Raw genomic sequence first — 56,552 nt, forward strand, 5'->3', positions numbered from 1 at the left:
CCGCTCGACTTGCATGTATTAGGCACGCCGCCAGCGTTCGTCCTGAGCCAGGATCAAACTCTCCATAAAAGTGATCCGAAGATCATTTATGAATTCGCTTGTTAGCTCATTCAAAAACTAGCTTGTTAAAACCTTTTGACAGGTCGCTCATTGTTCAGTTTTCAAGGAACAAATGTTTCTCGCTCGTTCGCCCATGTCTCAGCGGCGACTTGATTAATATATCACAGATGCTTGGTTCATTGCAAGCATTATTTTTAGTTTTAATAAAAAACTGTGATACATTACCGCGCCTCAAAAGGGGCAAGGAGTAATATACCACAGCTAGTCTACTGGGGTCAAGCTATTTAGCAACAAGTTTAAGCCTTTGTTCGGGTGATGACTTCTTCGATATATAGCTGTCTCTCGATCGCCAAATTCACGATCGTGCCGTTAACCGAAACCCATGGGCGCGTCGGATGGTTACGATCCGAAAACACGATTTCCCCCATCCGATCGTCGCTTAGGCGAACGACCGTCCCGTTATGGAACTGGGTCGCCTTCTCGATGAAGATCCGCACGTACGCCGGATCCAGCTTCCCGAACGAGTCCTGATGCAGTTGTTCCAAGACGAGATAAGGAGAAGCGGCCTTACGATAGGCCCGCTTCATCGTCATGGCATTGAAAATGTCCGAAATTGCCGCGAATTTGGCATAGGGATGAATCTTCTCGGAACCAATGCCTAGCGGGTAGCCGCTGCCGTCGAAGCGTTCGTGATGCTGCAGCGCGGCCAATTTGACGCCTTCGTTCACGGCGGCGACGTTCTTCAGCAGCTGGTAGCCCAGCACGGTGTGCCGCTTCATCTCTTCCGTCTCGTCCGGCGTCAGCTTGGTGGGCTTGTTCAAGATATCGCGGTCGATCCTCGCGTTGCCGATATCATGCAGCAACCCGGCCAAAGCCGACTGCATCCAGTCCTTCTTAGGCAATCCGTTCCACTGCGCCAACATATAGCAGCATAAGGCAGACATGGTGCTCTTGTGATATAGGTAATCCTCGTCCGGAACGTTTTGCGGAGAGAACGTCAGGATTTTATACGCTTGGCTTTCTTGAAGCAGCAGTTCAAGCTGGTTGCGAATATCGAGAATTGGCAGCGATTGCCCGCTCATCATTTGGTTAAACACGCGTTTGAGCAGCGCAACCGTACGGTCGTATTGCATCATCAGCGACGTCTTCACGAGCGTTTCTTTCGGCTGTTCTTGATTTTTATCGCTGTTCGCTTCCGCCGCCTCTTTCTTCTCCGGCGGCCCGTCGACGACGACCTGTGGCACGAGAAAGGCTTGCAGGATCTCCAGCTCGCGCGGCGTAACGACCTTCCCTTTGTGGAAAAGCACGCTTCCGAGCGGCGTCAACACATCTTGCGTGATTTTGTCTCCCAGCTTGACTTGCGAAACCGTTACCGTGCCCATTGGTCTCTCCCTCACCTTGCTTGCCTCAACTTCGCCTTGCGGAATTACGATTCGTCCGACGCGTCGTGTTCGCCCTCGGCTTCCATCTCTTCTCCGCCCTCCGGCTCTTCGCTTCGCGCGACCCGGGTTACCGTAGCCACGGAATCGTCTTCGCGGATATTAATCAATCGGACCCCTTGCGTATTCCGGCCCATGGTGGAGATATCTCCCATGCTCATGCGAATCAGCGTGCCGGAGGACGTCATGATCATCAGATCCTCGTCGTTCTGCACGACGCGCAGGCTGACGATCAAGCCCTTCTTCTCCTGCACGTTGAGCGTCTTGATCCCCTTGCCGCCACGGCTTTGGGAACGGTATTCGGCCTCCGGCGTGCGTTTGCCGTAGCCGTTGGCGGTCACGATCAGAATATCGCAGCCCGGCAAGACGACATCCATGCCGATGACCTCGTCCTCGTCGTCGGAACTGATGCCCTTCACGCCCGTCGCCGAACGTCCCATTGGACGCACGTCTTGTTCCGGGAAGCGAATAGACATCCCTTGGCTCGTACCCATGATGATTTCCTGCTTGCCGTCCGTTAGCTTGACGCCGATCAAATCGTCGTCTTCGCGGAGGTTGATGGCGATCAGTCCAACCTTGCGGATGTTCGCGTAATCGTCGAGCGGCGTCTTCTTGACGATGCCGTTCTTGGTCGCGAAGAACAGGTAACGGTCCGGTTCGAACGACTCTACCGGAATGACGGCGTTGACCGTTTCGCCTTGCTCGATCTGGAGCAGGTTGATGATCGGCGTTCCCCGTGCCGTGCGGCTGAGATCCGGAATCTCGTAGGCTTTCAACCGGTACACTTTGCCCTTGTTCGTAAAGAAGAGCAGGAAGTGATGCGTATTGGAAACGAACAGATGCTCGACGAAGTCGGTATCCTTCGTATCCATGCCGATGACGCCTTTGCCGCCGCGCTTCTGGCTGCGGTACGTCGTGACCGGCAGGCGCTTCACGTAGCCGGAGTGCGTGACCGAGATGACCACGTCCTCGCGCGGGATCAGGTCCTCGTCGAGAATCTCGTCTTCGCTGGTCATCAGCTCCGTGCGGCGCTCGTCGCCGAACTTCTCTTTCACTTCTTCCAGCTCATCGTGGATGATTTGGAGCACAAGCTGCTCGTCGGCCAGAATGGCTTTGTACTCCGCGATCTTGCGGAGCAGCTCCGCGTACTCGGCCTCGATCTTGTCGCGTTCCAATCCCGTCAGGCGCTGCAGGCGCATGTCCAGGATCGCTTGCGCTTGGTCGAAGCTGAGGCCGAAGCGCGAAATCAACCCGTCGCGGGCCTCTTCAGTCGTCTGGGACGCGCGGATGAGCCGGATCACCTCGTCCAGGTTGTCCAGCGCGATGCGCAAGCCTTCCAGGATGTGCGCGCGGGCCTCCGCCTTCTTCAGGTCGAATTCGGTGCGGCGGCGGATGACTTCCACTTGGTGCTCAAGGTAGTAGAACAAGATCTCGCGCAAATTGAGCGTGCGCGGTTCGCCCTTCACGAGCGCCAGCATGTTGAAGCCGAAGTTCATCTGCATCTGCGTATGCTTGAACAGGTTGTTCAACACGACCGTCGGCGTTACGTCGCGCCGAAGCTCGATGACGACCCGCATGCCGTTGCGGTCGGATTCGTCCCGAAGGTCCGTAATGCCTTCGATCTTCTTCTCGCGCACGAGCTCGGCGATCTTCTCGACGAGACGAGCCTTGACGACCTGGTACGGCAATTCGTGCACGATGATGCGCGCTTTGCCGCCGTTCTCCTCGATCGTCGCGCGGGCGCGCATCGTAACGGAACCGCGGCCGGTCGTATACGCTTGGCGCATGCCTTCCCGACCCATCACGAAACCGGCCGTAGGGAAGTCCGGGCCTTTAATATAATCCATCAATTCGATCGGCGTGATATCCGGCTGGCGGATCATCGCCTGCACCCCGTTGATGACCTCCGTCAGGTTATGCGGCGGAATATTGGTCGCCATCCCGACGGCGATTCCCGTCAACCCGTTAACCAACAGGTTCGGGAAGCGCGCCGGCAGTACGGTCGGCTCGTGCTCCTCGCCGTCGTAGTTCGGGGCGAAATCGATCGTTTCTTTGTTGATATCGCGCAGCATTTCCATGGCGATCTTGGAGAGACGCGCCTCCGTATAACGCATTGCCGCCGCCATGTCGCCGTCGATGGAACCGAAGTTGCCGTGGCCGTCGACGAGCATATAACGGAGCGAAAAGTCCTGGGCCATCCGTACCATCGTCTCGTAAACCGCGGAGTCGCCGTGCGGATGGTACTTGCCGATGACTTCGCCGACGATCCGGGCGGATTTCTTGTACGGTTTGTCCGGCGACATGCCGAGCTCCGACATCGCGAACAGAATCCGGCGATGCACGGGCTTCAACCCGTCCCGGACGTCCGGCAGCGCGCGGCTGACGATGATACTCATCGCATAATCCATAAAGGATTCGCGCATCTCGGTTCCGATATCGCGATCCCTTACTTGCAGGTTGTTCTCTTCTGCCATCGTAAACCTCCTAGAGTTTGCATATGTTTAAGCTTCGCGACGGCCGAAAACGTGAATGACGGCACCGTAGACGAGCGGAAATAATCGGCGAATACCTACTAGAATGATTATAGTTTCGGCTATTTCCGGCCATCCTTAAACGTTTGCAAACATGAAACTTGCCGTGCGCGCGTTCCGTTCCCAAAACTTCCTTCGTTTTGGGCGTATACACGCTCCAAACCTGATTATCCGCCATAAACTAACACGAATTGCGGTCGGTTACTGTCGTATGACGGAAGAACCAAAAAATAGGCATTATCTCTATTATAACATTGAATTTCAACCCTGTCTCCTGGAGGCAAGGGATTCTCGGGCCCGACCCTAACCATGAAAGGTGGAGCATCGTTGGCGATCCAACGCGTAAAAAGCAAATGGGCGAAGACGAAGGTGCTGCTGCTCTCGGAGCCGCTGCGCGAACGGATTCCGGTCACGAAACGTTGGAGCGCCGCGGCGCTCTCGGCCATGCTGGAGGAACACGGCATGGTGTACGTCAAGCCCGATCAAGGGACCTTCGGTTTAGGCGTCGTGCGGGTCGAGAAGCTGCCCGATAACGTCTACGCCTATCAATCCGGCACCGTCCAGCAGCGGTTCGGTTCGTTCGACGAGATGGCCGAATCGCTTAAGACCCGCATCGGAAGCCGCTCCTACCTCATCCAGCAAGGGATTCATCTGCTCACCCATACCGGGCTGCGTTTCGACATCCGCGTCATGGTGCAGCATAATCCCCGTCGCATCTGGGAAACGACCGGCATCATCGGCCGGCTGAGCCATCCCGATAAAATCGTCACGAATTACCACAGCGGCGGTATTCCGATGGCCGTCGACAAACTGATGACTTCCCACTTGACGAAGGAGCAAATCGACAGTTACAAGATGTGGCTCGCCGACATCGGCACCTCCGTCGCCCGTCAGCTGCAAACCCGTTATCCGCGGCTGAAAGAGATCGGCATCGATATCGCGATCGATGAATCGTTCCGGCCTTGGATCCTCGAGGTCAATACGCTGCCGGATCCTTACATTTTCCGCAAGCTGAACGACAAATCGATGTTCCGCCGCATTCGACGGTACTGCCGCGCCTATCGCCGCCCCGTGAAATAAAAACAAGCCGCCCGAACATTCGGACGGCTCGCTGCGCTGCTTGCGCGAAGGGATCAGATGTCGAGGTTCTTGACCGATTTGGCGAATTCCTGAATGAATTCGCGCCGCGGCTCGACGTTATCCCCCATCAGCGTTTCGAAAATATTGTCGGCTTCGATCGCATCCTCGATCGTCACCTGCAGCATCGTGCGGCTCTCGGGATCCATGGTCGTCTCCCACAGCTGGGCGGCGTTCATCTCGCCGAGGCCTTTGTACCGCTGGACGTTGACTTTGGCGCCTTCGCCGAATTCGGCGATGATCGCGTCGCGCTCCTTCTCGGTCTGCGCGTAGCGGACCACCTTGTTGCGCTCGATCTTGAAGAGCGGCGGCTGCGCGATATAGACGAAGCCGGCTTCGATGATCTTGCGCATGTAGCGGAAGAAGAACGTCAGCAGCAGCGTGCGGATATGCGCGCCGTCGACGTCGGCGTCGGTCATGATGATGACCTTATGGTAACGCGCCTTGGAAAGGTCGAAGTCGTCCGCGATGCTCGTGCCGAGCGCCGTAATGATTGCCCGGATCTCCGTGTTGGAGAGAATGCGGTCCAGACGGGCGCGCTCGACGTTCAGGATCTTGCCCCGGAGCGGCAGGATCGCCTGGAAATGACGATCGCGGCCTTGCTTGGCCGAGCCGCCCGCGGAGTCGCCTTCGACGATGTAAATCTCGCTGATCGACGCGTCGCGGGACGAACAGTCGGCGAGCTTGCCCGGCAGCGCGCTTACTTCGAGGGCGCTCTTGCGGCGCGTCAGCTCGCGCGCTTTGCGCGCGGCCTCGCGGGCCCGGGAAGCCTGCAGCCCCTTCTCGACGATCTTCTTCGACACGGCCGGGTTCTCGTCCAGGAACTCCTGGAACTTCTCGGCGAAGAACGATTCCACGATGCCGCGGACCTCGCTGTTGCCGAGCTTGGTCTTCGTCTGGCCTTCGAACTGCGGCTCCGGGATCTTGACGGAAATGATCGCCGTCAACCCTTCGCGCACGTCGTCGCCGGACAGGTTGGAGTCGCTGTCCTTGATGGCGTTCATCTTGCGCGCGTATTCGTTGATGATCCGCGTAAGCGCGCTCTTGAAGCCGGATTCGTGCGTGCCGCCCTCATGCGTGTTGATGTTGTTGGCGAACGAATAAATGTTCTCGGTGTAGCTGTCGTTGTACTGCAGCGCCACTTCGACTTGAATGTTGTCCTTCGCGCCTTCGACATAGATCGGCTCTTCGTGCAGGGCTTCGCGGCTGCGGTTCAAATACTTGACGAACTCGATGATGCCGCCGTCGTATTTGTACGTGTGCGATGCGCCCGTACGCTCGTCGGAGAGCGCGATTTCGATGCCTTTATTCAAGAAAGCCAGCTCGCGGATCCGCGACTGAAGAATTTCGTATTCGTATACGAGCGTCTCGGTGAAGATCTCCCCGTCCGGCTTAAACGTGGTCGTCGTACCGGTGGTCTCCGCATCGCCGATCACTTGCAGCTCGTATTGCGGGATGCCGCGGCGATATTCCTGGCGGTGGACCTTGCCTTCCCGCTTGACCGTCACTTGGACCCATTCCGACAAGGCGTTCACGACGGAAATGCCGACGCCGTGCAGACCGCCGGATACTTTGTATCCTTCGCCGCCGAACTTGCCGCCGGCGTGGAGCACGGTCATGACGACCTCGAGCGTCGATTTTTTCAGCTTCGCGTTCTCCCCGACGGGAATCCCGCGGCCGTTGTCGATAACGGTGATGCTGTTATCTTCGTGGATGATCACTTCGATGCGCGTGCAGAAGCCCGCCAGCGCTTCGTCAATGCTATTGTCAACGACTTCCCATACGAGATGGTGAAGTCCTTTGCCGCTTGTGGAACCGATATACATCCCCGGGCGTTTGCGAACGGCTTCCAGCCCTTCAAGGACTTGAATCTGGCTTTCATCGTACGTGTGCTGATTCGACGACATGCTAGGTTTCACTGCTCCTCTCAACTACCCTGGTCGCGAATTACGTTCGCTGCTCGGGCCTGCAACCTACTTGCCACTTTGCATCCTGACTGCCTGACAACCCTCTAACTAGTCGCAAAATGGTGCGATCGTTTCTTCAGCGTTGAGGATGAGATGGGCGAATAGTAGATCTTGTGTTCCGTCACGACGATGGATTTGGCTTCTTCCTCGCCTATGATTTCGACGTCCTTCCGCTTGCGGGCTTGCGCGACGAATTGCTTGGACAGCTTGGAGGACTGCTCGATCGAGATGTCGAAAATCGCCACGAGCTCCGCGGCACGAATGATTTTTTCCCCGCCTAAATGAATGTACATGCTCCCGCCCTCCATTTCGTTCGTCTTGCAATTACGGCGCCACGCGTCCGTCCTGGACGTGATAGATCCGGGTATCGTGCAGCTTCCCGATGTCTACGCTCTCCAGGCCCGTCGTCGTAATGAACGTCTGAACCTTGGTTTGAAACGTTTCGATCAACTGCGTCTGCCGGTGCTGGTCGAGTTCAGACAGCACGTCGTCGAGCAGCAGCAGGGGGTATTCGCCGATTTCTTCGTGAATCAGCTCGATCTCGGCTAATTTCAGCGAAAGCGCGGTCGTGCGCTGCTGTCCCTGGGAACCGTACACCGACGCTTCCTTGCCGTTGATAAAGAAGGCGATGTCATCGCGATGAGGACCAACGAGCGTCATTCCGCGACGAAGCTCCTGATCCTTGACTTGTGTTAACTTTATCATAAATTGCTCAAATAATATAGATTCTTCTTCCTTGGCGTCGCTTTCGAAGGAGGGCCGGTACAGGATGGTCAGCTCTTCGGAACCGGCGGTAATGCCGGCATGGATCGACTGCGCCCACTTTTGAAGCTTCTCTATGAAGTTTTGCCTTTTTTTCACAATTTTAACACCATACTCGGCAAGCTGCATGTTCCACACGTCCATCATGGCCGCGTTGGCGTTGCCGGGCAGGGTGGATTTGAGGTAGTTGTTGCGCTGCTGCAGCACCTTATGGTACTGACCGAGCGCATGCAAATAACCGGGCTGCACCTGGCCGATCTCCATGTCGAGGAACCGGCGGCGCACGCCCGGCGTCCCCTTGACGATTTCGAGATCCTCCGGCGCGAACATGACCACGTTGAGCGAGCCGACGAAATCGCTCAGCTTGCGCTGCTCCAGCCCGTTGATCCTGGCTTTCTTCCCCTGCTGGGACAACGCAAGATCAAGCGTTACGGTGCCGTAACGCTTCTCGACCTCTCCCCGTATGCGCGCCTCTCCGGCCTGCCAGCCGATTAGCTCCTTATCCTTGCTCGTGCGGTGGGACTTCGTCAGCGCGAGCACCAGGATCGCTTCCAGCAAATTCGTCTTGCCCTGCGCGTTGCGCCCGATGAACAGATTGACCTGGCCGTCGGTCGCCAGCTGAATCTCCTCGTAATTGCGGTAGTGCTGCAGGTGGATGGATTTTAATCGCAATGTAAAGCCTCCCGGTCATCGCCGGCGCCGGCAGCGGACTGCCGCATTACCGTCTCACGATCGTAAACGCGCCGTATCCCTTGATCTCGATCTTATCTCCGGCATACAGCTTGCGGCCGCGCCGGTTGTCCGGCTCCCCGTTGATGACGACCTCGTGCTCCTGCAAGAAGAATTTCGCCGCTCCGCCCGTGTCGATGCATTCGGATAGCTTCAAAAACTGGCCGAGCGCGATGTATTCCGTCGAAATGCCAATCTCTTTCATCATCGTTCCTCCTTGATCAGCCCGTCGTCCGGTACGGCAGGATGAGGTGCAGGCTGTGCGGATGGTCCGTCGGCTTGATGATGATCGGGCTCATGGCGCCGGTAAAGCCGATGAATAAATATTCGCTGTCGATGACTTTCAGCGAATCGAGCATGTATTTGGAGTTGAAGGCGATGCGCAGCTGCTCGCCGGTCATTTCTTTTGCTTCGACCTGCTCCGTGACGCGGCCGAGCTCCGTGGAGCTGGACGAAATTTCGATCGTGCCGTCTTCCTGGGTGACGAGACGGACGATGTTCGTCTTCTCTTCCCGCGACATCAGATAGGCGCGGTCGATCGCGTCGGTCAATTTTTTTGTCGGCAGGACGAGTTCTGTTTTGAAATGCTGCGGAATAATTTTAGAAGTGTCCGGGTAGGTGCCGTCCAGAATCCGGGAATAGAACAGCACGTGGCCGACTTTGAACAGCACTTGATTGTCGGCGACGACGATATCCACATGTGTATGATCGTCCGGAACGATTTTGGACAGCTCGTTCAGCGTTTTGCCGGAGATGACGACGTTGGAGAACCGGTAGCCGTCCGGCGCCTCGACCGATGCGGTCCGGCTGGCCAGGCGGTGGCGGTCCGTAGCGACGAATTTGAGCTGGCCTTCCGCCAGATTCCAGAGCGTGCCCGTCAAAATCGGCGTCTGTTCGCTCGTCGACGCGGCGAAAACGGTTTGGCGAATCATCGATTTCAGCAGGTCACCCGGTACCGCGAGGGATTCGCTTTGCTCGATCGTCGGCAAAATCGGAAATTCTTCCGGATCCAAGCCGACCATCTGGATATCCGTCGAACCGGAGCGAATCATCGTTTGGAACTGTTCCTTTACTTCGATCTCCAGCTCGTCCGACGGCAATTTTTTGACGATTTCGACGAAAAACTTCGCGGGCAGCACGACGCTTCCCGGTTTTTCGATTTTGGCGATGACGAATTCGCCGTTTTCGACGGGAATGAAGCTTTGGATCGAAATGTCCGTGTCGCTGGCGGTCAAGGTGACGCCTTGGTGGTTAACGTCGATTTTGATGCCGCCCAGAATCGGAATGGCGGGACGAGACGACGATGCTTTCGAAACTTGTTGAATGGCGTCGTTCAATTGATCTTTGCGGATCGTTAATTTCATGAAAAGTCACTCCTAAGGAACGGGATCCACGGCAGCGGAATGCGCGGCGTTTCACCTTTATTTAATGATGTTCTTTTAATAATAAGTAGTAGAAGTCGTAGTAGGGGCGCTGAATATGTGGATAAGTGCCGACAACACGGATAAAGCAAGCCTATCCACATGTGTACAGCGTGTGCATAGGCTTGCCGATGAAATGTTGAAGACGTGCATAACGTTGAAGCCCGTTATGAACATGCGCTTCCGATATCAGGTTCAGGTATGATTCTTGATCTTCTCCGTCAACGTTTGAATGATTTTGAACAGCTCCGAATCGGCTTTTAGCTGCTGCGTGATCTTCTCGTGGGCATGGATGACGGTCGTATGGTCGCGTCCGCCGAACGCCTCGCCGATTTTCGGGAGCGAATAATCGGTCAGCTCGCGGGAGAGATACATGGCGATTTGCCTCGGAAAAGCGACAGCCTTCGTGCGTTTGCGCGCCTTGAACTCCTCCAGCTTAAGCCCGTACAGCTCGCCGACCTTCTGCTGAATGTCCTGCATCGTGATCATTTTCGGCCTGCTGGTCGGAATGATGTCCTTGAGCGCTTCCGCAGCCAGATGCGACGAAATGTCCTCGTTGATCAGGGACGAATACGCCACGACGCGGATGAGCGCGCCCTCCAGCTCGCGAATGTTCGTGTCGATCTGGCTCGCGATGTATACCATCGCTTCGTTCGGAATGTCGAGATTCTCCGCCTTCGCCTTTTTGCGCAAAATCGCGATCCGCGTCTCCAAATCCGGCGGCTGGATATCCGTGATGAGCCCCCATTCAAAGCGGGAACGCAGCCGTTCCTCCAGGGTCGGAATTTCCTTCGGCGGACGGTCGCTGGAGATGACGATCTGCTTCCGTTCCTCGTGCAGCGCGTTGAAGGTATGGAAAAACTCCTCCTGCGTCTGCTCTTTCCCCGCCAAAAACTGAATGTCATCGATCAGCAGCACGTCGATGTTCCGGTACTTGTTGCGGAAGCTCTCGCCCTTGTTGTCCCGGATAGCGTTGATGAATTCGTTGGTGAACTTCTCCGAAGACAGGTAAAGCACCCGGGTATTGGGGTTATGCTCTAAAATATAATGCCCGATCGCGTGCATGAGATGCGTCTTGCCCAGACCGACGCCGCCGTACAGAAAAAGCGGGTTGTACGCCTTGGCCGGCGCTTCGGCGACGGCGAGCGACGCCGCATGGGCGAAACGATTGTTGGCGCCGATGACGAAAGTATCGAACATGTACTTGGGATTGAGCATATGCGAGAACGTCTCTTCGGGGCCGACCGGGACCTGCGGCTGCACGACGGGCTGGATCTCGGCCGGCTCGGGAGGCTTGTTCTCTTCGATGACGAATTTAATGTCGAATTGACGCCCCAGGAATTCCTGAAGCGTTGTCCGCACAAGCTTGGTATACCGGCTTTCGAGCCATTCGGCCGCGAAAGTCGTCGGCGCCGTCACGACGACAACGGATTCTCCGCTGAAGGAAGCTTTCGTCGCTTTGAACCAAGTGTCGAAGCTGGGCTTGCTTAGCTTGGTTTGTATGATAGACAGCACCTGTTGCCACATTTCGTGCGTATGGCTATCCACAAATGGGTCACTCCTTATCAAAATCGCCGCGAAGGGCGCAATCAAGCTGAAAATGTCGAATTCGGGGGCATTTCGATGCAGCGTGAATCCACATTGTTGAGGGATGTCAAACCATCGTTATCAATAGGGGATGAATGTTGTTCACATTGTTATCCACAGACTGTTAATAATATCGAGGGGTACTTGGAGTCATCCACACGGAAAACATATTCATCATAGCAAAATAACCCTTGATATTCAACGATTCCGGCCTTTTTATCCACAAATTCAATAGGTTGTGTACAAAACTTATCGACAACACTAGATATTGTTAATATCTTGTTACCATTTCGACATAATCCGGGAAAGTGCGATAAATTCATCCACATGTTATTAATTCCGGCGCGAACGCCGTCCGATTCTTATTTTATCCACAGTTTGAATTTGGCAGTCGCGTCCACACTTCCCGCAGCCAGCGGAAGGTTGACTTTTGCCCATGCGCATGTTTTAATTGAAAAAGGCGTTTTTTACGGAGAATGCTCATCGTTCGATTTTTCTTATCGGCCCTTGCAGCATCCTCGACGAGGGAAATGAACGATCGCGAATCGTGAAGACGACGATCAGAAGATAGCATGCAGTCTGGATTGAGTAAGGATAGGAGGTGCAAGGATCAATGAGACCTACATTTAAACCGAATGTGAGCAAGCGTAAAAAAGTTCATGGTTTCCGTAAGCGTATGGCTTCCGCAAATGGACGCAAAGTGCTGAGCGCCCGTCGCCAAAAGGGAAGAAAAGTACTGAGCGCGTAACTTTAAGACCACTTTACGTGGTCTTTTTTTCATTTATATGGGTCATACTATAGCTATAAAGGTTCGGTGAGGATGCGACGTGCAAAGAAAGCTGCGATTGCGTAACCGCGAAGATTTCAGCCGGATATACCGCAACGGGAAATCGTTCGCCAACAGCCAGTTCGTCGTGTACTGGTCCCGGCAGCATAAAGCGGAGCCGTTCCGGCTCGGCGTGTCGGCCAGCAAGAAGATCGGCAACGCCGTCGTGCGGAACCGGATGAGAAGGCTCGTGAAGGAGATCGTCCGCCAGCAGGGGGAGCGGATCGTCGAACAGCTCGATTTCATCGTGATCGTCCGGAAGCCGGCCGTCGGTCTTAGCATGAAGGAACTCGAAAAAAGCATGCTCCACGTATTGAAGCGCGCAGGGCTATTGAAGCAGCACCGCTAAGCCTTGTAATCGCTTTACCGCCGGGGCGGGCTTGTTTCTTTGTGCCCTGATATGTGATATAGTTTACCTGAATGATTATGCGGCGCCTGCGCCTTTTACGAGGTCTGCGCTTATGGTATGCAGAGAGGAGATTTACATGTTGTCCCGTATCTCGAAACGAACATGGTTTACGGCATTCGCGCTTATTGCCGTGATGTTTTTCCTGAGCGGCTGTTCGTCGGCCACTCACCCGGTTTCAATGGATGACCTTTCGCACGGCAACTTCTGGCAGCGCAACGTCGTCTACTATTTCTCTCTGGCTCTGGAGGAGTTCGCGAAGTGGTTCAACGGCGAGTACGGCATCGCGATCCTGTTGATGGTGGTCATCGTCCGGACGCTGATCCTTCCGCTTACGATCAAGCAGTATCGCAGCTCCAAAGCGATGCAGGCGCTGCAGCCCGAGCTCGCGAAGCTGAAAGAGAAACACAAGGACAACCCGCAGAAGCAGCAGGAAGAAACGATGAAGCTGTTTCAGCAGCATAAAGTAAATCCGCTCGCCGGCTGTTTGCCGCTGATCGTGCAGATGCCGGTTTTCATCGCGCTGTACAACTCGATTTATATGAACGAGAACATTCGTGAGCATACATTCCTCTGGCTGCAGCTTGGCGAGAAGGACCATACGTACGTGCTGCCGATCCTGGCCGCGATTACGACGTTCGTGCAATCCAAAATGATGTCGTCCCAGCAAAAAACGATGCCGGCGATGCAGGGCATCATGCTCATTTTCCCGGTATTGATTTTCGTGATGGCGATTTCGTTCCCGTCCGCGCTTCCGCTTTACTGGATTTTCAGCAACACGTACACCATTGTGCAAAATTATTTCCTTTATGTCCGCACCTCACCGAAAGATAAGGAGAGTGTCCCCGCGAAATGAAGAAAATCATAGCATCGGGCAAAACGATCGAAGATGCTGTACGAAATGGTTTAACGGAATTGCAAGTATCCGCGGAACGCGTAAACGTCACCGTAGTGGAAAAACCGAGCAAAGGCTTGTTCGGCCTGATCGGCGTCCGCGCCGCGAAGGTGGAGCTCGCGCTGCTGCCGGACGCCGTCGAGACGGCCAAGTCCGAGTCCGTTCCGGCCGTCGCGCCGGCGCCGGTGATTCCCGCGGCGGACAAGCCCGCTTCGCCGTCGGCTTCGGCAGATGCCATCCTCGAAACGGAACGATTCATTATTGAAGTGGCAAGAACGATGGGACTTGACATTACGATTGCCCGTAACGATTCGAAAGAAGGATTGGTTCTGGCGCTGTCCGGCACCGGCGATCTCGGCATGCTGATCGGCCGCCGGGGGCAGACGCTCGATGCTTTGCAATACCTGGTCAATATCGTGGCCAACCGTTACTCCAACAGCCATTTGCGGATCGTGCTCGATGCGGAAGATTTTCGCGATCGGCGGCGCAGGACGCTCGAAGAATTGTCGGACCGCTTGGCGGGGCAAGTCATCCGGACTCGGAAGGAAGTCGTCCTCGAGCCGATGGCGCCCCACGAGCGCAAGATCATTCATTCGCAGCTCCAGAATCACGGCAAGGTCAAGACGTTCAGCAAAGGCGAAGAGCCGAACCGGCGGGTCGTCATTACGCTGAGGCATGGTTAGGTTGTCGTATACCGTTCATTCCAAGCAATGGCTCTCACCGGTCATTGCTCGTTTTTTATTTGATCGAAGTTAAGAGGGACGTTGTCATGATAATGATACAAGATACGATTGCCGCCATTTCGACAGCCGTCGGAGAGGGCGGCATTGCCGTTATTCGGGTCAGCGGGCCGGACGCCGTCGATGCGTGCGCCCGGTATTTCCGCTCGAAATCGAATATTGCCGAGGCCGATTCGCATACGGTGCATTATGGCCACATCGTGGATCCGCGTTCCGGCGAAACGGTGGAGGAGATCCTGCTTACGGTCATGCGCGGGCCGCGGTCGTTCACCGCGGAAGACGTCGTCGAGCTGAGCACCCACGGCGGCGTCGTGGCCGTTAAGCGCGTGCTGGAGCTGCTGCTGCGCGCCGGCGAGATTCGGCTGGCGGAGCCGGGCGAGTTCACGAAGCGCGCGTTCCTGAACGGGCGAATCGACCTGACGCAGGCGGAGGCCGTTATCGACTTGATCCGTTCGAAGTCGGACCGCGCCTTCTCCGTGGCGCTCAAACAATCGGAGGGAACGCTGTCGAAGAAGGTCAAGGCCCTCCGGCATGGGCTGATCGAACTGCTGGCCCATATCGAGGTGAACATCGATTATCCGGAGCATGACGTGGAGTCGATGACCAACGCCTATATCCGGGAACGCTGCGGTGACGCCTGCGGCGAAATCGACAGGTTGTTAAAAACGGCCGCCGAAGGCAAGATATTACGAGAAGGCATCGTCACGGCGATCGTCGGACGCCCGAATGTCGGGAAGTCGTCGCTGCTCAATGCGCTCGTCCAGGAAAACAAAGCGATCGTCACGGATATTCCGGGCACGACCCGGGACGTGATCGAAGAATATATGACGCTCGGCGGCATTCCGCTGCGGCTGCTGGATACGGCGGGTATTCGCGAGACCGCCGACGTGGTCGAGCGGATCGGCGTGGAACGATCGCGCACGGCGCTCGAGGAGGCGGATTTGATCCTGCTCGTGCTGAACGCGAGCGAACCGCTCCATCCGGGCGACCGCGAGCTGATGGAGCAGCTAAGCGGACGGCCGGTCGTGGTGCTGCTGAACAAGACGGATCTGCCGGCGAAGCTGGACGCGTCGGAAGTCGAGTCGCGATTCCCGGCGGATGCGGTCGTGCGGATGTCCGTGCTGAACGAGCAGGGGCTTGACGAGCTGGAAGGGGTCATCAAACGGATGTTCTTCGGCGGCGAGCTGGAATCCGCGGATTTGACCTATGTCAGCAATGTTCGGCACATCGCGCTGCTTAATCAAGCGCGCCAGTCGCTGGTCGACGCGATCGACGCGACGGAGAGCGGCATTCCGATTGATATCGTGCAAATTGACGTGCGAACGGCGTGGGAGCAATTGGGCGAAATGATAGGAGACTCGGTAGCCGAGTCGCTCATCGACCAAATTTTCTCGCAGTTCTGTTTAGGTAAATAATTAATTAGTGTCCGAAAGGCAAGGAGGGGTAGAGAAATGGGTTATCAAGCCGGAAATTTCGACGTTATCGTCGTCGGAGCGGGCCATGCGGGCTGCGAAGCGGCGCTGGCGTCCGCGCGGATGGGCGCGGAGACGCTGCTGCTGACGATTAATCTGGATATGGTGGCGTTCATGCCGTGCAATCCGTCGATCGGCGGACCTGCGAAAGGCCACGTGGTGCGGGAGATCGATGCGCTCGGGGGCGAGATGGGCCGGAACATCGACAAGACATTCATTCAAATGCGGATGCTGAATACGGGGAAGGGTCCGGCGGTTCACGCGCTGCGGGCGCAAGCCGATAAATTCTTGTACCAGCATTTCATGAAGAAGACGATCGAGGAGACCGAGCATCTGACGCTGCGGCAGGGGATGGCGGAGGATCTGATCATCGAGGACGGCGCGTGCGTCGGCATCGTGACGAAGACCGGCGCAGAATATCGCGCGAAGGCGGTCGTCGTGACGACGGGAACGTATCTGCGCGGCAAAGTGATCATGGGCGAACTCATGTACGAGAGCGGCCCGAACAATCAGCAGCCATCGATTAAACTGTCGGAGAGCCTGCGCAATCTGGGTCTGCAGCTCGTACGGTTCAAGACCGGCACGCCGCCGCGGGTGCATGGGGATACGATCGACTTCTCGAAGACGGAGATTCAGCCGGGCGACGAGAAGCCGAAGTTCTTCTCGTACGAGACGGAATACTCCGATAACGAACAGCTGCCGTGCTGGCTGACCTACACGTCCGAAGAGACGCACCGGATCATCAGCGACAATCTGCACCGGGCGCCGATGTTCTCGGGCGCGATCGAAGGGACGGGACCTAAGTATTGCCCGTCCATCGAGGATAAGATCGTTCGCTTCGCGGATAAGCCGAAGCATCAGATCTTCCTGGAGCCGGAAGGCAAAAACACGTCCGAATATTACGTGCAAGGGCTGTCCACGAGCATGCCGGAGGACGTGCAGCTGCAAATTCTCCGTTCGATTCCAGGTTTGGAAAATGTTGAAATGATGCGCACCGGCTATGCGATCGAATACGACGCGGTCGTGCCGACGCAGCTGTGGCCGACATTGGAGACGAAGGTCGTTCCGGGCCTCTTCACGGCGGGGCAGATTAACGGCACGTCCGGCTACGAAGAAGCGGCCGGACAGGGGATTATGGCCGGCATTAATGCCGGGCGCAAAGTACTGGGGCAGACGCCGGTCATCATCGATCGTTCGCAAGGTTATATCGGCGTCATGATCGACGACCTGGTCACGAAAGGAACGACGGAGCCTTACCGGCTGTTGACCTCGCGTGCCGAATATCGCCTGCTGCTGCGTCATGACAACGCGGATCTGCGGCTAACGCCTACCGGCTACGAGATCGGCTTGATCTCGGAAGAGCGGTACGCCAAGTTCACGACCAAGAAAGCCATGGTGGAGCAGGAAATCGATCGCCTGAAGGCGGTGAAGGTGCGACCGGATGAGGACGTTCTGCAGCTGTTGGAGGAGATCGGCACGGCGCCGATTCAGCAATCGACGGACGCGCTGTCGCTGCTTCGCCGTCCGGAGTTCATGTACGAGCATGTCGAACGGTTATCGCAGTCGCCGGAGGCGCTGACGGAGGATATGAAGGAGCAAGTTGAAATTCAAATCAAGTACGCCGGTTATATCGAGAAACAGCAGATTCAGGTGGAGCGGCTGGCGAAGATGGAAAAGAAGCGGATTCCGGACGATATCGACTATAGCGTCGTGACGAACCTGTCCAAGGAAGCGAAAGCGAACCTGTCTACGATTCGGCCGCTCTCGATCGGCCAAGCTTCCCGGATCGGCGGGGTGACGCCAGCGGATATTTCCATTCTGCTCGTCTACTTGGAACATTACAATAAGGTCATCGCAGCACGGGGGTAATCATGAATCCGACTGAGACTTGGTTTGCGGAGCTGCTGAAGGAGCGGGGAGTGGCGCTAACGCCGCTCCAGCTGCAGCAGTTTCAAAGGTACTTCGAACTGCTCGTCGAGTGGAACGAAAAAATGAATTTGACGGGCATCACGGATAGGGAAGCGGTATACGAAAAGCATTTCTATGACTCCGTAACCCTTTCTTTCTTTATGCGGATGGATGAGTTCGCTTCGATCGCGGATATTGGATCCGGGGCGGGCTTTCCCAGCCTGCCGCTTAAAATCTGCTTCCCGCATCTGAAGGTGACGATCGTCGATTCACTGAATAAACGGATTCAGTTTCTTCGTCATGTCGTCGAGACGCTTAAACTGGAGAACGTGAGCTGCGTTCATGGAAGAGCGGAGGATATCGGGCGGATGCCGGAGCTTCGCGATGCCTTTGACCTGGTAACGGCGCGTGCGGTTGCGCGGTTAAGCGGACTCAATGAATTGTGCCTGCCCTTCGCCAAGAAGGGCGGAACGTTTGCGGCGATGAAAGGCTCGGATCCCGCGGAAGAGACGCAAGAAGCCAAACGAAGCTTGCGCGAATTAAAGAGCGAGTATAGGGAAACCCATCATCTTAAGCTTCCGTTCGAGCAGTCCGATCGTCACATCATCATCATCCGCAAGCTTGCGGAAACGCCATCCAAATACCCTCGAAAAGTGGGCTTACCGTTGAAGCAGCCGATCCTCTAACTGAAACGGAAAATGTTTCACGTGGAACAAATTTGTCACCGGATATTTGTTCAGTTTATCGCGCTGTCAAGCAGGAAATCATCTTTCAGCCGACGAATGATATAGAAACGACAAACTCGGCATTTTGAAATCGGGTGGTATGTTGACGCTATGAAAGAACAATTCTCACGTTTATTCGGTTTGGGCGATCAGAAGACTACAAACCAAGATGAAGTGAAGCAGATTCCGGTCGCTGAAGTAGATACGAGTCCGTATCAGCCGCGAACCGTATTCGACGATGACCGGATTGACGAGCTCAGCCAAACGATTCGGACGCATGGCATTATCCAGCCGATCGTCGTGCGGGTACGCAACGGCAGATACGAAATCATCGCGGGCGAACGCCGTTTCCGCGCCGTAAAGAAGCTAGGGCTTGAAACGATACCGGCCATTATTCGAGAATTCAACGATTCCCAAGCGGCCTCCATCGCGTTGATCGAGAACCTTCAGCGGGAAGGTCTTACTTCCATTGAAGAAGCCGTGGCTTATCAGAAGCTGATCGAACTACATAACTTGACGCAGGAGAGTCTTGCTCAGCGGCTTGGTAAAAGCCAATCGACCATCGCGAATAAGATCCGGCTGCTCAGTCTCGGCGACACTGTCAAAGGCGCCTTGATGGAACGGAAGATAACGGAACGACATGCCAGGGCGCTGCTATCGCTCGACTCGGAAGAGTTGCAACTGAAAGTGCTAGACGATATTATTACTAAAGAGCTTAACGTGAAACAGACGGAGGCCAGGGTCGCCTTTTATAAGGAAGCGGTTCAGACGGCTGCCAAAAAAGCAAAACGAATTTCATTCACGAAGGATGTTCGGCTTGCCTTAAATACCATTCGCCAATCGATCGACATGGTTTCGGGGTCCGGCTTGCAGATCAAAACCAACGAGCAGGACTACGAGGACCATTACGAAATCGTCATTAAAATTCCAAAACGTTAATATGCTTCGCCGACGGCCGTCCGGAATACAGGGACGGCATCGTCATTTTTATCTATTGGAATTACAACCTGACTTTCTAGCGGAGATTGGTAGAATAGAGACACGTTTCATTCAGCTTCAATAAGTTTTCAGCATAGAGGTGAACGGTTTGTCTAAAACGATCGCAATAACGAACCAGAAGGGCGGTGTCGGAAAAACGACGACGTCCGTCAACCTGGGCGCATGTCTGGCTTCGCTGGGCAAGAAGGTACTGCTGGTCGATATCGATCCGCAAGGGAATACGACGAGCGGGATCGGAATCAACAAAGCAGACGTCGCGCATTGCATATACGATGTGCTTATTAACGATGTGCATCCGAACGATGCTACCTGTTCGACCAATATCGACGGTTTGAACATCATTCCCGCGACCATTCAATTGGCAGGAGCGGAGATTGAGCTCGTGCCGACGATTTCCCGCGAGCAGCGGCTTAAGAAGTCGCTTGCCATGGTGAAGAATCAGTATGATTATATTTTGATCGATTGCCCGCCTTCGCTTGGCATTCTGACCATCAATTCGTTGACGGCTTCGGATTCCGTCATCATTCCGATTCAATGCGAATATTACGCGCTGGAAGGCTTGAGCCAGCTCTTAAATACAGTTCGTCTCGTGCAGAAGCATCTGAATACGTCCCTTCAGATTGAAGGCGTATTGCTGACGATGTTCGATGCGCGGACAAATCTTGGCATTCAAGTCATTGAAGAAGTGAAAAAGTATTTTCAGCAAAAGGTGTATCAAACCATCATCCCGCGTAATGTACGCTTAAGCGAAGCGCCTTCGCACGGGCAGTCCATTATTACGTACGATCCTCGATCCAAAGGGGCGGAGGTTTATCTTGAACTCGCGAAGGAAGTGATCATGTATGAGCAAGCGGCTAGGTAGAGGGCTGGATGCGCTTATTCCATCGCTTTCCGTCAGCGAAGAAGATAAGGTCATCGAAGTTTCGCTTGCGCAACTGAGACCGAATCCGTATCAGCCCCGCAAGACGTTTGACGACGAAGCGATCAAGGAATTAGCCGAGTCCATCAAACAGCATGGCGTCATTCAGCCGATCATCGTTCGCACGGTGTTGAAGGGGTATGAGATCATTGCGGGCGAGCGTCGTTTCCGTGCTTCGCAGCTGTGCGGCAACACGACGATTCCGGCCGTTGTCCGGAATTTCTCTGATCTGCAAGTCATGGAGATTGCGCTCATCGAGAATCTGCAGCGCGAGGATTTGAACGCGATCGAGCTTTCGCAGGCGTATCAGGCGCTGATGGATAAATTTAATCTGACGCAGGAAGAATTATCGATGAAGGTTGGCAAGTCCAGATCGCATATCGCCAACTTTTTGAGACTGCTGACGCTGCCTGAACAGATCAAGGAAAATGTTTCACGTGGAACATTGTCCATGGGTCATGCGAGAGCAATCGTGGGCGTGAAGGAAGATGTTCGGAAGAAGGAATTGGCCGAGCTGACGATCGCCAACGAATGGAGCGTTCGGCAGCTGGAGGAAGCGATCAAAAATTTGGATCAGCCCGTTCCGCCGAAAGAGAAGGAACCGGTCTCTAATAAGAAGCGAGATCCGTACATTAACGAGGTGGAAGAGTCACTTCGGGAACGGTTCAAGACGACGGTCCGAATCAAGCAGGCAAAGGACAAGGGCCGAATCGAACTGATGTACTATAACAAACAGGATCTGGAACGGTTGCTCGAACTGCTTCAACAGCTGTCATAAATTCAATAAATACCCATAGATAGCATACTTGATTGGCGTGTTTTGATACAGGGCCGCCAATCCGGTATGCTATTGTTAGCATTGAGCGAAGGGAGGCGGGATCGTGGAGGAACAGAAGAAGGACAAGCCGTACGTGTATTTGGACCATGCCGCCACTTCATGGCCGAAGCCTCCTGCTGTGATCGAAGCCGTGAAGGAGGCTATGGAACGGGATAGCGCCAACCCGGGCCGTGGAAGTCATGCCATGGCGGTCCGCGCAAGCCGGGTCCTGTTCGATGCCCGCAAAGCGCTTGCCAAACTATTCGCGGTGAAGAATCCGAACGATATCGCGTTCGCACTGAACACGACGATGGCGCTCAACACGGCAATCAAGGGGTTCTTGAAACCGGGCGATCACGTCATCGCCACCGCCGTAGAACATAACTCCGTCCGGAGGCCGCTCGAATATTTGAAGAAGCTGGGCATTATCGAAGTGACCTACGTGGAGCCGAACGCTGAAGGACTGTTGGATGCCAAAGAGGTGGAGAACGCTTTTCGGGCGAATACGCGGCTTGCCGTCGTGAACCACAGCTCCAATCTGCTCGGTTCGATCATGCCGGTGGGCGACATTGGGACGATCACCCGAAGGCGAGGCGCGAAGCTGCTCGTCGATGCGGCGCAGACCGCTGGTCTGCTGGAGATCGACGTCGAAGCGATGGGGATCGATATGCTGGCGTTTCCAGGGCATAAAGGACTGTTGGGGCCGCAAGGGACCGGCGGGCTGTACATTCATCCGGAACTCGACTTGGAGCCCCTGATGCATGGGGGGACGGGCAGTCAGTCGGAGTCGATCGAACAACCGGCGGTGCGTCCGGACCGCTACGAAGCCGGCACCCAGAACACGGCCGGCATCGCCGGGCTGCAGGCAGGGGTACGCCATGTACTGCATGAGACCGTCCAAAACATCCATACTAAAGAAATGACGCTTGCGCAACAAATGATGGAGGGACTGCTTGCCGTCGGCGGCGTACGCGTGCTCGGACCGGGGCTAGGTAAGCCGAGAACGGGAATCGTGTCATTCGTTCTGGAGGGAGCGGATCCGTCGGAGATCGGGTTTATATTGGATCAGCATTACAATATCGCCGTGCGGACGGGCTTTCATTGTACGCCGTTGGCGCATGGGACGGCAGGAACGTTGGATACGGGAGCGATACGCGCGAGCGTAGGGTGCTTTACGACGTCGGAAGAAGTGGGAGCCTTCGTTGAGGCCGTGAACGAAATAGGCCGACATTACAGCTAAAGAGCACCGAATGGGGAGAGAAACGAAACATGGATCAATGGATTGAACGGCCGTTCGACTGGGCGATGGCCGGAATGCTTGCCGGACTGATCGTAATCGTATTGCTGCTGCTTATCCGAAATTTCGTGCTGGGCAGTAAGTTGAAGAAGCTGAGGAAGAGCTACACGCAATTCATGAACGGGTCGAGCGTCGAGAATTTGGAATCCGTCATCATTGATTTAAAACAGCAGTTGGACGATCAGGAAGAGCAGCAGCGAAGCTTGAAGCAGTCGGTCGATGGCCTAATGGAAGCCGTGCGAAAAAAACGGGGCAATATCGGCATTCATCGCTACAATGCCTTTGCGGAACGCGGCAGCGACTTCAGCTTCTCCGTCGCGTTCGTTAATGACGACAAGGACGGCATGGTCCTAAGCGGACTCCATGGCCGAGAAAATACGTTCGTGTACGCGAAGCCGGTCAAAGAGGGACAGTCCGCCTATGCGCTGACCCCCGAAGAGCTCGAAGCGATCAATCTGGCGTTGCGGCAGGATAAGTAGCGGTACGGGTGCACTTCATGATGGACGAGAATAAGCTGTGAGCGATGATGTCGGCCATGCGCATGACGAGGTGCAGGCGAGTATTCTGCAGGACGAAATATTCCATGAAACCGCCAACGTTGACGATGCCGGTGATATGAATGTCGCCGACAGGGGGGAGGTCTTTGTTGACGCCCGCGCCGGGACGAACCGGACCCGTGCCGACTTGGATGCAGCCGACGCTCGCGGCTTGGCCGAGACAAGCGTCGATGCCGACGATGAACGGCTTGCGCACGCGCTTGTTGATCTCGATCAGCGTGTCATCCAGATTCATGGCGTGAACCGGTTCTTCCAAAGTGCCGTACAGGTCGAAGAACGGACTTCTGTACTTGCCTAGGGAGGTGCCGACGAGCGGGCCGAGCGAATCGCCCGTGGAACGGTCGGTGCCCACGCACACGACGACGATGCGGCGATCGGGGGACACGGTGTCCAAGAGATACGTCATGCGATTGATGAGAAGACCGGTAATGTTGGGCTCCGTGTAGGGCACCTTCAGCGGCGTTTCTTTCATTCCTGGCAGTTTCATAGATTCCCCTCCCGCAAAACTCTATGAATAATCGGCGAAATGCAGCGGCGTTCGTTATCGATTTGATAGAACTGCCGGGCTCACGCTTGGTTACTAGTATATGGATGGGACAACCATTTTATACTTGCCCGCGGGCAGAAAAGTTCAATAACGATCCGGTAAGGAGGCGAGCGGGGTGCTGATCGCGTTCGACTCGACCCAGCAGGCATTGCGGGCCGAGATGCTATTAGAATATGCCGATATTGAAATAGACATCTGCCCCACGCCGAAGCAGATTACGGCCGGCTGCGCGCTATCGATTCAATTTCCGGAAGCGGATTTACTAGTGGTCCAGGACGTCATCGAGCAGGAAAAGGTGGAGATCCGGGGCATCTACAAGCTGGTGGAGGATCGATACGAAGCCGTCGCCAGGTAAGGACGGCCTCGCCACGCGGGGAATTGATACAGAGGAGGAGCGGATGGAGATGGAGAGGAAGCAGTTTGAGCTTGGCGATATCGTGCAGATGAAGAAACAGCACCCGTGCGGCACGAATGAAATGGAAATCATCCGCATGGGAATGGACATCCGCATCAAATGCACGGGCTGCAAGCACAGCGTACTGATTCCGCGCGCGAAGTTCGAAAAGAACCTTAAAAAGGTGCTTCGTTCCGCGGCGGAACGGCAGCAAGACGAGGGACAAAATAATTTGTCGGCCGAGTAAAAAAAGGCTTGCAATCGGACAAGCCGCGTGTTAAGATAATCCTTGCTGACTGACAAGACACATGGAGAGGTACCCAAGAGGCCCAAGGGGGCTGACTCGAAATCAGCTAGGCGTGTCACAGCGTGCGTGGGTTCGAATCCCACCCTCTCCGCCATTAGCCCTTACAAAGACGAAGCGATCCGATCCGGATCGCTTTTTTTGATGTTCCGGCGAAGGTGGCCCGTTTTCTCGTCCTGAGTTCCAGTAAGAGAGCTCGATGAGCATGTGGGGATGGCTGCGACTTTGGACTTTGGAAACAATGAAGGGCCAGCGTCGTCACGTATACCGTATGCCGTTTGATAAGGAATGGTCGTTCGCGTTCTGCCTGAAGAAAGGATGAGCAGACGGTGAAAGTAGAGGCGTTCTAAGGCGTATGAAAGGCGTCGGCCGATCGTTGGAATAGAGAAGAGCCTGGAACAGATTCGGGAGCGCTAGGGGCCACTACGGGCCTCAGGAGGGGGCTCGTTAGATGGTGGTGGGAAGGAAAGTGCACCAACGAGGGAGAGGCACAGGAACGCCACGTAGAGGATGATGAGGGAACGCTTGAACGGTGAAGGCTAAGGTAAGGGTAAGAGTAGACACGAATACGATTCGAGCAGACGAACTGTCGATGAAGCCAATGACCAGTATAGCCAGACATAATCGGCGGTTGTTTGGGGTTCCATCGGTGAAGCCGCCGTTACGAAGCGCAGCGAACCGCGCCACTTGCGAGTTCCTCCGGAGAACAGGAAAAAAGGGCTCTTGCGAGCCCTTTTCCCGACGGTGCGTTCGTTTTGTAGAAATAACAGTCATCACAAAGCTTTCGTCGAAACCTCGGTTCACCGGTATACGGTGCTGTGTGTTACAGACAAGTGTCTTTGGCACGACCCTCCGCTTCTATGCTGAGTGGACAGAATCTCCTTGAGGCACAAGCACATTGACGTTCAATGGAACCACACCTCTCACTTGTTCACCGTCATGAATTATAATGCTCCGGAACCGAGGGCTTTATGCACCCCGATTTTCGAATTTCTTTAACGATGATTCATTCGCTTCCACTTGCGGTCTTTATTGGACGTCATCGGAAACCGATCGCCCTTCTTCAGATGCACCTTCTGCGGGTCGTTCACGCCCATATGGAACGAAGCCTCGCCGATCTCGATGTACGTGCCGTCGTTCGGCGCGTGATCGCCCGGCCGGAATTCCGTCCATTCGCCCATTGTCCTGCACCTCCAGCTGATGGCTTCTATAAAGGGGGAAGAAAACCCCGAACCTTAGCTTGCTTCGATCGGATGCGGGACATGAACGGAAGAATGCGGGAGGACATGCAATCATTCCGCACTTGTCAAGCGGGTACCAAATTTGATATAGTATTCAGGTATGCGAGAAAGAATAATTCTAGCTCGCTCCTTGCTCCCTTACGGGGGCCGCATAGTCCAAGAGGAGGTGAATCAAATGCGCAACTACGAAGTGATGTACATCATTCGTCCGGATGTGGAACAGGAAGCGGTTCAAGCGCTGACGGAAAAGTTCCAAGCAATCATCACGAACGGCGGGGAGATCACGAAGCATGACGTGATCGGCAAGCGCCGTCTTGCGTACGAGATCAATAAAATTCGTGACGGCATTTACGTGCTGGTTAATTTCACCGCAACGGCTGAAGTTGTGAATGAGCTTGACCGCGTCATGAAAATCACGGATGAAGTTATCCGTGTCCTGATCACGAAAGATGTAGCTTAGTCTCATCGAACGCAAGCGATGTTTTGATTGGAGGCGATAAACGATGTTGAACCGCGTTATTCTCATCGGCAGATTAACAAGGGATCCCGAAATGCGTTATACGCCGGCAGGCGTTGCGGTAACGCAATTTACGCTTGCGGTGGATCGCCCGTTTTCGAGCGGCGGACAAGGCGGCGAACGCGAACGTGAAGCGGATTTCATTCCGATCGTAACGTGGCGCCAGCTGGCCGAGACGTGCGCCAACTACTTGCGCAAAGGACGTTTGGCTGCGGTCGAAGGCCGCATGCAGGTTCGGAACTACGAGAACAACGAAGGCAAGCGCGTCTACGTGACGGAAGTCATTGCCGATAACGTGCGTTTCTTGGAATCCCCGAATCGCGACAACGGTCCTCGCGAGGAAGGCGGCTATAGCGGCGGAAGCGGAGGCGGCGGCAACTATGGCGGAGGTCAAGGCGGCTACGGCGGCGGAGGCCAAGGTCAAGGGGGCGGCGGCGGTTCGCAAGGCGGCGGACGTTCGGGAGGCACTCGGAACAACAACGGCCGTGATCCGTTCTCGGATGACGGGCGCCCGATCGATATATCGGAAGATGATTTGCCATTCTAAACGAAAGGACGGATGAACATGAGCTTTAAGCAAAGAGACGGTGGCGACGAGCGTCCAGAACGCAAATTCGGCGGCCGCAAAGGCCGTAACAAGCGCCGTAAAGTATGTTTCTTCACCGCTAACAAAATTACGCACATCGATTATAAAGATACGGACCTGCTCCGTAAATTTATCAGCGAGCGCGGCAAAATCCTGCCTCGCCGTGTAACGGGAACGAGCGCAAAGTACCAACGCCTGCTGACGATCGCGATCAAGCGTTCGCGTCAAGTAGCGCTGTTGCCATACACGACGGAATAGATCGTACGACCAAGAAGGCAGCCGACATGGCTGCCTTTTTTGCGTTTGCGGATAGAAAATGATGCCGGATCCGGGAAGGATGCGCACAATAAAAGCGAAGAAGTCCGTACCGAGAAAAGAAACAAAGTCGATTTCAAGTCCAAAGATCAAGACCGATCAATACCGAGCTCATCTCACCTAGGATCGTGAGGGACACGCAGCCTGCAGCGCGGGAGGAACGCCGCTCCCGGTTAGAGCTTGGAAGCCTGTTCCTCGGCGAAGTCGCCGATGATCGGCAGCTTGAACCATCTGCCCTGCAGCGCGAGGAGCATTAAGGCAATCCATAAAACAAATGACAGCGGAGTCAGCAATAGGCCGAGAAACCAGCCGATAAACGGAATGAAGCCGAGCACAATATTAAGGACAAACAACCCCGCGAACAGCACCACGGACTGCATGGCGTGAAATTTCACGAACGTGCTCCGTTTCTCGATCGCGAGAAAGAGCAGACCCGTCACGAAAACGCCCAGGTAACAGAGCAGCCCGACTACCTTCGAATCGATGCCGGTCGACGACCGGTCCGGCACAAAATGCGGCGCTTGCATCCTTCAGCCACCCCTTCCTCTTGTAGGTATTTATTCGGCCGAAGGAAGAACTATGCGCCGTCCGCGGCATTTTGTCCCCCAAGCGGAGCCGCCTTTTCCAGCAGCCTGCCGTTAACGAACCGTAACCTTCGCGGACGCCGGATCGTTTATGATAAGGATGGCCTCATTAAGACTCGCTATAGACAGGAGCCTGTGTATCATCATGACCAAAACGAGAAGAAATCGTGGCTATAAATGGGCGGCCGCCGTGCTCGCCGTCCTCGTGCTCGGAGGCGCGCTGGCCTATTATAACCGCACCGCATTGGCGCTGTGGGGGTTCGATACCTTCCTGTCCGGCAAAGTGAAGGATAAGCTGGAGAACTCCTACAAGCCGCTCGAGGGCCGCATGCCGGTGCCGACGACGTACGAGAAGGAGGAGCCGTTCTCGCTGCTGCTGCTCGGCATCGACCAGCGGAACAAGGAGATCGGGCGCTCCGATACGATGATCTATGCGGTCGTCCGGCCGAAGGACGAGGCGATCCTCATGCTCTCGATTCCGCGCGACACGTACGTCGACATCGTCGGCAAGACGACCAGATCCGGCAGGCGGTGGCAGGACAAAATCACGCATGCCTACGCGTTCGGCGGGGCGAAGATGTCGGTGGAAACGGTCGAGAAGTTCTTTGGCGCTCGGGTCGATCATTATGCTACAATAAACTTCAAGGGCTTTCGCGACGTCATCGACGCGATGGGCGGCATCTCGCTTCCCATCACGAAGGACCTCGTGAACGACGACCCCGATCACGAGAAGTTTGTCGTCAAGGCGGGCAAGCCCGTCTACAACGGCACGGAGGCGCTGAATTACGTCCGCTATCGGGAAGACGCCGGGGGCGACACCAGCCGCGCGCAGCGCCATCAGGTGTTTCTGAACGCGATCATGAACAAGGCCTCGAAAGTCGGGCAATGGACGAAAATCCCGCACTTGATGGACATTATGGGCGGCAACTTCAGCACGGACCTGACGCCCGAGCACATGATCGATCTTGCGAAGAGCATGCTGCAGGACACCGATCGCGCGATTTACGGCCATACGCTGAAAGGAGAAGGGCGTCGCAAGGTCGCGGGAGGCGCATGGTACTATTTTGCGGACGAAGCGGACTTGGCGAAGACGCAGGCGCTCATCGAAGCTTGGCTGGATCCGGCCAACCCGAAGGCACAGCTGCCGCTTCCGGAAGAATATCGGCACAACGATCCCAACGCGGCGAAAGCGAAGCCGCTTTCGACCAAACCGGCGAAGGGGACCGAGAAGAATTAACGGCAGGCGAATTGCCCCATGCTCTTTCTGCAAGCAAGCGGAAGAAGAAGAAGGAAGGTGGGCAACACACGCATGAATATCGCATTTTTTCTATTACCGAAGCAAGAAGTGGTTTGGCTGACGATGGACGCGACGCTTCGGCAGACGCTCGAGAAGATGGAGCATCACCGCTACACGGCCGTGCCGATCCTCGACAACGACGGCGGCTACGCCGGGACGCTGACCGAGGGCGACCTGCTCTGGCACATGAAGAACAACCCGCAGCTCACCTTCGAACAGACGAACAAAGTGAAGCTGTCGGACGTGCAGATGCGGCTGAGCAACAAGGCGGTCCAAATCGACGCCAACATGGAAGATCTCTTATCCCTGGCTAAGGTGCAGAACTTCGTGCCGGTCATCGACGACATGAACCGGTTCATCGGCATCGTACGCCGCAGCGATATTATCGATTACTGCGAAGCACTCATCGTGAACGCGAATAATTCCAAGAAAGAAATGGCCGCCGGCTAACGCGCGGGCCAATCGGGACGCCGCCCTCCAACGAGGGCGGCGTTTTGCGTCCGGACGAAGGGGCGGAAGACGTCCCATCGGCCACGGTAGAGGGCTTCCATCCCGCCGGGCCGGAGGCTGCGCGCCTCGTCGCCAGCGCATCGCCGACAGCCGGCCGCCGGCCGCTGGGCGAGGTCTCCTGTGCTTTCGCGATTCGTTTTATGCTATAATGGGGAGTAAAGCTTAGGCTGCGCACTAGTAACTGGAGCAAGAGGTGAACGGTTTGAAAACCGGTGCAAAATCGATTTTGTGGAGCGTCGCGGCCTTGCTGCTGCTGCTCGCCATCGCCGTACCGCTCGTGAATGCGCTCGTGTTCGCCGTCATGATGGTGCCGGCCGTCGTGCTGTACGCGACGCTGCCGCGGCCGTGGTTCGCCTTGCATATGGCCGTCGTCTACGCGGTCGGCACGATTGTGCTCGGACCGGCCGCTTTGATCGTCGGGCTATTCTTCCTGATCCCGTCCGTCGTGATGGGCCATCTGTACCGCAAGGGCATTCCCGCCCGTCAGGTGCTGACCTCCGTCACGCTGACGCTGCTCGGCTTGTCGCTGCTGGAGCTCCTGCTGGCCGATCTGTGGTTCGGGTTCTCGCTCATCCATGAGATTCGCATCATGATCGGGGACACGGTGGACGGCTTGAACCGCGAAGGCATCATGCCGGGCACGTGGACCGCGGAAATGACCGAATCGTACATCCAGAATTTGATTCATTCCATTCCGATGGCGCTCATCGTCGCCTCGTTCGTGCTCGCGGTCGTGACGCACGCCATCGCCGGGTCCGTGCTGCGCGCCGGGGGGCTGGCCGTGCCGAAGCTGCAGCCGATCCGGAAATGGATGCTGCCGCGGATTTTCGTCCTGTACTACTTGATCGTTCTTATCGCGGACATGGCGGTGCCGAGCGACGGAACCTCGTTCATGACGGTCGTGCTGCATAACCTGGCGCCGCTGATGAAATTGACGTTCTCCATTCAGGCGATGGGCTTCTTCTTCTATATTGCGCATGAACGGAGATGGAACAAGGCGATCCCGGTGCTGCTCGCCGTGATTGTCGCGATATTTCCGCCGTTTAGCCTGATCGGGGTGCTGGACGCGGCGATTCCGATCCGTAAAGCGTTCAAGAAATCGTGACACAGGGGCGGAAACGAACATGCCGAAGTTTCTGATAAAACGATGGCACGGCCTGCACCATTTATGGGCGTTCGTGCTGATGCTGTTGATGTCGATCGCGCTCGCCACGTACGATTGGAAGCTGGGGGTGCTGGGCCTTGTGCTGTCCGGCGCCATCGGCGTCTATTCCGTCCTGGCGGAGCGGGCGTTCCGCCGGGATTTGAAAATGTACCTCGGCACGCTGTCCTACCGCGTGAAGAAGGCGAACCGCGAGGTCATCAGCGATCTGCCGTTCGGGATCATCCTCTATAACGAGGACAAGACGATCGAATGGCACAACGCCTTCATCACGAACATGATGGAGCGGGATTCCATCGTCGGCGAATCGCTGAACGATCTGTTCCCGACGCTGTCGCAGGCCAAGGAACGCGAAGGCACGGTCGAAGCGTCGATCGGCAACGCCATCTACGAGCTGATGTTCCGGTTCGACGAACGGCTGCTCTACGTCCGCGACATCACGAAGCAATGGCAGCTGGCGAGGCGGTACGAGGAAGAGAAGCTCGCGATCGGCATCGTGCTCATGGATAACCTCGAAGAGGTCACCCAAGGCATGGACGACCAGCAGCGCAGCGCGCTCATGTCCCGGGCGACGGCGGAGATCACGGAGTGGGCGAACAAGTTCCACGTCTATCTGAAGCGGCTGACGTCGGACCGTTACCTCGTCATCACCGACCAGCGCACGCTGAAGCAGCTGGAGCTGTCGCGCTTCGTGCTGCTCGACGAGGTCCGCGAGATCATCGCGGAGAACAAGATCCCGATGACGCTCAGCATCGGCTTCGCGGCCGGCGCGGAGAGCATCGTGGAGCTCGGCCAATGGGCGCAGACGAGCCTCGACTACGCGCTCGGGCGCGGCGGCGACCAGGCGGCCGTCAAGGTCGGGCAGCGCCAGTCGTTCTACGGCGGCAAGTCCAACGCCGTCGAGAAGCGGACGCGCGTGCGGGCCCGCGTCGTGGCGCACGCGCTGCGCGACCTGATGCGCGACAGCGACCGCGTCGTCATCATGGGGCACAAGATGCCGGACATGGACTCGCTCGGCGCGGCCATCGGGGTGCTCAAGGCGGCGCTGCTGTTCAACAAGGAAGCGTACATCGTGCTGGAGGGCGTGAATCCCGCCATTCAGCGCATGACGGAGATGCTGCGGGAAGACGAGCGCATCGCCAAGCGGTTCATCACGCCGGACCAGGCGCTCGGCATCGTGGACGGCAAGACGCTCGCCGTCGTCGTCGACACGCATAAGGCGTCGATGGTGAAGGAGCCGCGCCTCTTGACCTTGACGGACAAGATCGTCGTGGTCGACCATCACCGCCGCGGCGAAGAATTCATCTCGAACGCGATTCTGGTCTACATGGAGCCTTACGCGTCTTCGACCTGCGAACTGGTCACGGAGCTGCTGCAGTACATTCACGACCGCGTGCTGCTGGACGTGAAGGAAGCGACGGCGCTGCTCGCGGGCATTACCGTCGACACGAAGAGCTTCTCGCTCCGCACGGGTTCGCGGACGTTCGAGGCGGCGTCGTTCCTGCGCCGCAACGGCGCGGATTCCTCGCTCGTTCAGCGCATGCTGAAGGAAGACTTGGCGGAGTACCTCAAGAAGGCCGAAATGATCCGGCAGGCGGAGATCGTCTACGATCATATCGCGATCGCGGCGACGGAGCAGGGGCGCAAGTATTCGCAGCTGCTCATCGCCCAGACGGCGGATACGCTGCTGAACATGACCGACGTGCTGGCGTCCTTCGTCATCGGGGAGCGGCCGGACGGGCTGATCGGCATCAGCGCCCGCTCGCTCGGCCATATGAACGTGCAGGTGGTCATGGAGCGCATGGGCGGCGGCGGGCATCTGACGAACGCGGCCGCCCAGCTGGAAGGCACCGTGGCGGAAGTCGCGCAGCGCCTGAAGCAGGTGCTGCAAGAAATCGAACAGGAAGAGGGGTTATTCGAATGAAAGTCATTTTTCTGCAGGACGTGAAAGGGCAAGGCAAGAAAGGCGAAGTCAAGGAGCTGTCGGAAGGGTACGTGCGTAATTTCCTGTTTCCGAAGAATCTCGCGAAGCCGGCATCGGACGGCAACCTGAAGACGCTGGACGCGCAGAACGCCGCCGAGAAGCGGAAGAAGGAGCAGGAGAAGACGGACGCGCAGGAGCTGGCCAAGCGCCTGGAAGAGATGAAGGTCGTCGTGAAGACGAAGGCCGGCGAGGGCGGCCGCCTGTTCGGCGCCATCACGAGCAAGCAGATCGCCGAAGCGCTGGAAGCGCAGGGCGTGAAGCTCGACAAACGGAAGATCGAGCTGGACGAACCGATCCGCACGCTCGGCGTGACGCAGGTCTTCGTCAAGCTGCATCCCGACGTGAAAGCGAAGCTGAGCGTACATGCCGCGGAAGAATAATAACGAAGGAGCCAGGGACGCCATGGATGACGGGCTGACGATGTTCGATCGCGTGCCGCCCCAGAACATGGAGGCGGAGCAGGCGGTCCTGGGGGCGGTTCTGCTGCAGACCGAAGCGCTCATCACGGCGATGGAGCGGCTGCGGAGCGAGGATTTCTACCTGCCGTCGCACCAGCTGATCTACGAGGCGATGGTCGATCTCGGCGAGAACAATCAGCCCATCGACCTGGTGACCCTGACGGCCTATCTGCAGGACCGGCAGCAGCTGGAGGAAATCGGCGGCGTCAGCTACCTGGCGAAGCTCGGCAACGCGGTGCCGACGGCGGCGAACGTGGACTACTACGCGCAAATCGTAGAAGAGAAGTCCATGCTTCGCCGCCTCATTCGTACGGCGACGAACATCGTCTCGGACGGCTACGCGGCCGCGGACGACGTCGGGCTGATGCTGAGCGACGCGGAAGCGCGCATCATGGAGCTGTCGAACCGCCGCTCGAGCAGCGGCTTCATCTCCATCCGAGACGTGCTGATGGAAGTGTTCGAACGGGTCGAGCACCTGTATTCCAATAAAGGCGGTTCGACGGGCATCCCGTCCGGGTTCAGCGACCTGGATAAAATGACCTCCGGCTTTCAGCGCAACGACTTGATCATCGTGGCGGCGCGTCCTTCCGTCGGCAAGACGGCGTTCGCCCTGAACATCGCCCAGAACGTCGGCGTCCGCTCCCGCGAGACGGTCGCGATCTTCAGCCTCGAGATGTCCGCGGCCCAGCTGGTGCAGCGGATGATCTGCGCGGAATCGAACGTCGACGCCGGCCGGATGCGGACCGGGTATTTGGAAGGCGACGATTGGGAAAAGCTAACGATGGCGATCGGCTCGCTCTCGGAAGCCCAGATCTACATCGACGATACGCCGGGCATCACGGTCGCGGACATACGCGCCAAGTGCCGGCGGCTCAAGAAGGAGCGGGGCCTCGGGATGATCCTGATCGACTACCTGCAGCTCATTCAAGGCCGCGGCAAGGCCGGCGAGAACCGGCAGCAGGAAGTCTCCGAGATCTCGCGGACGCTGAAGCAGATCGCGAGGGAGCTCGAAGTGCCGGTCATCGCGCTGTCGCAGCTCAGCCGGGGCGTCGAGCAGCGGCAGGACAAGCGGCCGATGATGTCCGACCTCCGGGAATCCGGTTCCATCGAGCAGGACGCCGACATCGTCGCGTTCCTGTACCGGGACGATTACTACGATAAGGAATCGGAGAAGAAGAACATCATCGAGATCATCATCGCCAAGCAGCGGAACGGCCCGGTCGGCACCGTCGAGCTGGCGTTTCTGAAGAACTTCAACAAATTCGTCGGGCTTGACCGCACCCACCAGGAGTCGGCTTCCTGACCGGGAAACCGCGCGGCTGCGGGAATGGCGAACGTCGGACGGGCAGGGCGGCACTTATATTTCAATTTCCGAACAATTGTAGGGGCGACCTTGCAATTGTTCGCTTTTTCGTTGACTTTAGCGGACTAAAACGGTACACTAAACATGCTGCTTTCAAGAGGCGGCTGACTGTTTCTGTGTACGCGAGCGAATAACTTGTAATGTAATTGGGGGTATATCCATGTCAACGGTAGTTGTAGTCGGAACCCAGTGGGGCGACGAAGGCAAAGGAAAAATCACCGATTTTCTGGCGGACGGCGCCGATGTCGTAGCCCGGTACCAAGGGGGCAACAACGCGGGTCACACCATCATGATCGGCAATAAGAAATATAAGCTCACCATGATTCCGTCCGGCATTTTCAACGAAAACAAAGTGTGCGTCATCGGCAACGGCATGGTCATCAATCCGTCCGCCCTCATCGACGAAATCAACTATATTCATGACAATGGCTTCTCCACCGAAAACTTGAAAATCAGCGACCGCGCGCATCTGATCATGCCGTACCACCTCGTGCTGGACTGCCTGGAGGAAGAGCGCAAGGGCGATAATAAAATCGGCACCACCCGCAAGGGCATCGGCCCGTGCTACATGGACAAGGCGGCCCGCAACGGCATCCGCGTCGCGGATCTGATGGACGCCGAAGAATTCGAAACGAAGCTCCGCCGCCTCGTCGCGGAGAAGAACCAAGTGATCGAGCAGATGTACGGCGGCGAGAAGCTGGACGCGGACGAGATCCTCGGCCAGTACCTCGGATACGCGGAGACGCTGCGTCCGTACGTCACGGACACGTCCGTCGTGCTGAACGACGCGATCGACGACAACAAGAAGGTGCTGTTCGAAGGCGCGCAAGGCGTCATGCTCGACATCGACCAAGGCACGTACCCGTACGTGACGTCGTCGAACCCGACGGCGGGCGGCGTCTGCATCGGCTCCGGCGTCGGCCCGTCGAAGATCCAGCAGGTCATCGGCGTGGCGAAGGCCTACACGACGCGCGTCGGCGACGGTCCGTTTCCGACGGAGCTGAACGACGCGATCGGCGACCTGATCCGCGAGAAAGGCCACGAGTACGGGACCGTGACGGGCCGTCCGCGCCGCGTCGGCTGGTTCGACACCGTCGTCGTCCGGCACGCGCGCCGCGTCAGCGGCATCACGGGCTTGTCCCTGAACTCGCTCGACGTGCTGTCGGGCCTCGAGACGGTCAAGATCTGCACGGGCTACAAGCTGCGCGGCGAGATCATCGAGCATTACCCGGCCAGCCTGAAGCTGATCTCCGAGTGCGAAGCGGTCTACGAGGAGCTGCCGGGCTGGAGCGAGGACATCTCGAACGCGAAGACGCTGGAGGACCTGCCGGCGAACACGCGCCGCTACGTCGAGCGCGTCTCCGAGCTGACGGGCATTCCGATCGCGATCTTCTCCGTCGGCCGCAACCGCGAGCAGACGAATCCGGTCATGCCGATTTATATCTAAATCACCCCACTAGCAAGAGGGCTGCGAGCGATCGCGGCTCTCTTTCTTTTTTGCGAGAATTGAATGGCCCGTCCGTCCCGTGCCCATACTGGAAAGTAGAGGCGATAGGCCAGGACCATCACAGCCGCGGGTTGGCAGGCGGCATAGCAAAGGGTGATAGACATGTGGAAGATTACGGGGAAAGTCGCGGCGGCGGTCGGGAAGCTGGCGGCGGCGGCGCTGCTGATCAGCTTCCTGTCGATCTGGACGACGGGGTACGTCGTGAACAGCTACGTGGAGACGCTGCTGAAGCAGTTCCATATTCCGCTCGAGCAGCAGCCTTTCGCGCTCAGCGGGCTGTGGGGCGAGATGTGGGGCGCCGATCCCGGGCTGAAGGATGGCGCGAAATCGAACGCGGCCGATAGCGCGAAGGAGACCGGCGATTCGGAGGCGGGGAGCGGCGACGCGAGTACGGACGACGGGGCGTCGAAGGAGGGAAGCGGGGACGCATCGGACGCCGGCAGCACATCCGGCGGCACGGACAAGACGGGCGCGCCGAATGCCGGCAGCGGCAGCGATGACGGATCGGTAGACGCGTTCGGCGACCTGCCGCAGGGCGAGCTGAGCGACATCGGCGGCGGCACGGGACCGAAAGGCAACAGCGGTGCGGCTTCCGGCCAGAACGGCGCGAGCTCCGGGGATGCGGCGGACGACGCGGCGAAGGACGGCGTGGCGATGTCGACGGACGAGATCAATGCCGCGAAATCGCAGATCAGCGACGCCGACAAGGAGAAGCTGTTCGGCGTGATGAATAAGCTCCCGCAGGAGGCGTGGCAGCAGATTTCGACGTACATGGAGAACGGGCTGACGGCCGATGAAATGACGAAGGTCAAGCAGCTGATGGCGCAGTATTTGGACCGCGCGGAGTACGACGAGATGTCGTCGATTCTGAGCAAATATTAATCTCGCGTAAAGGGTCGTCCGGTTGAACCCCCATGGAGCGTTATGATACAGTAAGGAACGTGACTGACGATGTAGAATTTACCTTGTCGGATCCGCTCTAAACTTGGCAGCATAACGCGAAAAGGAGACGATCATGACCTTTTTTACGGACAAGGGTCGATTCCGAAAGGCATGGAACTCGTTCCGGGCATCTTTTCGGCGCGTAGGCCCTCAACAGGACAATCGGATGACTGACATAGAAAGCGGCTCGACGCGGCGCATGCTGCGGAAGAAACCGCTAGTGCTCGCGGGAAGCGCGGTCGTCGTGCTGACGATCGCCGGCTTCAGCGGGGCGCATTACGTGAAGGCGCACACCGTGGATTTCGTGGAAGTGTATCAGAACGGCAGCTTGATCGGCGAGGTCGCCTCGAAGGATCAGGTCGCGGATTTCATCGAAGAGACGCAGGCGAAGCTGGATGCCGGCAACACCGGCATACATATGGTGCTGGAGACGGGCGAGATCACATACGGGCATAAAAGCGCTTACAAGGCGGAGCCGGATACGGCCGCTACGCTGCAGAAGCTCGGCGGCTCGTTCGCATCCCACGCCACGGGCGTGGCGCTGACGATCGACGGCAAGCAGGTCGGGGTCGTGAAGGACAAGGCGACCGCGGACGCGCTGCTCCAGCGGGTCCAGGACAAGTACGCGCCGAAGACGAAGTCGGCCAAGACGGAAGTGACGGCGCTCGCGTACGCGGCCGACGGCAGCGTGAAGTCGAAGACGGCGCTCAAGTCCGTGAAGGTGCTGGAGAAGGTCGCGACCAGCGAGAAGGACGTGAAGCCGGCCGACATCGCCGATCCCGAGCAGCTGTACCTGCAGCTCATCAAGGGCACGGTGAAGCCGAAGTCCTACACGGTGCAGGACGGCGACTGCGTGGGCTGCATCGCGCATAAGTTCGATATCTCGCCGCAGGTCATCTACGAGCGGAACAAGTGGATCAAGGACGACGTGATCAAGGTCGGCGACGTGCTCGACTTGACCGTCCTGCAGCCGGAAATGACCGTGCAGACGGTCGAGAACGTCACGGAGACGGAATCGATCGAGCCGAAGACGGTCTACCAGAAGAACAGCAACTTGAAGAAGGGCGAACAGAAGGTCGTCCGCCAGGGACAGAGCGGCAAGAAGCAGCTCGTATACCGGCTCGTGAAGCAAAACGGCTATCTGATGAGCGAAGAGCTGATCAGCGAAGTCGTGCTGGAACCGTCCGTGCCGGCCATTATCATGAAGGGCACCAAGGACATCGGCGAAGGCACCGGGCAGTTCGCTTGGCCGGTCACCGGCCACCGCCTGACGAGCTACTTCGGCATGCGCTGGGGCGCGCTGCACCGCGGCGTCGACATGGTGGGCAACCACAACATCATGGCGGCGGACAACGGCGTCGTAACCTTCGTCGGCACGCGTCCGGGTCTCGGCAACTGCATCATCATAGACCATAAGAACGGCTATGAGACCTGGTACGGCCACCTGAGCAAGATCCTCGTGAAGAAGGGTCAGACGGTCAACCAAGGCTCGAGCATCGGCGTCATGGGCAATACCGGACACTCCTTCGGCACGCATCTGCATTTCGAGGTGCACAAGAACGGCGAGCTGCAAAACCCGCTCAAATATCTATAATCCGAAATTTGGAAACTTGAAACACCGCCCGGCCCATCGGCCGAGGCGGTGTTTTGCGCTCAGGACTCGCTCGTTTGGCCGAAATGAAGCGTATTCGCCGTTTTTCGCCCAAATCTCCCCTGATATGAGCGAACTTTCATTGGGAACGGACATGCCGCTATGGTAGAATAAAGGGAGATTGCTTATCGAATGGCGGTGTAGCGATGCACGGTAAAATCTTAGTGGTCGACGACGAACAACCGATTGCGGATATTATAAAATTCAACCTGGAGAAGGAAGGCTATCAAGTCATCTGCGCCTTCGACGGGGGCGAGGCGGTCCGGCTGGCGTTCGAAGAGCTGCCGGACCTGATTTTGCTTGACCTGATGCTGCCCGTGAAGGACGGCATGGACGTCTGCCGCGAGGTGCGCACCCGGCTGCAGACGCCGATCATCATGCTGACGGCCAAGGACACGGAGCTCGACAAGGTGCTCGGGCTCGAGCTCGGCGCGGACGATTACGTGACGAAGCCGTTCGGCACGCGCGAGCTGCTGGCCCGCGTGAAGGCGCATCTGCGCCGGACGAAGAGCGAGCCGGCCGCGGCGCCCGCTGCGGCGAACAGCGCTTCGGGGGCGGAGGGATCCGCGCGGTCGGACAAGCAAGGACTGGCGATTTTCAACCTGTTCATCGATACCGACATGTACGTCGTGTATAAGGACAACGAGCCGCTCGATCTGACCCACCGCGAGTACGAGCTCGTGTACTACCTGGCCCGCAACAGCGGCAAGGTCATGACGCGCGAGCATCTGCTGCAGGCGGTCTGGGGCTTCGAATACTTCGGCGACGTGCGCACCGTGGACGTGACGATCCGACGGCTCCGCGAGAAGATCGAGGACGATCCGAGCCGGCCGGAATATATTTTGACGCGGCGGGGACTCGGGTATCTCATGCGCAATCCGAAATCCGGAGGGTACGGCTTCGGATGAACGGGGGCATACGGTTCTTCCGCACCATTCAGGTCAAGCTGATCATCATCTACGTGCTGCTCATTCTGATCGCGATGCAGCTGATCGGCGTCTACTTCATCAGCACGATGAAGACGTCGCTGACGTCGACGTTCACGAACAACATGAACGAGCAGGCAAACCTGCTCTCCGAGATCGCGGCGCAGACGCTGTCCAATCAGCCGGAGAAGCCGGACAGCTCCGACGACCAGACGCGCGAAGAATACTTGGCGGTGCTGGTCAGCAACCTGTTCAGCATCAACGAGGCGGAGATTCAGGTGATGGACGCGAGCGGGAAGGTGCTGGCGACATCGTCGCAATCCCATCAGTCGTATATCGGGAAGAAAAACACGTCGCTTGCCGTCAGCCGCGCGCTGCAGGGCATCCGCGACAACGAAGAGGAAATCATCGACGAAGACGGGCTGCGCAAGAAGGTCATTGCGAAGCCCGTCGTCTATAGCGATAAAATCGTCGGCGCGGTCTACCTGGTCGCGTCGATGAAGGACCTGTACCGGACGGTCGACCGGATCAACCGGATCTTCATGTCCGGCATGCTGTTCGCGCTCGGCTTGACGGGCGTGCTCGGCATCCTGCTCGCGACGACCATCACGAATCCGATCAAGGCGCTCACGCGGCAGGCGGCGGGCGTCGCGGAAGGGCGGTTCGACCAGCAGGTGCCGGTGCTCGGGGACGACGAGATCGGCCGGCTGTCGGAAGTGTTCAACAACATGACGATGCGGCTGCGCGATGCGCTCTCGGCGAACGAGGAGGAGAAGGAGAAGCTCGCTTCGATCCTCGCGAACATGAGCGACGGCGTCGTGGCGGCGGACGAGCGCGGCTACGTGATCATCAGCAACCGCCGGGCGCAGGAGATGCTGCGCCGGGAGAACTGCGAGGGCGTGCGCCTGAACGAGCTGTTCGGGCTCGAGGAATCGCAGCTCAAGGCGCTGCCGAACGGGAGCGACCAGCCGCAGGTCATCTATCATATGCAGGCCGAAGGCGAAGAAGAGGACGAGCTGCTTCGCGTGACGCTGACGCCGATCCACCGCCGGGAGCACGGGATCTCCGGCACCATCGCGGTGCTGCAGGACATTACGGAGCAGGAGCGGCTCGAGCAGTCGCGGCGGGAGTTCGTGGCGAACGTGTCCCACGAGCTGCGCACGCCGCTCACGACGATCAAGAGCTACGCGGAGGCGCTCGACGAAGGCGCGATGGAGGAGCGGGAGCTCGGACAGCGCTTCGTCGGCGTCATCCGCAACGAAACCGAGCGGATGATCCGGCTCGTCACCGACCTGCTGCACCTGTCTCGGCTCGACTCCAACCAGGCGCCGCTGCGCAGGCAGCAGACGAACGTGCCCGAGATGCTCGAGGAAGTGGCGGACCGCTTCTCGTTCCAGATGCGGAAGAAGGCGATCCGCGCCAACGTCCGGGTCGAGGACGGCATCAAGACGGTCTGGCTCGACCGCGACCAGATCGACCAGGTGCTCGACAATCTCGTGTCCAACGCGATCAAGTACACCCTGGACGGCGGGCGCATCGAGATTTCGGCCCGGAAGCAGGAGACGTCCGCGATCGCGATCAGCGTGAAGGACACGGGCATCGGCATTCCGAAGCGGGATCTCGGGCGCATCTTCGACCGGTTCTACCGCGTCGACAAGGCCCGCTCGCGAAGCATGGGCGGCACCGGTCTCGGACTGTCCATTGCCCGGGAAATCGTCAAGGCGCACGGCGGCTCCATCTCGCTCGACTCCGAGTTGAACGAGGGGACGACCGTGACGGTCGTGCTGCCCTTGATGAGCGGAGGTGAGACGGCATGATCGACCGCGCGAAGACCGCGATTCTGACCGTGCTCGTCGTCGTCAGCCTCATCCAGAGCTACCTGCTCGCGTACAGCATGCCGGGGCTCGGCGTTACGGCGTCGCCGCAGCAGGGGTACGTGCCGGCGGAGGCGATGGGCAAAGAGGAACAAGTCGAAAACGTGATCTTCCCCGAAGACATGGTGCTGCACCTGGGCAAGGCCAAGCACACGGTGCTGTATCCGGCGTCGAATTTCTATAACTTGATCTTTGAGAAGATTAAGAGCCGCGAATTCAAGGGCTTCCAGCGCGCCGCCGTCTCCGCCGTCGATTGGAACGAGATTCGGGACGGCGACCAGGGGATCGAGCTGCGCTTCGGGCGCGGCGTGCCGATGGAGCTGCTGAGCAAGGTGCTCAAGCTCGAAGGCGACGCGCCGTTCATGAACGACGTCGTCGACCGGATCTGGATCTACGCCGGCAGCGACGGCGAGGAGGTGCGGACGTACTTCTTCAGCGCCGACAATATGACCGTCTACGAGTCGGTGAAGGCCGACTTGACCGCGCAGGACGTGCAGATGTACGTCGGGTACGGAGAGTATCAGGTGAATTACAAGCGGATCGGCCAGGACCTGTACCTGCCGGAAGGGCCGGTGGAGGCGAGCGTCTCCGTGGTCGGCTACGACAGCTATACGCCCGAGCAGATGCAGAGCTACCTGTTCATTGATCCCGGCGTGACGCGGACGATCAGCGACCGGAACGGATCGCAAATCTACACGGACGGCAAGCGCGGGCTGCAGATCGAGCAGAACGGCCGCTGGCTCAGCTATACCGACCCGGTCGCGGTACAGGGCCAAGGCGACAACGAGAGCCAGAATGTATACTCTGCCGTGCAGTTCGTCAACCAGCACGGCGGGTGGGACGGGATGCACCGCTTCGTGCACGCAGGCGACCTCGGGGGCGGCCATGTGCTGCGCTTCCAGCAGTATTACGGTTCGTTCCCGGTCATTCCGATGGAGCCGTTCCTGTTCGGCAGCATGAAGCTGCGCCTGCAGGAGGGCGTCGTCTCGGAATACGAGCGGTCGATGCTCACGCTCAAGAAGAAGCCGGACAAGCGCAGCGTGCGCTGGCTGCCGGGCGGAGACATGCTCGCGAGCGCGCTCACGGGCTACGCCCGCAAGGCGGACGTCGTCGCGCTCTACCCGGCGCTGCTCGCCCATCCGACGGACGACCGGACGCTCACGCTCGATCCGGTCTGGGCGGTGCGCCTGGGCGACGATACGCAGGAGGTGCTGCTCGAAGCGATCCCGGGCGGCTACAAGCCGCTGCCGGGCGAGCCGGGCGGCGCGCCGCCCGGGCAGCAGGACGCGGGCGGCGGCACGAATACGAGCTCGAGTTCGGGCGATAGCGGCGTCCATGGCAGCGTCGGCATGGCCATGGGCGGGCTGCCGCAGAGTCTGACGGCGGCGCGGTAGGCGAGCGCTTCCGGCCATGACGCACGCGTGCGCGATGAGGCGCCCGATGAGCTGCGGCAGCCTGCGATTGCGTTGGCCCGGCTGATGGCGGGTAACGGCGTATAGGCGCGCAATGGGCGCAAAGGTAGAGCGCATGGCGCCGCCGGGCAAGCGGCTGACCACGCTCCCGCCTGTCCGCCCGCCGCGCGGTCGATGCGCGCCGCGCCGCAGGGGCGGCCAGCTTTTTCACATAGAGAAACGGTCAATCGAAGGGGATGTCGGTATGGACTGGGGCAGGGCGAAGAGTGTGCTGATCATCGCGTTCTTGCTGCTCAATCTCGTGCTTGGGTACCAGCTCTGGTCCAACATCCGGGAGGGCCGGGATGCCAGCACGGACGTGAACGATCTGCGCCCGGAGACGCAGGCGCTCATGAAGGAGAAGGGCATTAAGCTCGACACGAGCATCCCGTCGGAGACGCCCGAGCTGAAGGATCTGACCTTCCGGGCGAAGACGAAGCTCGGCGCCGGCGAGCGCCGCGAGCTGCAGACGCCCGTGGACAGCAAGGCGGTGTTCAACGAGAAGGAGCTGCTCGCGAGTCTGGGCGGCGTCATCCCGGATTTGAATAAATACGCGTTCGGCGAGAACCTCGACAGCGAGTTCGTGTTCTACCGGACGGTCGAGGGCCGGCCGATGTTCGACGTGAAGCTGGAGCTGTTCTACAGCAACTTGAAAATCACCGCGTACAAGCAGGACGTTATCGAGGTGCTGCCGTCCGAGAAATCGACGGCGCAGGCGGTGCTGCCGGCGACCAAGGCGCTGGCGACGCTCATCGAGAAGCAGCTGCACGACGGCGCGGTCATCAAGGAGATCAAGCTGGGCTATCACGGGCAGATTTTCAACTCGGACGTGCAGGTGTCGGCGCCGACGTGGCGGGTGCTGCTGGAGGACGGCGGCCAGTTCTACATGAACGCCATCAGCGGCGAGGTCGTGACGGAATAACGGACGAACGGCCCGGGGAGCGGCTTCGATCAGCAAGAGGAAAGACAGAGGGCATGCAGCTCGGCCGGACATGGGACCGGCGGGCCGGAGCGGGGAAAGGACAGGTTTGGGGAACCTATGGGACTACGATTTACGGTATTGGGAAGCGGTTCGACGGGAAACGCGACGATCGTGCGGGGGCAGGACGCCACCGTGCTGGTCGACGCCGGGCTGAGCGTGAAGCGGCTCGAGGAATTGATGCGGGAGCAGGGCGTGGCCGGCCATGAGATCGACGCGGTCGTGGTGACGCACGAGCATTCCGACCATATCAAAGGGCTCGGCGCGTTCGCGCGCAAGTTCAATGTGCCGATCTACGCCAACGAGGCGACCTGGGGCGCGCTGGAGCGGCATGTCGGGCAGATCGGAAGCGAGCAGCGCGTCGTCGTCGAGACGGGCGAATGCGTCAATTTCGGCGCGCTGCGGGCGACCTCCTACGCGATCTCGCACGACGCGGCGGAGCCGGTCGGCTACGTGTTCGAGGAGGACGGGCTCAAGCTGAGCCTCGCCACCGATCTGGGCTACGTGAGCGACAAGGTAAGCCGGATGATCGAGGATTCCGACGTGCTCGTGCTGGAGTCGAACCATGACGTGAACATGCTGCGCATGGGACGGTATCCGTGGAACATCAAGCGGCGGATCCTGAGCGACGTCGGGCATCTGTCCAACGAAGCGGCCGGGGAAGCGCTGTGCCAGCTGATGACGGACCGAACGAAGCGGGTGTACCTGGCGCATCTGAGCCTCGACCACAATCTGATTGATTTGGCCCGGATGACGGTGAATGAAGTGTTAGAGAACAACGGGCATTTCTTCAAGAAAGACGAGCATCCGCTGCGCGAGACGTATCATGACCGGCCTACGGCATGGGATGAAGTGAGGCGGAAATAAGCTCGTCCATCTCGGCGTCGAGCGAGCGCATCTTGAGCTCCAGCTCGTCCGGGGCGAGAATGCCTTTGTCGACCAGCAGCTCCGTCAGGGCGCCGATCGTGAGCAGGGCGCGGTAATGGTCTTCCTTGAGATCGGCCAGCTTGGCGGCGAGGTTGAGCTGCTCGAGCGCGTCGGATGCTTTGCGCGGCATGGGCGGTTCCTCCTTCGGGGGCGAGAGATTGAATAGCGATGCGTCTTCTTCTACTACTAGTGTAGTCCAATCTACCGATAACATTCCTAGATTCGCAAAATAATGATCTTGATGTCCCCGGGCGTCGGGAGGAGCGATTAGACATGAGCTTATTCGATGATGATTTCTATTCGACGCGCGTCTCGCGGAGAGCGCGGGCGTCGTTTCTGGCCAGGAAGGAGGCGCCGTTCAAGCGCCGCCGCCTTCGGTGGACGCCGGCGAAGCTCGTCGTCGCTTCGTCGGTCGCCGGCGCGGCCGCGGCCGTGCTCTTGTTCGGGCTCTTCGCCGGCTTCGACCGCGGGAATCATGTGGTGAGCGCCGTCGCCGGGGTCACGAAGGTCGGCATGAACGAGAGCGGGGATCCGCTCGAGAAGACGATCACCGCCGCGGCGAAGGTTCGGCCGGCGGTCGTGAGCATCATTAACGAGCAGGCGGTGCCGGCCGGCGCGGCGGGCGGCGGCTCGGGCGGCTCCGGCGCCGGGGGCGACGATGCCGGTCTGCAGCAGGCGGCGCTCGGGTCCGGGTTTATTTTCGAAATCGTGAAGGGCAAGGCGCATATCCTGACGAACAACCACGTCATCGCCGACGCCGCGGCGGTGAAGGCCGTATTGAGCAACGGCGACACGCGCGAAGCGAAGATCGTCGGCAAGGACGAAATTACGGACCTCGCCGTGCTGGAGATGGACGCGCGCGGCATCGACGCGGTGGCGAAGTTCGGGGAATCAGACGACTTGCGCGCCGGCCAGTGGGTGATGGCGATCGGCAATCCGCTGGGCCTCAGCGATTCGCTCTCCATGGGCATCGTGAGCAAGACGAAGCGGATCATACCGGTCTCGCTCAGCCAGGACGGCAACTACGACTGGGAGCAGGAAGTCATCCAGATCGACGCGTCGATCAACCAGGGCAACAGCGGCGGCCCGCTGATCGACCTCGACGGCAACGTCGTCGGCATCAACAGCATGAAGATCGCCGATTACGGCGTCGAAGGCGTCGGCTTCGCGATCCCGTCGCACCAGGCGCTGCCGATCGTGGACAGTCTGCTGAAGTACGGCAAGGTGAAACGGCCGTATCTAGGCGTGTACACGATGGACCTCGCGCAGTATTTGGCGCAGTCGGCGGCCGCGGACGATAGCGTGGGCAGCAGCCCGGACGACGGCAAGAGCGGCGGCGGCAGCACCGACGGCAGCGGGGACGACGCCCAGGCGGGCGGCGACGACGGCGGCTCGGCGGGCGGCCTCGAGCCGGGCGCGGGCGACGAGGAAGGCGCGCTGCCGGGCGCGGGCGGCGACGACGGCACGATCACGGTGCCGCGCAGCGAGCTCAAGCTGCCGGACGGCGTCAAGGACGGCGTCATCGTCCTGCAGGCGGTCGGGCCGGCGCAGGAGGCAGGCCTCCAGCTCAACGACGTCATCGTGAAGCTGGATAACCAGCCGATCGCCAGCACGCTGCAGCTGCGGAAGTACCTGTACGGGAAGAAGAAGATCGGCGATGACATCGCGGTCACCTACTACCGCGACGGCAAGAAGGCGGCGACGACGTTTAAGCTCGAGGAAAAAACGGAAGACTAAGCGATACCATCGTAAAGGCGAATCAGCTCGTGACAGCGCCCGGAAGCGGGAACTGGCCTCACGGGCTGATTTTTTTGCGCCGATTGCGTACAATGGAAGTAACGGACGAGATGAGAGTTGGAGGACAAGCCTGTATGTATTGTGTATGCAAAGAGCACGTGGAGCTGGCGATCGATAAATTCGTGGACGAATACGAGGACGCGCCGGACATCGTGGACCTCGTGAAGACGAAGTTCGCGGAGTGGGAAGCGCCGGCGACGTGCGAGATGCCGCGGTGCGACCATATCGCGGAATACTTGGTGGTGTAACGATGCATATTCAGATCGCCTCCGTCGGCAAGTTGAAGGAGAAGTACCTCGCGCTCGGCATCGCCGAGTACGCGAAACGGCTGGGTCCGTACGTGAAGCTGACGCTCACGGAGGTGCCGGACGAGCGGGCGCCCGAGACGATGAGCGCCGCCGAGGAAGCGCAGGTGCGAGAGCGCGAGGGCGAGCGGCTGCTCGCGCAGCTGAAGCCGGACGCGCATGTGATCGCGCTGGCGCTGGACGGGGAGCTCTGGTCGAGCGAGGACCTCGCCGGCCAGCTCGATTCGTTAGCCACGTATGGGCGGAGCCACGTGGCTTTTGTCATTGGCGGGAGCACGGGGCTCGCGCCCGCCGTCTTGAAGCGCGCCCAGCAGAAGCTGAGCTTCGGGCGCATGACGCTGCCGCACCAGCTCATGCGGTTGGTGCTGCTGGAGCAGGTGTACCGGGCTGTGAAGATTAACCGGGGGGAACCGTATCATAAGTAACGGCAAGTTTTTGAGTGGCGATACGGCGAAGTTGCTCGAGCGGATCGACTTCTGACGTGCGGCCCGTTATCTTTCCTATGACCCGGATATGGCTGCAATTTCATCCGGTTGAAAAGGATAGGCCTTCCCGCAGATAGGGCACACGGTTGGATTGAACGGCCCGCTGCGCACGCATCCGTCAGGTCTTCCTTGCCCAAAGCATGCAGCATTGGCATGAGCATGTCCTTGGAGCAACCAAAGAATAATTGACGAGCTCCTTGCCCACGCCTTGAGCGACAATTCTTTAAAAGGATGGAAGGATGTGAGAAAGGCGATATCTGCTGATATCGCCTTTCTTATGTCCTTTTATTAGTCTTGCCTTGTTTGACGAGAATCGCGGGCTCCAATTTTATGCTTATGGGGAGAGCAGTTCTCTGGTATCCATGAATTACCACAGTGCTTTTTACAATGCGATTACTGTGAGTTGATATAACTATGATGAACGTAGAAATAGATTGCAGACAGGAGTGGAACAATGTCTAAGTTTTTATTCGCTGCCATGCCGATTCAAGGGCATATCAGTCCGGGTCTCCCGATCGCGAAGCGCTTGGTTGAAGACGGACATGAGGTCATGTGGTACAGCACTTCCAAATATAAGGGGAAAATCGAAGCGACTGGCGCGCGGTTTGCGCACGTGCAGTCGGCTAAAGATTTGGACGATAGCCGGTATGAAGATTGGTTTCCCGAAAGAAGTAAGTTTCAGGGAGTAAACCAAATGAAATTCGATTTAAAGCACATTTTCTTCGGAGAAATGCCCGCCTATGCCGCGGATATCGCCAAGCTATTAAAGGAGTTTCCCGCGGATGTAGTAGTCATAGATGCCGCATTTACCGGGATGCTGCCGTTGAAACTAACGGGCAAAGCTCCTAAGATAGCCGCTTATGGGGTCTTCCCCTTGACTTTAAGCAGCCGCGATACGGCGCCTTTCGGTCTTGGGATTCAGCCTAACGCAAGCGCAGTCGGTCGAATTCGCAACAAATTGTTAAACGTATTGGTTGAGAACGTCATGTTCGCGGATGTGCAAAAACATGCGAATAAATTATTGTCCGACATGCACGCGCCGAAGCTGCCGTACTCCGCGCTGACAGCACCCGCGCTGACAACCGATCTGGTTCTGCAGGGGACGAGTCCTTCCTTCGAATATCCTCGGAGCGATATGCCGAGCATCGTTCGGTTCGTTGGTCCGTACTTGCCCGCTAAACCAACCGGATTTTCCCCTCCCCCATGGTGGGATGAGATGAAGGATCGTACGGTGGTACACGTCACCCAGGGGACGATCGCAAATCAGGATTTCGGTCAATTGCTTATTCCTACTATACAAGCTTTAGCCGAAGAAGACGTCCTGGTTGTGGCCACGACGGGGGGGAGGCCCGTATCGGACGTGGATATTCCATTGCCGAATAACGTTCGATTGGAGAGCTTCGTTCCTCATCATGAATTATTGCCGCATGTAGACGCGATTGTGACGAACGGAGGTTACGGCGGCGTACAGCAGGCGATCTATTATGGCGTTCCGATCGTCACCGCCGGTAAAACCGAGGATAAGCCGGAGGTGTGCGCGCGCGTCGAATGGTCGGGCGTAGGGATCAATTTGAAGACCGATCGTCCGACGAAAGAGAAAATCTTGCATGCAATAAAGCAAGTGATTAATGAGCCCCAATACAAGAGGAACGTAACGCGTTTGTCCAAGGAGTTCCGACTGATGGACGCGATCGAGAATACAGTGAAGGAATTAGAGAAGCTTGTAGTTTCCAAGTAAGCGACAACGGCGCGCGCAGATTAAACCCCGATCGAAGCGAAGGCTGTCTCTCCGTCATCCTGGATGTCGAAGAGACAGCCTCTTTTACTTGTCGCTAGGAATTATGATCTCACCTGCATTCCTTAGGTACGGCGGCGATGTATAGTTCTATAAAATATAATCGAGCAGCGTCTGCACGAAATGATTGTCAGGTGATGCATGCCCATTCAGTAATCGGTACCAGATTGGCCCATAACATAGATCGGCGAAGAGCTCAAAATCGGTTTCTTCGGGTATCTCTCCTCGCGCGATGCCACGCTTCAGTAGTTGATAGAGCTTATCCCTTCGAGAGGCGATGAACGTTTCGCGAAAGGACACCGCGAAGCTAGCATCCAATTGCGCTTCTGCCATTAGACAACGCACGACTTCGCCGGCCCCGCGTTTGGGTCTTATGCTGAAAACACGCCGGTCGGCAGAGTCTGCGTCCTGTTTCAAGAAACTGAAAATTCGGTTAAAAATTCAATTTAGCGTTCGCCGTTCAGTTGCTTGAGGAGGGAACGCTCGTTTGAGTTCTTTCGCACGTATGCAGTTGCATCGCTGAAAGCAATTCGGCGGAGATTACCATTTTAGATAGGCCATCGTTTCTAAGGCAATCCGGGCGCCCCGTCAGGCGCCCTTTTTTCGTCGTTAGAATGATACGGCGAACCTTAGGCGGTCGCCGGAGCTTCCCTACAGTCGGCGGCGAGGGTCAATGACTTGACTTTTTCTCCAGTACCTCCACTCTCGCCTGCACTCCTTCTGCAACTTCCTTCGGTATTTCCCTGACCTTGATATCCCCGCCTAAGAAAAGCAGCCAATTGGTGATTTCGGCCAATTCATCCGGATGATGAACATGGATGAACGTCTTTAAGATCGCCGTGGTTTGATAAGGATTCGTGTAGGAAATCGTGATGTTTAACGGATGGTACTTCTTGAACTGGGCGATCGCCTTGGGACCGAGCTCGAGGACCAGGTTGCTGGCTTCTTCCTGCTTGCCGAGTTGTTCGACGATCTTCTTCTTGCTGATTCTTGTTTTCCCGGAGTATGGTTTGACGTCGGTGAGATGATCGACGGGGATAATCCGCCTCTTGTTCTCCTCGAGGTCGAAGCCTTCGATTTGCCAAGCGCTTTTCTCGCGATAGAGGCGCAGGAGATAGATGGCATACGACGTTGTTCTTCTTCCTTCTTCGACGGAAACCGCTAGGTAGCAGTCTTTCAGAAGAATCCGGATGAGTTGCTCCAGCATGGGATGGGGCAGATCCGATAGATCAAGCAGGTCGGGATTATAGGGGTTGGTGCCTTCGAAGAGCAGGATTTGATTTAGCAGCACCAGATCGTCTTGCTGGTTTTGCGAGAGGAGGCCGAGCAACTTTTCCGCTAAAGAGTGGCGGCTCTTGAGATAAGGGAGCTGCAGATTGCGCGTGGCCATGAAGGCGATAAAAAGCGCTTTAATCTCATTATCGGTAAAGCGGACCGTGGGCAGGACGGAGTTGTTCATGACAAAATAACCCCCGTCCCGCCCGACTTCGGCGACGAGCGGCATGCCCATCGCTTCGATTTCCCTGATGTCCCGAATCGCCGTCGAACGGGAGATGTTGAACTCCCGCATGATTTCCGAGATGGTAAAATGGGCGCGGTTGTTGATGTACCGCATGAGGATGTTAATCCGTTCTACTTTTTTCATCGGGCCCTCTAAACAGGTTCATTTTTTGACATGATTACTGGTTATTATAAACTCATCAAGCGGAAAAACAAAGGATCAGAGGAGGAAATGAAATGAGTACGATTACCGGCAATGAAACGACCGGCAAGGAAACGAGCGTGAAGGTTGAATCCCGCTTTACCGGAAGGACGGCCGCTTATTGGACTGTCACCGTCATGCTCGCCTGCTCGATTGCGTTAAGCGGGATCGGGCAATTGATGCGATATGGCGGCAATGTCGAGTTGGTGACCGCTATTGGTTTCCCGTTATATATCACGAACATTCTCGGGACGTGGAAATTGCTTGGCGTCCTTGCGATCGTCCTGCCAGGCTTCCCCCGGCTCAAGGAATGGGCTTATAGCGGTATCTTTTTTCTCATGACGGGCGCGGCCTTATCCCATGCGTTCGCCCATGACTACGGCGATGGCGGGTTCCATGTTCTTCTTCCGATGTTCTATGCCGCGCTCTGCATGGCCTCCTGGGCGCTGCGTCCGAATAGCCGCAGACTAATCGGCAACCGCTAAACAGTATCGCATTCTGACACGGTTTAAGGGTACTATAAACCTATCAAGCGGATAAACAAACCAATCCAACCATTCGGAAGAGGAGCTGGAATCATGGCAACGCATGCTTTTGAGGAAAAAGACGGCTTTATCGTTCTCGGTATCGGAACGGAGCTGAAGAGCGATTACACGGATTATGCCGGCATGAACAAGGAGAAGGAAGACTTCTGGCGGGCTATGGAGCAGGATGGAAGGCTTGACGCGTTAAAGGCGATTGCCGCGAACGACTACATGTTTGCCGTGAACGAAGCGGTCAATCACAAGATGATGTATTACGCTGGCGTGATGACGGATTCATCGGTACCGGAAGAACACCGGGTGATCCAATTCCCTAAGGGACAATACCTTGTCGTTAAAGGCGAAGGGAAGTCGGCCGACGAGCTCAGTGCGATGCTTACCGGCATTGCTTTCGGTCAAGTCTTGCCGGCAGCCGATCATTACGCTTATGTCGGCGGGCCCAATGCAACGGTTGAGATGGGGCAGCGGGACGGCTTCGTATACGGGGAGATGTGGGTTCCGGTCGTGAAGAAGTAATCGAAATCAGAAGGAGGCATGAGAATGTCCACGATCGTTGATTTTAAGCATGTGTCTGCGGCGGGTCTGGAAACCTCGCCGGTAGCCGAAGCGCTAGCCGGTATGCGTGCGAACGAGGCGCGTTACTTCATGAACAAATACAAGCACGCCTTTACGGTCGTACCGGCCGCCGAAAGCCGGGAGACGCTTGATTATGTGGAACGGGTTTTGAAAGAAGAGCGCGGCATCGCGTTTGCGGCCCAACCGCTGGAAACCGCGCGTTTTCAAGTCGAAAATATCAGATGGGCCTTCGTCTTCTATGAGGACGGTCTAGCGGTCAACGTCCTGTATACGGTGGATGATCCCAAGAAGCGGGCCGTAGGGTTCAAGCTGTCCGAGGGGATGGAAGTGCCGAAGGAGCTGGAAGAGAAGAAGTTCAAATTCGCAAGACAGAAGTCCAAACTGGCCGGGACCATTCGAGGTTCGTTCTTCGTCATTAAAGGAGAGTATTGAAGCGATCAAGCCGTCGGGACAAAGAATGACCCTGCGGCAAGCAAAATTCACAAAATTTAATCATGACGCTTGGCGGCCATAGAGCCGCCATTTTTTTTCGCCGATAGACCGGTATAGGGGAGACGGATCATCTTTTCTAAAGAGTGCGCCGATCACATAGACAGGAACATCGCCCGCGTATACACTGGGTGTACATTCATGAAGGCGTCAGGGCGGGAACCCATGAAAGCGATCGCAAGAAGGGCAATGTCGTCGTGAGGATGCAGGTCGATGCGAAACAATTAAAAAAATTCAGCCTTGCTTGTAGAAATCGCCATACCTGAACCGACATCATAACGAATCCCAAATCCAATGATGAAAGAGGAGGCGTTTTGCATGAGTTACACGTTGATGTTTTTCGAGAGCCAGGAGGATTTTGCCGCACGGACGGACCCGGCGCGGCAGCAGGATTACCTAGCCGGCTGGACGCACTACGTGCATGCGTTGCGGGAGGCTGGAATCGCGGTATTCGGTGCGGGGCTCCATGCCCCGGAGACGGCGGCCACGATGAAGCGCCGCGGCGGCGAGCTGGCGGTGCAGGACGGGCCATTCCCAGAGACGAAGGAGCAGCTCGGCGGGATCTTCGTGATCGATGTGCCGGACCTGGACACCGCCCTCTCGTGGGCGGCCCGAGGGCCGGTCGCGACGGTCGAGGTTCGGCAGAACCTTCCCGCGCTGTAGTCCGCCCGATGAGCGCGCATCAGGTCATTGAAGCAACGGCACGGGAGGCCTATGGGCGGCTGTTCGCCTACCTCGCCGTCCATTGGCGGGATCTGCAGGCGGTGGAGGATGCCCTCGGCGATGCGTTTGTCGCGGCGCTGGAGGCGTGGCCCCGGATCGGCGTGCCCGATAAGCCGGAGGCGTGGCTCATGACGGCCGCCCGCCGGCGGCTGATCGACCGTGCCCGGCATGCCCGCATCGCGGAGAACGCGCTGCCGACGCTCCATGCCCTGTCCGAGGACGCGCAGCGCCTGACGGCTTCGACCAACGCGTTCCCGGACGAACGGCTGCGGATGATGTTCCTCTGTGCGCATCCGGCCATCGATCCCGTGATGCGGACGCCGTTGATGCTGCAAACCGTGCTTGGCCTTGATGCGGCTCGCATTGCGTCTGCCTTCGTCGTCAAGCCTTCGACCATGGGCCAGCGGCTGACGCGGGCAAAGGCCCACATTCGCGCCGAACGCCTCACGTTCGAAATGCCGGATGCCGCAGAAATTCCGGAGCGTCTCGATGCCGTGCTGGAGGCGATCTATGCGGCGTACGGAAGCGGGTGGGACGAGGCCGCCATGGCCGGCTCGTCCGGTTGGCGATTGGCGGAGGAAGCGATCTATCTGGCCAGGCTGCTCGTCCAATTCACGCCGAACGAACCGGAGGCGTGCGGTCTGCTCGCCCTCATGCTGCACTGCGAGGCGCGCCGCGAAGCGCGGCAGGATGAGGAGGGGAATTACATCCCCCTCTCCGAGCAAGCCTGCGCGCGATGGGACCAACGCCGCATCCTGGAGGCGGAGCAATATTTGCATATGGCCTCGCAAGCCGGCCGGATCGGTCGCTTTCAGCTCCTGGCCGCGATTCAATCGGTGCATGCGCAGCGGTTGCGGACGGGGCGAATCGAGTGGGAGGCGATCGCGCAGCTCTACGAGGGTCTCGTGCGGCTGCACCCTACGCTGGGCGCCATTGTCGGCCGGGCCGCGGCGGTCGCGGAGGCTTACGGCACGGCGCGCGGCATGGCCTTGCTGGACGTCGTGCCGGCCGCCGAAGCGGCGGCTTACCAGCCCTATTGGGCGCTCGCGGGGCATTTGTACAAGCGCATGCATCGCCGCGAAGAAGCCCGTTCGGCGTACGGCCGGGCGATCGGACTCAGCACGGATGCGGCCGTGCGGCAGTTTCTAAGCCGTCAAGCCGCCGAGATATAACGCAGGTGGCTAACCGCGGCTAACGGCAGCCACGAAACGAAGATTTCCGAAAGGCACCTTGCCGAAGGTGCCTTTTTCGTTTTCCGTGGAAGGAAGCCGTGCCCGCCGGTCGAATAGTAATAGGAATATGCGGAAAGCGTTATCATGGAGAGCGAACATGCCTTTTCAAGCAAAGGAGATGAGCGTGTGCCGAACAAAAAGACGAACCCTGCGGATGTGATCGGTTATTGCTGCCTGCGGTTCCCGGTGACGGATTTGAAGGCGTCCGTCGCGTTTTACGGCGAGGTGCTGGGCTATGACTTGGTATCGGCGGACTATGCGTTCGGCGAAGCGCATATTGCCCTGAAGAACGGCAATGGACCGAGTATTTTCCTGATGGAAACCAAGCCGGAAGCGATCGCGCCGCTGCGGTTTGAATTTCCGCGGCCCTTCTGGGTCACGAACGGCCAGAGGCAGGTGACGATGATCGAGCTGTTGACGAACGATCTGCTGGCGCTGCATGAACGGGTTCAACAGGCCGGCGCCCGGATAGATGCGGAGCCTGCCTTTACGGAAGAATTCGGCTATTTCACGTTCTATGATCCGGACGGGCATTTTTTTCGGGCGGTGGAAGAGCGGGGCGAGTAACGGCCGACGCTTGCGCGAACAGGCGCGGCTAATGGCGGACCGTAATAATCACGTTCCCCTTCTTGCGCTCGGTTTCCACGTACCTGTGCGCTTCCGGCAGGAGCTCCAGCGGGTAGCGGCGATCGATCACGGCCTTCAGCGTTCCGTGCTTCGCGAGCTCCATGAGAAAAGCCAAGTTCGCTTGGTTTTGCATCAGACCGGCCGTTGCGAAAACGGCCTTTTTGCCGTTCGTCAGGGACGTGCGCATCATCTGCAGCAGGATGGACAGGCTCGGCACGGTGGTCAGATAGAGGCCTTTGGCCGTAAGCGCGCGCTTGCAGGCCGGGAAGGAGCGTTTGCCTACGGCGTCTAATAGGACGTCATAGGCGGCATGCGCCTGCGTGAAGTCCTCCCGGGTATAATCTACGACGTCATCCGCGCCCGCTTGGCGGACCAACGCCTCGTTGGCGGCCGAGCAGACGCCGGTGACTTCCGCGCCGTAGTACTTGGCTAATTGCACGGCGTAGATGCCGACGGCCCCGGAGGCGCCGTTGATCAGCACGCGCTGACCGCTCCGCAACTTGGCCTTGTCTCGCAGAAACGTCAATGCGGTCGCGCCCCCGTCGCAGATGGCCACGGCTTCCTCATACGCGATGTTGTCCGGTATGCGCGCGAGCGGGCTGTCTTCGGGCAGACATTTATAGTCGGCGTACGCGCCGAAGGTTTTGGGACTGAGCCCGAGCACGCGGTCCCCCGGTTTAAAGCGCGTGACCTCCTTGCCGACCGCTTCGACCACGCCGGCTAATTCGGTGCCGCCGATGCCGAATCTCGGTTTGGACAGCCCGTAGAGCCACTTGATCATCACGGGGTCGCCCTTGCGAAACGCGCAGTCCGACGGTCCGGCCTTCGAGGCGTGGATTCGAATGAGCACGTCTGTGCGACCGGGCGACGGCGTCGCGACTTCCTGCAGGGCAAGCACGTCCGGCGCACCATACGCGCGTTGAACCATGGCTTTCATGCGTTTCCCTCCGGTATTTGTTATCGTTTTACGGCAGCGGACGTTTACAGGAGATGCCCTCTTGTTAGAAAATGGATAGAGAACGAACGGACGAAGAGGGGATGGAGCGATGCGGGACCTCTTATATGCGTACTTGTCGAAATGGACTTCTCTTCAGGAGGACGAACAAAGGGCCATCGTGAACGAGATTCGCGTCGAGGCCTTCAAGAAGGGCACTGTGCTGATCCGGCAGGGAGAGGAGCCGGCCTATTGTTATTTCATCCTGAAGGGCTGCGTCAGGGAGTACGCGATCGACGAAGCGGGGAATGAAGTCACGTCGAACTTCTACACCGAAGAGCAGGCTATCGCGATCTTCAACCATCACAAGGCGGACAAGTCGTCCCCCTGCACCTTCATCTGCGCGGAAGATTCGGCCATGGTCGTCGGCGACCTGGACACGGAGCAGGACATGTACGACAAGCATCCCCAGCTGGAAACGATGACGCGCCGGATGATCGAAGCGAACTTCGGTCAGGTCCGGGAGGAATTCGCGGCGTTCCTCGCTTCGTCGCCCGAAGAACGTTTCCGGACGCTGCTCCGGAGACGGCCGTCGCTCCTCGACCGCGTCCCCCAGCATCAATTGGCCAGCT

General features: G+C 57.8%; 58 protein-coding genes, 1 tRNA gene and 1 rRNA gene (1 of these 60 running past the window's edge). 44 read left to right on the forward strand and 16 right to left on the reverse strand.

The features are described from left to right. The 3 genes from I8J29_RS22850 to gyrA all read right to left on the reverse strand — a co-directional run. Window positions 1–69, reverse strand: a 16S ribosomal RNA gene (locus I8J29_RS22850); the annotation flags it as partial. Between the two features lie 287 nt (window positions 70–356). Further along, complete coding sequence (locus tag I8J29_RS22855; protein ID WP_208849781.1) at window positions 357–1,442, reverse strand: HD-GYP domain-containing protein; 1,086 nt, start codon at window positions 1,440–1,442, stop codon at window positions 357–359. A 44-nt stretch (window positions 1,443–1,486) separates the two neighbouring features. Continuing rightward, complete coding sequence (gyrA, locus tag I8J29_RS22860; RefSeq protein ID WP_208849782.1) at window positions 1,487–3,973, reverse strand: DNA gyrase subunit A; 2,487 nt, start codon at window positions 3,971–3,973, stop codon at window positions 1,487–1,489. 384 nt (window positions 3,974–4,357) lie between these two features. On the opposite strand from gyrA, the gene I8J29_RS22865 reads away from it, so the two are divergent. Then, window positions 4,358–5,110 (forward strand): YheC/YheD family protein, encoded by a 753-nt coding sequence (locus I8J29_RS22865; RefSeq protein WP_208849783.1) that lies wholly within the window; start codon window positions 4,358–4,360, stop codon window positions 5,108–5,110. A 53-nt stretch (window positions 5,111–5,163) separates the two neighbouring features. On the opposite strand, the gene gyrB is transcribed toward I8J29_RS22865, so the two are convergent. From gyrB to dnaA, 6 genes are all read right to left on the reverse strand, one after another. Further along, complete coding sequence (gene gyrB, locus I8J29_RS22870) at window positions 5,164–7,074, reverse strand: DNA topoisomerase (ATP-hydrolyzing) subunit B (protein ID WP_208849784.1); 1,911 nt, start codon at window positions 7,072–7,074, stop codon at window positions 5,164–5,166. 104 nt (window positions 7,075–7,178) lie between these two features. Beyond that, window positions 7,179–7,427: an extracellular matrix regulator RemB gene (gene remB / locus I8J29_RS22875; protein WP_090649306.1), complete on the reverse strand. Its 249-nt coding sequence runs from the start codon at window positions 7,425–7,427 to the stop codon at window positions 7,179–7,181. Between the two features lie 31 nt (window positions 7,428–7,458). Then, window positions 7,459–8,568, reverse strand: a complete 1,110-nt coding sequence (gene recF, locus I8J29_RS22880) for a DNA replication/repair protein RecF (protein ID WP_208849785.1) — start codon at window positions 8,566–8,568, stop codon at window positions 7,459–7,461. A gap of 46 nt (window positions 8,569–8,614) precedes the next feature. Then, complete coding sequence (yaaA, locus tag I8J29_RS22885; RefSeq protein ID WP_090649301.1) at window positions 8,615–8,830, reverse strand: S4 domain-containing protein YaaA; 216 nt, start codon at window positions 8,828–8,830, stop codon at window positions 8,615–8,617. 16 nt (window positions 8,831–8,846) lie between these two features. After that, complete coding sequence (gene dnaN / locus I8J29_RS22890) at window positions 8,847–9,989, reverse strand: DNA polymerase III subunit beta (RefSeq protein WP_208849786.1); 1,143 nt, start codon at window positions 9,987–9,989, stop codon at window positions 8,847–8,849. 252 nt (window positions 9,990–10,241) lie between these two features. Further along, the gene (gene dnaA, locus I8J29_RS22895; RefSeq protein ID WP_338113266.1) at window positions 10,242–11,594 is read right to left on the reverse strand and encodes a chromosomal replication initiator protein DnaA; all 1,353 of its coding nucleotides are present in this window, start codon (window positions 11,592–11,594) and stop codon (window positions 10,242–10,244) included. Window positions 11,595–12,246: 652 nt separating this feature from the next. Between dnaA and rpmH the strand changes: the two genes are divergently transcribed. The 12 genes from rpmH (at window position 12,247) to I8J29_RS22955 (ending at window position 23,116) form a co-directional block, all read left to right on the forward strand. Then, a complete protein-coding gene (gene rpmH / locus I8J29_RS22900) occupies window positions 12,247–12,381 on the forward strand; it encodes a 50S ribosomal protein L34 (protein ID WP_090649292.1) in 135 nt (44 codons plus the stop codon). 79 nt (window positions 12,382–12,460) lie between these two features. After that, on the forward strand, window positions 12,461–12,808 hold the full coding sequence (gene rnpA, locus I8J29_RS22905; protein WP_208849787.1) for a ribonuclease P protein component: 348 nt from the start codon (window positions 12,461–12,463) through the stop codon (window positions 12,806–12,808). 136 nt (window positions 12,809–12,944) lie between these two features. Next, a complete protein-coding gene (locus tag I8J29_RS22910; RefSeq protein WP_208849788.1) occupies window positions 12,945–13,721 on the forward strand; it encodes a YidC/Oxa1 family membrane protein insertase in 777 nt (258 codons plus the stop codon). Continuing rightward, window positions 13,718–14,443 carry an RNA-binding cell elongation regulator Jag/EloR gene (gene jag / locus I8J29_RS22915; protein ID WP_208849789.1) on the forward strand — a complete coding sequence of 242 codons (726 nt, stop codon included), beginning with the start codon at window positions 13,718–13,720 and terminating at the stop codon, window positions 14,441–14,443. Before I8J29_RS22910 ends, jag begins: the two co-directional genes overlap by 4 nt. Window positions 14,444–14,535: 92 nt before the next feature. Further along, window positions 14,536–15,915, forward strand: a complete 1,380-nt coding sequence (gene mnmE, locus I8J29_RS22920; protein WP_208849836.1) for a tRNA uridine-5-carboxymethylaminomethyl(34) synthesis GTPase MnmE — start codon at window positions 14,536–14,538, stop codon at window positions 15,913–15,915. Between the two features lie 36 nt (window positions 15,916–15,951). Continuing rightward, the gene (mnmG, locus tag I8J29_RS22925; protein ID WP_208849790.1) at window positions 15,952–17,841 is read left to right on the forward strand and encodes a tRNA uridine-5-carboxymethylaminomethyl(34) synthesis enzyme MnmG; all 1,890 of its coding nucleotides are present in this window, start codon (window positions 15,952–15,954) and stop codon (window positions 17,839–17,841) included. Between the two features lie 2 nt (window positions 17,842–17,843). Beyond that, window positions 17,844–18,566, forward strand: a complete 723-nt coding sequence (gene rsmG / locus I8J29_RS22930; RefSeq protein ID WP_208849791.1) for a 16S rRNA (guanine(527)-N(7))-methyltransferase RsmG — start codon at window positions 17,844–17,846, stop codon at window positions 18,564–18,566. A gap of 150 nt (window positions 18,567–18,716) precedes the next feature. After that, the gene (gene noc / locus I8J29_RS22935) at window positions 18,717–19,544 is read left to right on the forward strand and encodes a nucleoid occlusion protein (protein WP_208849792.1); all 828 of its coding nucleotides are present in this window, start codon (window positions 18,717–18,719) and stop codon (window positions 19,542–19,544) included. Between the two features lie 148 nt (window positions 19,545–19,692). After that, window positions 19,693–20,466: a ParA family protein gene (locus I8J29_RS22940; RefSeq protein WP_090649270.1), complete on the forward strand. Its 774-nt coding sequence runs from the start codon at window positions 19,693–19,695 to the stop codon at window positions 20,464–20,466. Beyond that, the gene (locus I8J29_RS22945) at window positions 20,447–21,301 is read left to right on the forward strand and encodes a ParB/RepB/Spo0J family partition protein (RefSeq protein WP_208849793.1); all 855 of its coding nucleotides are present in this window, start codon (window positions 20,447–20,449) and stop codon (window positions 21,299–21,301) included. Before I8J29_RS22940 ends, I8J29_RS22945 begins: the two co-directional genes overlap by 20 nt. Before the next feature lie 103 nt (window positions 21,302–21,404). Next, complete coding sequence (locus tag I8J29_RS22950; RefSeq protein WP_208849794.1) at window positions 21,405–22,580, forward strand: aminotransferase class V-fold PLP-dependent enzyme; 1,176 nt, start codon at window positions 21,405–21,407, stop codon at window positions 22,578–22,580. Window positions 22,581–22,609: 29 nt separating this feature from the next. Continuing rightward, a complete protein-coding gene (locus I8J29_RS22955; RefSeq protein ID WP_090649263.1) occupies window positions 22,610–23,116 on the forward strand; it encodes a DUF4446 family protein in 507 nt (168 codons plus the stop codon). Here the strand turns inward: I8J29_RS22955 and yyaC are convergent. Continuing rightward, window positions 23,088–23,681 carry a spore protease YyaC gene (gene yyaC / locus I8J29_RS22960; RefSeq protein ID WP_208849795.1) on the reverse strand — a complete coding sequence of 198 codons (594 nt, stop codon included), beginning with the start codon at window positions 23,679–23,681 and terminating at the stop codon, window positions 23,088–23,090. The genes I8J29_RS22955 and yyaC overlap by 29 nt on opposite strands. Window positions 23,682–23,856: 175 nt before the next feature. Between yyaC and I8J29_RS22965 the strand changes: the two genes are divergently transcribed. The 3 genes from I8J29_RS22965 to I8J29_RS22975 all read left to right on the forward strand — a co-directional run bounded on the left by I8J29_RS22965 (window position 23,857) and on the right by I8J29_RS22975 (window position 24,536). Continuing rightward, complete coding sequence (locus I8J29_RS22965) at window positions 23,857–24,096, forward strand: putative Se/S carrier protein (protein ID WP_208849796.1); 240 nt, start codon at window positions 23,857–23,859, stop codon at window positions 24,094–24,096. 49 nt (window positions 24,097–24,145) lie between these two features. Beyond that, complete coding sequence (locus I8J29_RS22970; protein ID WP_208849797.1) at window positions 24,146–24,382, forward strand: DUF951 domain-containing protein; 237 nt, start codon at window positions 24,146–24,148, stop codon at window positions 24,380–24,382. 63 nt (window positions 24,383–24,445) lie between these two features. Beyond that, window positions 24,446–24,536, forward strand: a tRNA-Ser gene (locus I8J29_RS22975). 898 nt (window positions 24,537–25,434) lie between these two features. On the opposite strand, the gene I8J29_RS22980 is transcribed toward I8J29_RS22975, so the two are convergent. Further along, a complete protein-coding gene (locus tag I8J29_RS22980; RefSeq protein WP_090649253.1) occupies window positions 25,435–25,620 on the reverse strand; it encodes a YjzC family protein in 186 nt (61 codons plus the stop codon). Window positions 25,621–25,855: 235 nt separating this feature from the next. Between I8J29_RS22980 and rpsF the strand changes: the two genes are divergently transcribed. The 3 genes from rpsF to rpsR are packed head-to-tail and all read left to right on the forward strand — an operon-like array spanning window position 25,856 to window position 27,041. After that, window positions 25,856–26,140 carry a 30S ribosomal protein S6 gene (gene rpsF / locus I8J29_RS22985; protein ID WP_090649250.1) on the forward strand — a complete coding sequence of 95 codons (285 nt, stop codon included), beginning with the start codon at window positions 25,856–25,858 and terminating at the stop codon, window positions 26,138–26,140. A 43-nt stretch (window positions 26,141–26,183) separates the two neighbouring features. Continuing rightward, the gene (locus I8J29_RS22990) at window positions 26,184–26,744 is read left to right on the forward strand and encodes a single-stranded DNA-binding protein (RefSeq protein WP_208849798.1); all 561 of its coding nucleotides are present in this window, start codon (window positions 26,184–26,186) and stop codon (window positions 26,742–26,744) included. 18 nt (window positions 26,745–26,762) lie between these two features. Further along, window positions 26,763–27,041 carry a 30S ribosomal protein S18 gene (gene rpsR, locus I8J29_RS22995; protein ID WP_090649321.1) on the forward strand — a complete coding sequence of 93 codons (279 nt, stop codon included), beginning with the start codon at window positions 26,763–26,765 and terminating at the stop codon, window positions 27,039–27,041. 230 nt (window positions 27,042–27,271) lie between these two features. On the opposite strand, the gene I8J29_RS23000 is transcribed toward rpsR, so the two are convergent. Continuing rightward, window positions 27,272–27,625, reverse strand: coding sequence for a DUF4870 domain-containing protein (locus I8J29_RS23000; protein WP_208849799.1), 354 nt, complete (start codon window positions 27,623–27,625; stop codon window positions 27,272–27,274). A 202-nt stretch (window positions 27,626–27,827) separates the two neighbouring features. On the opposite strand from I8J29_RS23000, the gene I8J29_RS23005 reads away from it, so the two are divergent. From I8J29_RS23005 to I8J29_RS23070, 14 genes are all read left to right on the forward strand, one after another. Further along, window positions 27,828–28,919 (forward strand): LCP family protein, encoded by a 1,092-nt coding sequence (locus I8J29_RS23005; protein WP_208849800.1) that lies wholly within the window; start codon window positions 27,828–27,830, stop codon window positions 28,917–28,919. Between the two features lie 72 nt (window positions 28,920–28,991). Continuing rightward, complete coding sequence (locus I8J29_RS23010) at window positions 28,992–29,429, forward strand: CBS domain-containing protein (RefSeq protein ID WP_090649239.1); 438 nt, start codon at window positions 28,992–28,994, stop codon at window positions 29,427–29,429. Window positions 29,430–29,682: 253 nt separating this feature from the next. Further along, complete coding sequence (locus tag I8J29_RS23015; protein ID WP_338113267.1) at window positions 29,683–30,594, forward strand: DUF2232 domain-containing protein; 912 nt, start codon at window positions 29,683–29,685, stop codon at window positions 30,592–30,594. A gap of 19 nt (window positions 30,595–30,613) precedes the next feature. Next, window positions 30,614–32,575, forward strand: coding sequence for a DHH family phosphoesterase (locus I8J29_RS23020; RefSeq protein ID WP_208849802.1), 1,962 nt, complete (start codon window positions 30,614–30,616; stop codon window positions 32,573–32,575). After that, window positions 32,572–33,015 carry a 50S ribosomal protein L9 gene (gene rplI / locus I8J29_RS23025; protein ID WP_090649231.1) on the forward strand — a complete coding sequence of 148 codons (444 nt, stop codon included), beginning with the start codon at window positions 32,572–32,574 and terminating at the stop codon, window positions 33,013–33,015. Before I8J29_RS23020 ends, rplI begins: the two co-directional genes overlap by 4 nt. Window positions 33,016–33,037: 22 nt before the next feature. Further along, window positions 33,038–34,396, forward strand: coding sequence for a replicative DNA helicase (dnaB, locus tag I8J29_RS23030; protein WP_208849803.1), 1,359 nt, complete (start codon window positions 33,038–33,040; stop codon window positions 34,394–34,396). Window positions 34,397–34,616: 220 nt separating this feature from the next. Then, a complete protein-coding gene (locus tag I8J29_RS23035; RefSeq protein ID WP_208849804.1) occupies window positions 34,617–35,903 on the forward strand; it encodes an adenylosuccinate synthase in 1,287 nt (428 codons plus the stop codon). 162 nt (window positions 35,904–36,065) lie between these two features. Further along, window positions 36,066–36,845, forward strand: a complete 780-nt coding sequence (locus tag I8J29_RS23040) for a hypothetical protein (RefSeq protein ID WP_208849805.1) — start codon at window positions 36,066–36,068, stop codon at window positions 36,843–36,845. Between the two features lie 226 nt (window positions 36,846–37,071). After that, window positions 37,072–38,499: a M23 family metallopeptidase gene (locus tag I8J29_RS23045; protein WP_240546419.1), complete on the forward strand. Its 1,428-nt coding sequence runs from the start codon at window positions 37,072–37,074 to the stop codon at window positions 38,497–38,499. 203 nt (window positions 38,500–38,702) lie between these two features. Then, a complete protein-coding gene (gene yycF / locus I8J29_RS23050) occupies window positions 38,703–39,464 on the forward strand; it encodes a response regulator YycF (RefSeq protein ID WP_208849807.1) in 762 nt (253 codons plus the stop codon). Continuing rightward, on the forward strand, window positions 39,461–41,299 hold the full coding sequence (gene walK / locus I8J29_RS23055; RefSeq protein ID WP_208849808.1) for a cell wall metabolism sensor histidine kinase WalK: 1,839 nt from the start codon (window positions 39,461–39,463) through the stop codon (window positions 41,297–41,299). The genes yycF and walK overlap by 4 nt, the downstream gene beginning before the upstream one ends. Continuing rightward, the gene (locus I8J29_RS23060; RefSeq protein WP_208849809.1) at window positions 41,296–42,750 is read left to right on the forward strand and encodes a YycH family regulatory protein; all 1,455 of its coding nucleotides are present in this window, start codon (window positions 41,296–41,298) and stop codon (window positions 42,748–42,750) included. The genes walK and I8J29_RS23060 overlap by 4 nt, the downstream gene beginning before the upstream one ends. Before the next feature lie 262 nt (window positions 42,751–43,012). Further along, complete coding sequence (yycI, locus tag I8J29_RS23065) at window positions 43,013–43,729, forward strand: two-component system regulatory protein YycI (protein ID WP_208849810.1); 717 nt, start codon at window positions 43,013–43,015, stop codon at window positions 43,727–43,729. A gap of 117 nt (window positions 43,730–43,846) precedes the next feature. Beyond that, window positions 43,847–44,653, forward strand: a complete 807-nt coding sequence (locus I8J29_RS23070; protein WP_208849811.1) for an MBL fold metallo-hydrolase — start codon at window positions 43,847–43,849, stop codon at window positions 44,651–44,653. Here the strand turns inward: I8J29_RS23070 and I8J29_RS23075 are convergent. Further along, window positions 44,622–44,843, reverse strand: coding sequence for a hypothetical protein (locus I8J29_RS23075; RefSeq protein ID WP_208849812.1), 222 nt, complete (start codon window positions 44,841–44,843; stop codon window positions 44,622–44,624). The genes I8J29_RS23070 and I8J29_RS23075 overlap by 32 nt on opposite strands. 143 nt (window positions 44,844–44,986) lie before the next feature. Here I8J29_RS23075 and I8J29_RS23080 point away from each other — a divergent pair, with 143 nt between their 5' ends. The 4 genes from I8J29_RS23080 (at window position 44,987) to I8J29_RS23095 (ending at window position 49,038) form a co-directional block, all read left to right on the forward strand. Next, on the forward strand, window positions 44,987–46,450 hold the full coding sequence (locus I8J29_RS23080; protein ID WP_208849813.1) for a S1C family serine protease: 1,464 nt from the start codon (window positions 44,987–44,989) through the stop codon (window positions 46,448–46,450). Window positions 46,451–46,584: 134 nt separating this feature from the next. Then, window positions 46,585–46,758: a CxxH/CxxC protein gene (locus I8J29_RS23085; RefSeq protein ID WP_208849814.1), complete on the forward strand. Its 174-nt coding sequence runs from the start codon at window positions 46,585–46,587 to the stop codon at window positions 46,756–46,758. A gap of 2 nt (window positions 46,759–46,760) precedes the next feature. Next, entirely contained in the window at window positions 46,761–47,240 is a 480-nt protein-coding gene (gene rlmH / locus I8J29_RS23090) for a 23S rRNA (pseudouridine(1915)-N(3))-methyltransferase RlmH (RefSeq protein ID WP_208849815.1), read from the forward strand. A 514-nt stretch (window positions 47,241–47,754) separates the two neighbouring features. Further along, window positions 47,755–49,038, forward strand: coding sequence for a glycosyltransferase (locus tag I8J29_RS23095; RefSeq protein ID WP_208849816.1), 1,284 nt, complete (start codon window positions 47,755–47,757; stop codon window positions 49,036–49,038). 147 nt (window positions 49,039–49,185) lie between these two features. Here the strand turns inward: I8J29_RS23095 and I8J29_RS34675 are convergent, their stop codons facing one another. Both I8J29_RS34675 and I8J29_RS23105 read right to left on the reverse strand, forming a co-directional pair. After that, on the reverse strand, window positions 49,186–49,512 hold the full coding sequence (locus tag I8J29_RS34675) for a TetR-like C-terminal domain-containing protein (RefSeq protein ID WP_420831151.1): 327 nt from the start codon (window positions 49,510–49,512) through the stop codon (window positions 49,186–49,188). 253 nt (window positions 49,513–49,765) lie between these two features. Next, window positions 49,766–50,740 (reverse strand): helix-turn-helix transcriptional regulator, encoded by a 975-nt coding sequence (locus I8J29_RS23105; RefSeq protein WP_208849818.1) that lies wholly within the window; start codon window positions 50,738–50,740, stop codon window positions 49,766–49,768. A gap of 92 nt (window positions 50,741–50,832) precedes the next feature. Between I8J29_RS23105 and I8J29_RS23110 the strand changes: the two genes are divergently transcribed. From I8J29_RS23110 to I8J29_RS23135, 6 genes are all read left to right on the forward strand, one after another. Beyond that, on the forward strand, window positions 50,833–51,282 hold the full coding sequence (locus I8J29_RS23110; protein WP_208849819.1) for a DoxX family protein: 450 nt from the start codon (window positions 50,833–50,835) through the stop codon (window positions 51,280–51,282). A 93-nt stretch (window positions 51,283–51,375) separates the two neighbouring features. Further along, window positions 51,376–51,855 carry a GyrI-like domain-containing protein gene (locus I8J29_RS23115; protein WP_208849820.1) on the forward strand — a complete coding sequence of 160 codons (480 nt, stop codon included), beginning with the start codon at window positions 51,376–51,378 and terminating at the stop codon, window positions 51,853–51,855. A 24-nt stretch (window positions 51,856–51,879) separates the two neighbouring features. Beyond that, complete coding sequence (locus I8J29_RS23120) at window positions 51,880–52,347, forward strand: phage tail protein (RefSeq protein WP_208849821.1); 468 nt, start codon at window positions 51,880–51,882, stop codon at window positions 52,345–52,347. A 375-nt stretch (window positions 52,348–52,722) separates the two neighbouring features. Then, a complete protein-coding gene (locus tag I8J29_RS23125) occupies window positions 52,723–53,067 on the forward strand; it encodes a YciI family protein (protein ID WP_208849822.1) in 345 nt (114 codons plus the stop codon). Between the two features lie 8 nt (window positions 53,068–53,075). Continuing rightward, window positions 53,076–54,299, forward strand: coding sequence for an RNA polymerase sigma factor (locus I8J29_RS23130; protein ID WP_208849823.1), 1,224 nt, complete (start codon window positions 53,076–53,078; stop codon window positions 54,297–54,299). 186 nt (window positions 54,300–54,485) lie between these two features. Continuing rightward, complete coding sequence (locus I8J29_RS23135) at window positions 54,486–54,926, forward strand: VOC family protein (RefSeq protein WP_208849824.1); 441 nt, start codon at window positions 54,486–54,488, stop codon at window positions 54,924–54,926. Window positions 54,927–54,954: 28 nt separating this feature from the next. Here the strand turns inward: I8J29_RS23135 and I8J29_RS23140 are convergent, their stop codons facing one another. Next, window positions 54,955–55,923, reverse strand: coding sequence for an NAD(P)-dependent alcohol dehydrogenase (locus I8J29_RS23140; RefSeq protein WP_208849825.1), 969 nt, complete (start codon window positions 55,921–55,923; stop codon window positions 54,955–54,957). A gap of 109 nt (window positions 55,924–56,032) precedes the next feature. Here I8J29_RS23140 and I8J29_RS23145 point away from each other — a divergent pair, with 109 nt between their 5' ends. Then, window positions 56,033–56,552, forward strand: the 5' portion of a protein-coding gene (locus tag I8J29_RS23145; protein ID WP_208849826.1) for a Crp/Fnr family transcriptional regulator. The gene runs 77 nt beyond the window's last position; only the first 520 of its 597 coding nucleotides appear in the window; its start codon is at window positions 56,033–56,035; its stop codon lies off the right edge, out of view.

Origin of the sequence: Paenibacillus artemisiicola, assembly GCF_017652985.1 — a bacterium.
Taxonomy (GTDB): Bacteria; Bacillota; Bacilli; order Paenibacillales; family Paenibacillaceae; genus Paenibacillus_Z; species Paenibacillus_Z artemisiicola.

Excerpts from the sequence above, each read along its gene's own strand:
- I8J29_RS23085 (WP_208849814.1), top strand. The coding sequence starts at position 46,585 with ATGTATTGTGTATGCAAAGAGCACGTGGAGCTGGCGATCGATAAATTC.
- I8J29_RS23060 (WP_208849809.1), top strand. The coding sequence starts at position 41,296 with ATGATCGACCGCGCGAAGACCGCGATTCTGACCGTGCTCGTCGTCGTC.
- I8J29_RS23000 (WP_208849799.1), bottom strand. The coding sequence starts at position 27,625 with ATGCAAGCGCCGCATTTTGTGCCGGACCGGTCGTCGACCGGCATCGAT.
- I8J29_RS23075 (WP_208849812.1), bottom strand. The coding sequence starts at position 44,843 with ATGCCGCGCAAAGCATCCGACGCGCTCGAGCAGCTCAACCTCGCCGCC.
- yycI (WP_208849810.1), top strand. The coding sequence starts at position 43,013 with ATGGACTGGGGCAGGGCGAAGAGTGTGCTGATCATCGCGTTCTTGCTG.
- I8J29_RS23010 (WP_090649239.1), top strand. The coding sequence starts at position 28,992 with ATGAATATCGCATTTTTTCTATTACCGAAGCAAGAAGTGGTTTGGCTG.
- rlmH (WP_208849815.1), top strand. The coding sequence starts at position 46,761 with ATGCATATTCAGATCGCCTCCGTCGGCAAGTTGAAGGAGAAGTACCTC.
- mnmE (WP_208849836.1), top strand. The coding sequence starts at position 14,536 with ATGATACAAGATACGATTGCCGCCATTTCGACAGCCGTCGGAGAGGGC.
- I8J29_RS23115 (WP_208849820.1), top strand. The coding sequence starts at position 51,376 with ATGGCAACGCATGCTTTTGAGGAAAAAGACGGCTTTATCGTTCTCGGT.
- rpmH (WP_090649292.1), top strand. The coding sequence starts at position 12,247 with ATGAGACCTACATTTAAACCGAATGTGAGCAAGCGTAAAAAAGTTCAT.
- I8J29_RS22945 (WP_208849793.1), top strand. The coding sequence starts at position 20,447 with ATGAGCAAGCGGCTAGGTAGAGGGCTGGATGCGCTTATTCCATCGCTT.
- I8J29_RS22855 (WP_208849781.1), bottom strand. The coding sequence starts at position 1,442 with ATGGGCACGGTAACGGTTTCGCAAGTCAAGCTGGGAGACAAAATCACG.
- gyrA (WP_208849782.1), bottom strand. The coding sequence starts at position 3,973 with ATGGCAGAAGAGAACAACCTGCAAGTAAGGGATCGCGATATCGGAACC.
- rpsR (WP_090649321.1), top strand. The coding sequence starts at position 26,763 with ATGAGCTTTAAGCAAAGAGACGGTGGCGACGAGCGTCCAGAACGCAAA.
- yaaA (WP_090649301.1), bottom strand. The coding sequence starts at position 8,830 with ATGAAAGAGATTGGCATTTCGACGGAATACATCGCGCTCGGCCAGTTT.
- I8J29_RS23070 (WP_208849811.1), top strand. The coding sequence starts at position 43,847 with ATGGGACTACGATTTACGGTATTGGGAAGCGGTTCGACGGGAAACGCG.
- jag (WP_208849789.1), top strand. The coding sequence starts at position 13,718 with ATGAAGAAAATCATAGCATCGGGCAAAACGATCGAAGATGCTGTACGA.
- rpsF (WP_090649250.1), top strand. The coding sequence starts at position 25,856 with ATGCGCAACTACGAAGTGATGTACATCATTCGTCCGGATGTGGAACAG.
- rplI (WP_090649231.1), top strand. The coding sequence starts at position 32,572 with ATGAAAGTCATTTTTCTGCAGGACGTGAAAGGGCAAGGCAAGAAAGGC.
- I8J29_RS22955 (WP_090649263.1), top strand. The coding sequence starts at position 22,610 with ATGGATCAATGGATTGAACGGCCGTTCGACTGGGCGATGGCCGGAATG.
- yyaC (WP_208849795.1), bottom strand. The coding sequence starts at position 23,681 with ATGAAACTGCCAGGAATGAAAGAAACGCCGCTGAAGGTGCCCTACACG.
- walK (WP_208849808.1), top strand. The coding sequence starts at position 39,461 with ATGAACGGGGGCATACGGTTCTTCCGCACCATTCAGGTCAAGCTGATC.
- yycF (WP_208849807.1), top strand. The coding sequence starts at position 38,703 with ATGCACGGTAAAATCTTAGTGGTCGACGACGAACAACCGATTGCGGAT.
- I8J29_RS23095 (WP_208849816.1), top strand. The coding sequence starts at position 47,755 with ATGTCTAAGTTTTTATTCGCTGCCATGCCGATTCAAGGGCATATCAGT.
- dnaB (WP_208849803.1), top strand. The coding sequence starts at position 33,038 with ATGGATGACGGGCTGACGATGTTCGATCGCGTGCCGCCCCAGAACATG.
- I8J29_RS22910 (WP_208849788.1), top strand. The coding sequence starts at position 12,945 with ATGTTGTCCCGTATCTCGAAACGAACATGGTTTACGGCATTCGCGCTT.
- I8J29_RS23140 (WP_208849825.1), bottom strand. The coding sequence starts at position 55,923 with ATGAAAGCCATGGTTCAACGCGCGTATGGTGCGCCGGACGTGCTTGCC.
- I8J29_RS22980 (WP_090649253.1), bottom strand. The coding sequence starts at position 25,620 with ATGGGCGAATGGACGGAATTCCGGCCGGGCGATCACGCGCCGAACGAC.
- I8J29_RS22970 (WP_208849797.1), top strand. The coding sequence starts at position 24,146 with ATGGAGAGGAAGCAGTTTGAGCTTGGCGATATCGTGCAGATGAAGAAA.
- I8J29_RS22990 (WP_208849798.1), top strand. The coding sequence starts at position 26,184 with ATGTTGAACCGCGTTATTCTCATCGGCAGATTAACAAGGGATCCCGAA.
- I8J29_RS23105 (WP_208849818.1), bottom strand. The coding sequence starts at position 50,740 with ATGAAAAAAGTAGAACGGATTAACATCCTCATGCGGTACATCAACAAC.
- I8J29_RS23040 (WP_208849805.1), top strand. The coding sequence starts at position 36,066 with ATGTGGAAGATTACGGGGAAAGTCGCGGCGGCGGTCGGGAAGCTGGCG.
- mnmG (WP_208849790.1), top strand. The coding sequence starts at position 15,952 with ATGGGTTATCAAGCCGGAAATTTCGACGTTATCGTCGTCGGAGCGGGC.
- remB (WP_090649306.1), bottom strand. The coding sequence starts at position 7,427 with ATGTACATTCATTTAGGCGGGGAAAAAATCATTCGTGCCGCGGAGCTC.
- I8J29_RS23080 (WP_208849813.1), top strand. The coding sequence starts at position 44,987 with ATGAGCTTATTCGATGATGATTTCTATTCGACGCGCGTCTCGCGGAGA.
- I8J29_RS23120 (WP_208849821.1), top strand. The coding sequence starts at position 51,880 with ATGTCCACGATCGTTGATTTTAAGCATGTGTCTGCGGCGGGTCTGGAA.
- noc (WP_208849792.1), top strand. The coding sequence starts at position 18,717 with ATGAAAGAACAATTCTCACGTTTATTCGGTTTGGGCGATCAGAAGACT.
- I8J29_RS23130 (WP_208849823.1), top strand. The coding sequence starts at position 53,076 with ATGAGCGCGCATCAGGTCATTGAAGCAACGGCACGGGAGGCCTATGGG.
- I8J29_RS23005 (WP_208849800.1), top strand. The coding sequence starts at position 27,828 with ATGACCAAAACGAGAAGAAATCGTGGCTATAAATGGGCGGCCGCCGTG.
- gyrB (WP_208849784.1), bottom strand. The coding sequence starts at position 7,074 with ATGTCGTCGAATCAGCACACGTACGATGAAAGCCAGATTCAAGTCCTT.
- dnaN (WP_208849786.1), bottom strand. The coding sequence starts at position 9,989 with ATGAAATTAACGATCCGCAAAGATCAATTGAACGACGCCATTCAACAA.
- rsmG (WP_208849791.1), top strand. The coding sequence starts at position 17,844 with ATGAATCCGACTGAGACTTGGTTTGCGGAGCTGCTGAAGGAGCGGGGA.
- I8J29_RS23110 (WP_208849819.1), top strand. The coding sequence starts at position 50,833 with ATGAGTACGATTACCGGCAATGAAACGACCGGCAAGGAAACGAGCGTG.
- I8J29_RS23045 (WP_240546419.1), top strand. The coding sequence starts at position 37,072 with ATGACTGACATAGAAAGCGGCTCGACGCGGCGCATGCTGCGGAAGAAA.
- I8J29_RS23020 (WP_208849802.1), top strand. The coding sequence starts at position 30,614 with ATGCCGAAGTTTCTGATAAAACGATGGCACGGCCTGCACCATTTATGG.
- I8J29_RS23035 (WP_208849804.1), top strand. The coding sequence starts at position 34,617 with ATGTCAACGGTAGTTGTAGTCGGAACCCAGTGGGGCGACGAAGGCAAA.
- I8J29_RS23125 (WP_208849822.1), top strand. The coding sequence starts at position 52,723 with ATGAGTTACACGTTGATGTTTTTCGAGAGCCAGGAGGATTTTGCCGCA.